The sequence below is a fragment of the Coprococcus intestinalis genome (genome assembly GCF_023656595.1).
Taxonomy (GTDB): Bacteria; Bacillota; Clostridia; order Lachnospirales; family Lachnospiraceae; genus Coprococcus_A; species Coprococcus_A intestinihominis.
Window position 1 is genome coordinate 1 of the sequence record NZ_JAMOKJ010000014.1, and the last position, 55,470, is coordinate 55,470.

General features: G+C 43.0%; 71 protein-coding genes (1 of these 71 only partly in view). 10 read left to right on the forward strand and 61 right to left on the reverse strand.

Annotated features, from left to right (window positions below; translation table 11 throughout):
- The first annotated feature begins 357 nt into the window (after window positions 1-357).
- Window positions 358-2,160 carry an ABC-2 transporter permease gene (locus tag NBH03_RS10760; RefSeq protein WP_250799594.1) on the forward strand — a complete coding sequence of 601 codons (1,803 nt, stop codon included), beginning with the start codon at window positions 358-360 and terminating at the stop codon, window positions 2,158-2,160.
- 68 nt (window positions 2,161-2,228) lie between these two features.
- On the opposite strand, the gene truA is transcribed toward NBH03_RS10760, so the two are convergent.
- The 36 genes from truA to rpsJ form a co-directional block, all read right to left on the reverse strand.
- Window positions 2,229-2,972, reverse strand: a complete 744-nt coding sequence (gene truA, locus NBH03_RS10765; RefSeq protein ID WP_227082000.1) for a tRNA pseudouridine(38-40) synthase TruA — start codon at window positions 2,970-2,972, stop codon at window positions 2,229-2,231.
- Window positions 2,973-2,974: 2 nt separating this feature from the next.
- Window positions 2,975-3,775 (reverse strand): energy-coupling factor transporter transmembrane component T family protein, encoded by an 801-nt coding sequence (locus NBH03_RS10770; protein ID WP_215690603.1) that lies wholly within the window; start codon window positions 3,773-3,775, stop codon window positions 2,975-2,977.
- The gene (locus tag NBH03_RS10775) at window positions 3,772-4,647 is read right to left on the reverse strand and encodes an energy-coupling factor transporter ATPase (RefSeq protein ID WP_250799595.1); all 876 of its coding nucleotides are present in this window, start codon (window positions 4,645-4,647) and stop codon (window positions 3,772-3,774) included. The genes NBH03_RS10770 and NBH03_RS10775 overlap by 4 nt, the downstream gene beginning before the upstream one ends.
- A complete protein-coding gene (locus NBH03_RS10780; RefSeq protein ID WP_250799596.1) occupies window positions 4,628-5,524 on the reverse strand; it encodes an energy-coupling factor transporter ATPase in 897 nt (298 codons plus the stop codon). Before NBH03_RS10780 ends, NBH03_RS10775 begins: the two co-directional genes overlap by 20 nt.
- A gap of 210 nt (window positions 5,525-5,734) precedes the next feature.
- Window positions 5,735-6,259 (reverse strand): bL17 family ribosomal protein, encoded by a 525-nt coding sequence (locus NBH03_RS10785; protein ID WP_015513735.1) that lies wholly within the window; start codon window positions 6,257-6,259, stop codon window positions 5,735-5,737.
- A gap of 42 nt (window positions 6,260-6,301) precedes the next feature.
- Window positions 6,302-7,261: a DNA-directed RNA polymerase subunit alpha gene (locus tag NBH03_RS10790; RefSeq protein WP_117527658.1), complete on the reverse strand. Its 960-nt coding sequence runs from the start codon at window positions 7,259-7,261 to the stop codon at window positions 6,302-6,304.
- A gap of 74 nt (window positions 7,262-7,335) precedes the next feature.
- Window positions 7,336-7,929: a 30S ribosomal protein S4 gene (rpsD, locus tag NBH03_RS10795; protein WP_015513736.1), complete on the reverse strand. Its 594-nt coding sequence runs from the start codon at window positions 7,927-7,929 to the stop codon at window positions 7,336-7,338.
- 18 nt (window positions 7,930-7,947) lie between these two features.
- The gene (gene rpsK / locus NBH03_RS10800; RefSeq protein WP_015513737.1) at window positions 7,948-8,343 is read right to left on the reverse strand and encodes a 30S ribosomal protein S11; all 396 of its coding nucleotides are present in this window, start codon (window positions 8,341-8,343) and stop codon (window positions 7,948-7,950) included.
- A gap of 19 nt (window positions 8,344-8,362) precedes the next feature.
- The gene (gene rpsM, locus NBH03_RS10805; protein WP_015513738.1) at window positions 8,363-8,734 is read right to left on the reverse strand and encodes a 30S ribosomal protein S13; all 372 of its coding nucleotides are present in this window, start codon (window positions 8,732-8,734) and stop codon (window positions 8,363-8,365) included.
- Between the two features lie 293 nt (window positions 8,735-9,027).
- On the reverse strand, window positions 9,028-9,141 hold the full coding sequence (rpmJ, locus tag NBH03_RS10810; RefSeq protein ID WP_005339020.1) for a 50S ribosomal protein L36: 114 nt from the start codon (window positions 9,139-9,141) through the stop codon (window positions 9,028-9,030).
- 152 nt (window positions 9,142-9,293) lie between these two features.
- Window positions 9,294-9,512 (reverse strand): translation initiation factor IF-1, encoded by a 219-nt coding sequence (gene infA / locus NBH03_RS10815; protein WP_015513739.1) that lies wholly within the window; start codon window positions 9,510-9,512, stop codon window positions 9,294-9,296.
- A complete protein-coding gene (locus NBH03_RS10820) occupies window positions 9,513-9,797 on the reverse strand; it encodes a KOW domain-containing RNA-binding protein (protein ID WP_147322305.1) in 285 nt (94 codons plus the stop codon).
- 6 nt (window positions 9,798-9,803) lie between these two features.
- The gene (gene map / locus NBH03_RS10825; protein WP_015513741.1) at window positions 9,804-10,556 is read right to left on the reverse strand and encodes a type I methionyl aminopeptidase; all 753 of its coding nucleotides are present in this window, start codon (window positions 10,554-10,556) and stop codon (window positions 9,804-9,806) included.
- Window position 10,557: 1 nt separating this feature from the next.
- The gene (locus NBH03_RS10830; RefSeq protein WP_015513742.1) at window positions 10,558-11,202 is read right to left on the reverse strand and encodes an adenylate kinase; all 645 of its coding nucleotides are present in this window, start codon (window positions 11,200-11,202) and stop codon (window positions 10,558-10,560) included.
- A 123-nt stretch (window positions 11,203-11,325) separates the two neighbouring features.
- Complete coding sequence (gene secY, locus NBH03_RS10835; RefSeq protein ID WP_227082003.1) at window positions 11,326-12,654, reverse strand: preprotein translocase subunit SecY; 1,329 nt, start codon at window positions 12,652-12,654, stop codon at window positions 11,326-11,328.
- On the reverse strand, window positions 12,654-13,094 hold the full coding sequence (rplO, locus tag NBH03_RS10840; protein ID WP_215690607.1) for a 50S ribosomal protein L15: 441 nt from the start codon (window positions 13,092-13,094) through the stop codon (window positions 12,654-12,656). The genes secY and rplO overlap by 1 nt, the downstream gene beginning before the upstream one ends.
- Window positions 13,095-13,119: 25 nt before the next feature.
- A complete protein-coding gene (rpmD, locus tag NBH03_RS10845; protein ID WP_015513745.1) occupies window positions 13,120-13,302 on the reverse strand; it encodes a 50S ribosomal protein L30 in 183 nt (60 codons plus the stop codon).
- Between the two features lie 13 nt (window positions 13,303-13,315).
- The gene (rpsE, locus tag NBH03_RS10850) at window positions 13,316-13,825 is read right to left on the reverse strand and encodes a 30S ribosomal protein S5 (protein WP_015513746.1); all 510 of its coding nucleotides are present in this window, start codon (window positions 13,823-13,825) and stop codon (window positions 13,316-13,318) included.
- 17 nt (window positions 13,826-13,842) lie between these two features.
- Window positions 13,843-14,211, reverse strand: a complete 369-nt coding sequence (rplR, locus tag NBH03_RS10855) for a 50S ribosomal protein L18 (protein ID WP_015513747.1) — start codon at window positions 14,209-14,211, stop codon at window positions 13,843-13,845.
- A 19-nt stretch (window positions 14,212-14,230) separates the two neighbouring features.
- Window positions 14,231-14,773, reverse strand: a complete 543-nt coding sequence (rplF, locus tag NBH03_RS10860) for a 50S ribosomal protein L6 (RefSeq protein ID WP_015513748.1) — start codon at window positions 14,771-14,773, stop codon at window positions 14,231-14,233.
- Window positions 14,774-14,974: 201 nt separating this feature from the next.
- Window positions 14,975-15,370 carry a 30S ribosomal protein S8 gene (rpsH, locus tag NBH03_RS10865; protein ID WP_117527654.1) on the reverse strand — a complete coding sequence of 132 codons (396 nt, stop codon included), beginning with the start codon at window positions 15,368-15,370 and terminating at the stop codon, window positions 14,975-14,977.
- A gap of 24 nt (window positions 15,371-15,394) precedes the next feature.
- Complete coding sequence (locus NBH03_RS10870; protein ID WP_015513750.1) at window positions 15,395-15,580, reverse strand: type Z 30S ribosomal protein S14; 186 nt, start codon at window positions 15,578-15,580, stop codon at window positions 15,395-15,397.
- A 14-nt stretch (window positions 15,581-15,594) separates the two neighbouring features.
- Window positions 15,595-16,134 (reverse strand): 50S ribosomal protein L5, encoded by a 540-nt coding sequence (gene rplE, locus NBH03_RS10875; protein ID WP_117540819.1) that lies wholly within the window; start codon window positions 16,132-16,134, stop codon window positions 15,595-15,597.
- A 22-nt stretch (window positions 16,135-16,156) separates the two neighbouring features.
- Entirely contained in the window at window positions 16,157-16,468 is a 312-nt protein-coding gene (rplX, locus tag NBH03_RS10880; protein ID WP_117527670.1) for a 50S ribosomal protein L24, read from the reverse strand.
- A 25-nt stretch (window positions 16,469-16,493) separates the two neighbouring features.
- Complete coding sequence (gene rplN / locus NBH03_RS10885) at window positions 16,494-16,862, reverse strand: 50S ribosomal protein L14 (RefSeq protein WP_015513752.1); 369 nt, start codon at window positions 16,860-16,862, stop codon at window positions 16,494-16,496.
- A gap of 30 nt (window positions 16,863-16,892) precedes the next feature.
- Window positions 16,893-17,150: a 30S ribosomal protein S17 gene (gene rpsQ / locus NBH03_RS10890; RefSeq protein WP_117540821.1), complete on the reverse strand. Its 258-nt coding sequence runs from the start codon at window positions 17,148-17,150 to the stop codon at window positions 16,893-16,895.
- Window positions 17,151-17,176: 26 nt separating this feature from the next.
- Window positions 17,177-17,386, reverse strand: coding sequence for a 50S ribosomal protein L29 (gene rpmC, locus NBH03_RS10895; RefSeq protein WP_117527649.1), 210 nt, complete (start codon window positions 17,384-17,386; stop codon window positions 17,177-17,179).
- The gene (gene rplP / locus NBH03_RS10900) at window positions 17,376-17,813 is read right to left on the reverse strand and encodes a 50S ribosomal protein L16 (protein ID WP_015513753.1); all 438 of its coding nucleotides are present in this window, start codon (window positions 17,811-17,813) and stop codon (window positions 17,376-17,378) included. Before rplP ends, rpmC begins: the two co-directional genes overlap by 11 nt.
- Window positions 17,813-18,475, reverse strand: coding sequence for a 30S ribosomal protein S3 (gene rpsC, locus NBH03_RS10905; RefSeq protein ID WP_015513754.1), 663 nt, complete (start codon window positions 18,473-18,475; stop codon window positions 17,813-17,815). Before rpsC ends, rplP begins: the two co-directional genes overlap by 1 nt.
- 14 nt (window positions 18,476-18,489) lie before the next feature.
- A complete protein-coding gene (gene rplV / locus NBH03_RS10910) occupies window positions 18,490-18,876 on the reverse strand; it encodes a 50S ribosomal protein L22 (RefSeq protein ID WP_015513755.1) in 387 nt (128 codons plus the stop codon).
- A 29-nt stretch (window positions 18,877-18,905) separates the two neighbouring features.
- Window positions 18,906-19,184, reverse strand: coding sequence for a 30S ribosomal protein S19 (gene rpsS, locus NBH03_RS10915; protein WP_015513756.1), 279 nt, complete (start codon window positions 19,182-19,184; stop codon window positions 18,906-18,908).
- A gap of 12 nt (window positions 19,185-19,196) precedes the next feature.
- On the reverse strand, window positions 19,197-20,039 hold the full coding sequence (rplB, locus tag NBH03_RS10920) for a 50S ribosomal protein L2 (protein ID WP_117540823.1): 843 nt from the start codon (window positions 20,037-20,039) through the stop codon (window positions 19,197-19,199).
- 77 nt (window positions 20,040-20,116) lie between these two features.
- The gene (rplW, locus tag NBH03_RS10925; RefSeq protein WP_015513758.1) at window positions 20,117-20,416 is read right to left on the reverse strand and encodes a 50S ribosomal protein L23; all 300 of its coding nucleotides are present in this window, start codon (window positions 20,414-20,416) and stop codon (window positions 20,117-20,119) included.
- Window positions 20,416-21,036: a 50S ribosomal protein L4 gene (gene rplD, locus NBH03_RS10930; RefSeq protein ID WP_015513759.1), complete on the reverse strand. Its 621-nt coding sequence runs from the start codon at window positions 21,034-21,036 to the stop codon at window positions 20,416-20,418. The genes rplW and rplD overlap by 1 nt, the downstream gene beginning before the upstream one ends.
- A 27-nt stretch (window positions 21,037-21,063) precedes the next feature.
- Window positions 21,064-21,693 (reverse strand): 50S ribosomal protein L3, encoded by a 630-nt coding sequence (gene rplC / locus NBH03_RS10935; protein WP_250799597.1) that lies wholly within the window; start codon window positions 21,691-21,693, stop codon window positions 21,064-21,066.
- 128 nt (window positions 21,694-21,821) lie between these two features.
- On the reverse strand, window positions 21,822-22,139 hold the full coding sequence (rpsJ, locus tag NBH03_RS10940; protein WP_015513761.1) for a 30S ribosomal protein S10: 318 nt from the start codon (window positions 22,137-22,139) through the stop codon (window positions 21,822-21,824).
- Window positions 22,140-22,774: 635 nt separating this feature from the next.
- On the opposite strand from rpsJ, the gene NBH03_RS10945 reads away from it, so the two are divergent.
- Window positions 22,775-23,641, forward strand: coding sequence for a class I SAM-dependent methyltransferase (locus tag NBH03_RS10945; protein ID WP_250799598.1), 867 nt, complete (start codon window positions 22,775-22,777; stop codon window positions 23,639-23,641).
- A 201-nt stretch (window positions 23,642-23,842) separates the two neighbouring features.
- Here NBH03_RS10945 and NBH03_RS10950 read toward each other — a convergent pair whose 3' ends face one another.
- The 11 genes from NBH03_RS10950 to NBH03_RS11000 all read right to left on the reverse strand — a co-directional run bounded on the left by NBH03_RS10950 (window position 23,843) and on the right by NBH03_RS11000 (window position 32,405).
- Window positions 23,843-24,604 carry an SDR family NAD(P)-dependent oxidoreductase gene (locus tag NBH03_RS10950; RefSeq protein ID WP_215689071.1) on the reverse strand — a complete coding sequence of 254 codons (762 nt, stop codon included), beginning with the start codon at window positions 24,602-24,604 and terminating at the stop codon, window positions 23,843-23,845.
- 206 nt (window positions 24,605-24,810) lie between these two features.
- A complete protein-coding gene (locus tag NBH03_RS10955) occupies window positions 24,811-25,701 on the reverse strand; it encodes a LysR family transcriptional regulator (RefSeq protein ID WP_250799599.1) in 891 nt (296 codons plus the stop codon).
- The gene (locus NBH03_RS10960) at window positions 25,698-26,246 is read right to left on the reverse strand and encodes a hypothetical protein (RefSeq protein ID WP_227082006.1); all 549 of its coding nucleotides are present in this window, start codon (window positions 26,244-26,246) and stop codon (window positions 25,698-25,700) included. The genes NBH03_RS10955 and NBH03_RS10960 overlap by 4 nt, the downstream gene beginning before the upstream one ends.
- A gap of 87 nt (window positions 26,247-26,333) precedes the next feature.
- Complete coding sequence (locus NBH03_RS10965; protein WP_250799600.1) at window positions 26,334-26,684, reverse strand: PIN domain-containing protein; 351 nt, start codon at window positions 26,682-26,684, stop codon at window positions 26,334-26,336.
- Window positions 26,681-26,971, reverse strand: a complete 291-nt coding sequence (locus tag NBH03_RS10970) for a UPF0175 family protein (RefSeq protein WP_117540834.1) — start codon at window positions 26,969-26,971, stop codon at window positions 26,681-26,683. The genes NBH03_RS10965 and NBH03_RS10970 overlap by 4 nt, the downstream gene beginning before the upstream one ends.
- A gap of 44 nt (window positions 26,972-27,015) precedes the next feature.
- Window positions 27,016-27,648, reverse strand: coding sequence for an NUDIX hydrolase (locus tag NBH03_RS10975; protein WP_250799601.1), 633 nt, complete (start codon window positions 27,646-27,648; stop codon window positions 27,016-27,018).
- Window positions 27,649-27,688: 40 nt separating this feature from the next.
- Entirely contained in the window at window positions 27,689-28,204 is a 516-nt protein-coding gene (locus NBH03_RS10980) for a cob(I)yrinic acid a,c-diamide adenosyltransferase (RefSeq protein WP_250799602.1), read from the reverse strand.
- Between the two features lie 83 nt (window positions 28,205-28,287).
- Window positions 28,288-28,821 carry an anaerobic ribonucleoside-triphosphate reductase activating protein gene (nrdG, locus tag NBH03_RS10985; RefSeq protein WP_015513768.1) on the reverse strand — a complete coding sequence of 178 codons (534 nt, stop codon included), beginning with the start codon at window positions 28,819-28,821 and terminating at the stop codon, window positions 28,288-28,290.
- Window positions 28,822-29,034: 213 nt separating this feature from the next.
- Window positions 29,035-29,211, reverse strand: a complete 177-nt coding sequence (gene nrdD, locus NBH03_RS10990; protein ID WP_015513769.1) for an anaerobic ribonucleoside-triphosphate reductase — start codon at window positions 29,209-29,211, stop codon at window positions 29,035-29,037.
- On the reverse strand, window positions 29,168-31,498 hold the full coding sequence (locus tag NBH03_RS10995) for an anaerobic ribonucleoside triphosphate reductase (RefSeq protein ID WP_250799603.1): 2,331 nt from the start codon (window positions 31,496-31,498) through the stop codon (window positions 29,168-29,170). The genes nrdD and NBH03_RS10995 overlap by 44 nt, the downstream gene beginning before the upstream one ends.
- 244 nt (window positions 31,499-31,742) lie before the next feature.
- The gene (locus NBH03_RS11000; protein ID WP_250799604.1) at window positions 31,743-32,405 is read right to left on the reverse strand and encodes an HAD family hydrolase; all 663 of its coding nucleotides are present in this window, start codon (window positions 32,403-32,405) and stop codon (window positions 31,743-31,745) included.
- A 289-nt stretch (window positions 32,406-32,694) separates the two neighbouring features.
- Here NBH03_RS11000 and NBH03_RS11005 point away from each other — a divergent pair, with 289 nt between their 5' ends.
- Complete coding sequence (locus NBH03_RS11005) at window positions 32,695-33,246, forward strand: prolyl-tRNA synthetase associated domain-containing protein (RefSeq protein ID WP_215689065.1); 552 nt, start codon at window positions 32,695-32,697, stop codon at window positions 33,244-33,246.
- Window positions 33,247-33,369: 123 nt separating this feature from the next.
- Here NBH03_RS11005 and NBH03_RS11010 read toward each other — a convergent pair whose 3' ends face one another.
- Window positions 33,370-33,570 (reverse strand): DUF6472 family protein, encoded by a 201-nt coding sequence (locus tag NBH03_RS11010; protein ID WP_015513773.1) that lies wholly within the window; start codon window positions 33,568-33,570, stop codon window positions 33,370-33,372.
- Between the two features lie 217 nt (window positions 33,571-33,787).
- On the opposite strand from NBH03_RS11010, the gene NBH03_RS11015 reads away from it, so the two are divergent.
- Entirely contained in the window at window positions 33,788-34,654 is an 867-nt protein-coding gene (locus tag NBH03_RS11015) for a YitT family protein (protein WP_250799605.1), read from the forward strand.
- A gap of 72 nt (window positions 34,655-34,726) precedes the next feature.
- Here NBH03_RS11015 and NBH03_RS11020 read toward each other — a convergent pair whose 3' ends face one another.
- The 4 genes from NBH03_RS11020 to NBH03_RS11035 all read right to left on the reverse strand — a co-directional run bounded on the left by NBH03_RS11020 (window position 34,727) and on the right by NBH03_RS11035 (window position 38,790).
- Window positions 34,727-35,698, reverse strand: coding sequence for an acyl-CoA dehydratase activase (locus NBH03_RS11020; RefSeq protein ID WP_015513775.1), 972 nt, complete (start codon window positions 35,696-35,698; stop codon window positions 34,727-34,729).
- On the reverse strand, window positions 35,699-36,772 hold the full coding sequence (locus tag NBH03_RS11025) for a 2-hydroxyacyl-CoA dehydratase (protein ID WP_250799606.1): 1,074 nt from the start codon (window positions 36,770-36,772) through the stop codon (window positions 35,699-35,701).
- Window positions 36,772-37,728, reverse strand: coding sequence for an acyl-CoA dehydratase activase-related protein (locus tag NBH03_RS11030; RefSeq protein ID WP_250799607.1), 957 nt, complete (start codon window positions 37,726-37,728; stop codon window positions 36,772-36,774). The genes NBH03_RS11025 and NBH03_RS11030 overlap by 1 nt, the downstream gene beginning before the upstream one ends.
- A gap of 318 nt (window positions 37,729-38,046) precedes the next feature.
- A complete protein-coding gene (locus NBH03_RS11035) occupies window positions 38,047-38,790 on the reverse strand; it encodes an amino acid kinase family protein (protein WP_250799608.1) in 744 nt (247 codons plus the stop codon).
- A gap of 252 nt (window positions 38,791-39,042) precedes the next feature.
- Here NBH03_RS11035 and aroA point away from each other — a divergent pair, with 252 nt between their 5' ends.
- On the forward strand, window positions 39,043-40,347 hold the full coding sequence (aroA, locus tag NBH03_RS11040) for a 3-phosphoshikimate 1-carboxyvinyltransferase (RefSeq protein ID WP_250799609.1): 1,305 nt from the start codon (window positions 39,043-39,045) through the stop codon (window positions 40,345-40,347).
- A 176-nt stretch (window positions 40,348-40,523) separates the two neighbouring features.
- Here aroA and glmS read toward each other — a convergent pair whose 3' ends face one another.
- The 4 genes from glmS to NBH03_RS11060 all read right to left on the reverse strand — a co-directional run bounded on the left by glmS (window position 40,524) and on the right by NBH03_RS11060 (window position 45,429).
- Complete coding sequence (gene glmS / locus NBH03_RS11045; protein ID WP_250799610.1) at window positions 40,524-42,344, reverse strand: glutamine--fructose-6-phosphate transaminase (isomerizing); 1,821 nt, start codon at window positions 42,342-42,344, stop codon at window positions 40,524-40,526.
- A 463-nt stretch (window positions 42,345-42,807) separates the two neighbouring features.
- Window positions 42,808-43,341 (reverse strand): SpoVA/SpoVAEb family sporulation membrane protein, encoded by a 534-nt coding sequence (locus NBH03_RS11050; RefSeq protein ID WP_330410543.1) that lies wholly within the window; start codon window positions 43,339-43,341, stop codon window positions 42,808-42,810.
- Between the two features lie 78 nt (window positions 43,342-43,419).
- On the reverse strand, window positions 43,420-43,836 hold the full coding sequence (locus NBH03_RS11055; protein WP_015513782.1) for a stage V sporulation protein AB: 417 nt from the start codon (window positions 43,834-43,836) through the stop codon (window positions 43,420-43,422).
- Window positions 43,837-43,905: 69 nt separating this feature from the next.
- Window positions 43,906-45,429, reverse strand: coding sequence for a UDP-N-acetylmuramoyl-L-alanyl-D-glutamate--2,6-diaminopimelate ligase (locus NBH03_RS11060; RefSeq protein WP_250799611.1), 1,524 nt, complete (start codon window positions 45,427-45,429; stop codon window positions 43,906-43,908).
- 230 nt (window positions 45,430-45,659) lie between these two features.
- Here NBH03_RS11060 and NBH03_RS11065 point away from each other — a divergent pair, with 230 nt between their 5' ends.
- Window positions 45,660-46,505: an arginase gene (locus NBH03_RS11065; RefSeq protein WP_221718707.1), complete on the forward strand. Its 846-nt coding sequence runs from the start codon at window positions 45,660-45,662 to the stop codon at window positions 46,503-46,505.
- Window positions 46,506-46,689: 184 nt separating this feature from the next.
- Here NBH03_RS11065 and NBH03_RS11070 read toward each other — a convergent pair whose 3' ends face one another.
- Window positions 46,690-47,277: a metallophosphoesterase gene (locus NBH03_RS11070; protein ID WP_250799612.1), complete on the reverse strand. Its 588-nt coding sequence runs from the start codon at window positions 47,275-47,277 to the stop codon at window positions 46,690-46,692.
- A gap of 115 nt (window positions 47,278-47,392) precedes the next feature.
- Window positions 47,393-47,905 (reverse strand): YunG family protein, encoded by a 513-nt coding sequence (locus NBH03_RS11075; RefSeq protein ID WP_250799613.1) that lies wholly within the window; start codon window positions 47,903-47,905, stop codon window positions 47,393-47,395.
- A gap of 196 nt (window positions 47,906-48,101) precedes the next feature.
- Between NBH03_RS11075 and NBH03_RS11080 the strand changes: the two genes are divergently transcribed.
- The 4 genes from NBH03_RS11080 (at window position 48,102) to NBH03_RS11095 (ending at window position 52,461) form a co-directional block, all read left to right on the forward strand.
- Complete coding sequence (locus NBH03_RS11080) at window positions 48,102-49,031, forward strand: FliH/SctL family protein (RefSeq protein ID WP_215689055.1); 930 nt, start codon at window positions 48,102-48,104, stop codon at window positions 49,029-49,031.
- A 262-nt stretch (window positions 49,032-49,293) separates the two neighbouring features.
- The gene (locus NBH03_RS11085) at window positions 49,294-49,479 is read left to right on the forward strand and encodes a hypothetical protein (RefSeq protein ID WP_178440552.1); all 186 of its coding nucleotides are present in this window, start codon (window positions 49,294-49,296) and stop codon (window positions 49,477-49,479) included.
- Between the two features lie 23 nt (window positions 49,480-49,502).
- On the forward strand, window positions 49,503-50,564 hold the full coding sequence (locus NBH03_RS11090) for an AAA family ATPase (protein ID WP_250799614.1): 1,062 nt from the start codon (window positions 49,503-49,505) through the stop codon (window positions 50,562-50,564).
- Window positions 50,565-50,604: 40 nt separating this feature from the next.
- A complete protein-coding gene (locus NBH03_RS11095) occupies window positions 50,605-52,461 on the forward strand; it encodes a vWA domain-containing protein (RefSeq protein WP_250799615.1) in 1,857 nt (618 codons plus the stop codon).
- An 84-nt stretch (window positions 52,462-52,545) separates the two neighbouring features.
- On the opposite strand, the gene NBH03_RS11100 is transcribed toward NBH03_RS11095, so the two are convergent.
- The 3 genes from NBH03_RS11100 to NBH03_RS11110 all read right to left on the reverse strand — a co-directional run.
- The gene (locus NBH03_RS11100) at window positions 52,546-52,992 is read right to left on the reverse strand and encodes a hypothetical protein (RefSeq protein WP_250799616.1); all 447 of its coding nucleotides are present in this window, start codon (window positions 52,990-52,992) and stop codon (window positions 52,546-52,548) included.
- 130 nt (window positions 52,993-53,122) lie between these two features.
- The gene (locus NBH03_RS11105; RefSeq protein ID WP_250799617.1) at window positions 53,123-53,860 is read right to left on the reverse strand and encodes a DUF3137 domain-containing protein; all 738 of its coding nucleotides are present in this window, start codon (window positions 53,858-53,860) and stop codon (window positions 53,123-53,125) included.
- Window positions 53,861-53,947: 87 nt separating this feature from the next.
- Window positions 53,948-55,470: the 3' portion of a helix-turn-helix transcriptional regulator gene (locus tag NBH03_RS11110; RefSeq protein ID WP_250799618.1), read on the reverse strand. It continues 976 nt past the right edge of the window; only the last 1,523 of its 2,499 coding nucleotides appear in the window; the start codon falls outside the window, past its right edge — the gene reads right to left on this strand; it ends in the stop codon at window positions 53,948-53,950.

The window sequence follows — 55,470 nt, forward strand, 5'->3', positions numbered from 1 at the left end:
ATTTTAACTCCGTTTTCAGGGATTTCATATATCTAAGTCATTATTTTTCTATTTTGTATAGAATTTAACCCTGCAAAGTAGAATTTACTTCTGCAAAGTAGAAGTTACTTTTGCAACTCACCTTTATATGCGTTTTTTGTTACCTGTATTAAATCTGACACGACACAAAGCGCTTCCATATTGTTAAGAAAACGTCACACCTCGGATCTCTGCTACTCTTATCAACCCATACCTCTTCATCCGTCAATTCTCATCATTCGCTAGATAAGGTGCTTTATTCCCCTTAATTCTCTCTGTCTTTCTCATTTATTATCAGCTATAATAGTGTGTAACAACGTAAAGGAGTCCTTAAAAGATATGAATATCAAAAAAAAATATTCTAAGAAGCGTCACCAATCCTACGCTTCTGCCCAGGCGCATGCTGTTATAAACGGTCTGATTGGTGTCATCGTCATTGCATTTATCAGCTTTTATTTCTTTCTGACACCATTGAATCCACAGTCCATTGCTTTCTGGCTGACACTGATCATTGCACTGTTTGTCTTTGCAGCTCTGAAATCACTGACTATTTGCAGTGCAGCTGCCGGGCGTATGCAGGATCAGGCTGCCGGTCAAAAAACCTGGAAAGATGTCTGCGGACATGAAGGCATTTTTTTCATCCTCCCACTCATTGCAATTATCGCATTGCTGTTAATTGCACTCAGCGGTTCACCTGTTTTTTCGTCACATAAATATGCCGCAATCCTCAATGTAGAGGATGCTGTCTTTTCTGATGATTTATCTGAATCTCTCGGCACAGACTCTATTGCCCTCATGGACACAGCCTCTGCAAGAATGCTCGGAGACAGAGAAATCGGTTCTTTATCTAATGTCGTCAGCCAGTTCAATGTTTCTGATGACTACACACAGATTGATTATAATGGGAAACCCGCCAAAGTCGCTGCACTCGATTATGCCGGTTTCTTTAAATGGATTGGAAATAAATCCGATGGCGTACCTGGCTATGTTACAGTTAATCCAGTGTCCATGTCGGCCTCCTATGTACAATGCAGCCAGCCGATGACGTATGTACCATCCGCTTATTTCCATGAGGATGCTGCAAGGTATATCCGTTTCCACTATCCGACGCTGCTCCTTGGTAATCTTCACTTTGAGATAGATGAGCAGGGACAGCCTTATTACGTGATGTCCGTTTACAAAAATACAATTTCTCTGTTCGGTGGTCAGACTGTCACGGGTGCGATTACGCTGAACCCATCAACCGGCGAGCTGACACACTATGCACTTTCAGTTGTTCCAAACTGGGTCGATGTTGTTGTGGACGGAGATCTTCTTTGCCGTCAATACAACTGGTCCGGTACGCTTAAGAACGGCTTCATGAACAGTCTGATTGGCAAAAAAGGTTGCAAACGGGTCACGACTTATGAAGCAGATGAAGATGATGAAAACGACGATGTCCCTGTTTCTGATTATGGTTATGTTTCCAAAAATGGCGATATATGGATCTATACAGGTGTCACATCCGTCAATGGTGACCGCTCCAATATTGGTTTCTTACTTGCCAACGAGCGAACGGGTGAAGCCCATTATTACAGTATCGCCGGTGCTGATGAAAAGTCAGCGATGGCAGCCGCCGAAGGTGAAGTGCAGGAGAAAGGTTATCAGGCCAGTTTCCCGTCCCTGATCAATGTAGAAGGCCATCCTACCTATATTATGGTCTTAAAGGACGCCAGCGGTCTTGTAAAGCTTTATGCCGCCGTTAATGTGGAACAATATAATATCGTTACAACCGCTTCCTCCCAGACTGAATGTCTGAACAGATACAAACAGCTTCTTGGCATAGAAAGTGGCAGTGCTGACAATAACAACAATCAGCCTGACAACAGTACCAGTACTGATAACGACGCTCCTAACAGCGTCACAGGCAGTAGCGACATCTCTGAACCAACTGTTGCAGATGCCGAAACCAATCTTACCATTACGGATATCAAATACATCGATATCAACGGTAACACTTACATCTATCTGATTAGCGAAAATGATACCCTTTATCGTGCAAAGGCAGCCTCCCACGAGGACATGCTGCTGTTGAAAAAAGGTGATAACGTTCACATTGCATACTCCGGCAAAGATATTGTCACATGCGAAAAACAGAACTGATCCACTGATTAAAACAAGCGATTGCTTCAAAATGACATGAAGCAGTCGCTTGTTTTATGGATACCTGTTCAATTTGATAGATACTTAATCTCCACCAGTGTCAATCCGTGTGCAGGCGCCGTTGGTCCCGCAGCCTTTCCCATCGGATGCTCTACCGCTTCCCTGACTTCCTCCGGTTCTTTCTGTTCCAGTCCGACCTTAATCAATACACCGGCGATAATACGCACCATATTGTACAGAAAGCCATTGCCGCTGACACGCAGTGTCACAATATCTCCTTCTTCAATCAGTTCAAGGGAATAGATAGTTCTTACAGTACTCAGCACCTTTGTCTTCTGTGAACAAAAGGATTTAAAATCATGTTCACCAACCAGATAAACACCGGCTTCACGCATCTTGTCCACGTTCAGCTTTTTCGGGACAAAATAACTGTATAAGCGCTCTTTCGGCAGCTGAGTCCGCCGATTAAGAATCCGGTATTCATATGTTTTCTCCACATCCGTATAGCGGGGATGAAAATCCAAAGGCACTTCCTCGGATTTCTGCACCACAATATCCTTTGGAAGACGCTGATTAATGGCCAGGGCATATTTCCAGTCAGGAATATTTTTGTCTGTGTCAAAAACCGCCACCTGTCCAAGGGCATGCACCCCGGAATCCGTCCGGCTGGCGCCTGTCACATCGGTTTTCTCCCCAAGAAGATTTTCTATGGCTTTTTGAAGTGTTGACTGTATAGAAACACCATTCGGCTGCACCTGCCATCCGCAGTAGTTTGTGCCGTCATAAGCCACCGTCAGTTTAATTCTATGCACAGTTACATCACTCCTCTCAGCACACAAATGGCAATCATATAAACAGCCATTAGCAAATAAGCCATCCGGTCTCTTTTCTCATAATGCAGCGGCTTCATCTTTGTACGGCCCTGTCCGCCGTGATAACAGCGTGCTTCCATGGCCATAGCCAGATCATTGGCGCGTCGGATTGCGGCGATAAAAAGCGGCACCAGAAGCGGTACAAGCCCTTTTGCTCTCTGAATCAGATTACCACTCTCAAAGTCTGCCCCTCTGGCCTGCTGTGCCTTCATGATTCTGTCCATTTCTTCCAGTAAAATCGGAATAAATCGAAGGGCAATAGACATCATCATCGCCACCTCATGTACCGGCACATGCACCCTGTTTAAACAGCCCAACCCTTTTTCAAGACCATCTGTCAGCTGGTTCGGTGTTGTGGTCAATGTCATCAGAGATGAGCCAATAATCAGATAACTCAGACGCATGACCATATAAAGACCTGTCTTTAATCCCTGTACAGTTGCATTCAAAAAACCGATCTTAAATAAACTGTCTCCCGGCGTCAGAAAAAGGCTGAAACAAAAGGTTAAGAGAATAATCATAAAAATGGATTTTAACCCTTTCAGCATAAAGCTCACCGGTACTTTTGACAGCGCAATCAAAGCTACCATCGCTGCCGTCACAATGATAAAAGCCGGAACACTGTGAATCAAAAAAACAGATATGACAAACAAAACCGTTCCAAGCAGTTTTACTCTCGGGTCCAGACGATGGATCACGGAAGACTGGGGATAATATTGTCCAATGGTTATGTCTCGTATCATTTCTCGCCGTCCTCCATTCTCGTCTTCCTCCATAAATTCAGAATTTCCTCTGCCGCATCGGATACAGTCAAGATATCTGTGGATAAGTCATAACCTTTTCCCGCAAGACTGTGCATAAGATAGGTCATCTTCGGCGCAGAAAGTCCCATTTTCTCTAATTCCTTATAACGACCAAAAATTTCATGCGGTAAGCCGTCCATGACCAGTTCTCCCTGATTCATTACAAGCAATCTCTCAGCGTATTCCGCCATATCCTCCATAGAATGCGAAGATAATATAACCGTCATCCCGGTTTCTCTGTATAAATGCACAATCGTATCCAGGATCTCTTTCCGACTTCCCGGGTCTAATCCAGCCGCCGGTTCATCAAGAATCAACACTTCCGGCTGCATCGCCAGAACACCTGCAATGGCCACACGGCGTTTCTGACCGCCTGATAATTCAAAAGGTGATAAGGTATATTGTTCTTCTTTGATGCCCACCAGCTGAAGCGCATCGATTGCCCGCATTCTGGACTCTTCCTGAGATAATCCCAGATTCTTCGGCCCAAAAGCCACATCCGTCAGTACATCAATCTCAAATAGCTGATATTCCGGATACTGAAAAACAATACCGACTTTCGAACGCAATTCCTTTTTCTTGTAACCATCCGCTGTGATGTCCTCATCGTGAAAATAAATTTTGCCGGAGGTTGGCCTGATTAATCCGTTCATATGCTGGATCAACGTTGACTTACCGGATCCGGTATGGCCGATCACCCCGATAAAGCTACCTGATTCAACAGCGAAACTAACATCTTTCAGAGCCTGTTTCTCAAAAGTGGTTCCGCCACTATATATATAATTAACATTCTCAAATCGAATCTGCGACATATCCCGTCCCCTTTCCTCCAGGCTGCAAAATCTGTTCTAATTCATGAATAAACTGTTCCTGGGTCAGAATACCGTCGGAAAAAGGCATCCCCTGCTGTTTCAGCTGCCAGGCTAACTCCGTGATCTGGGGAACATCCAGCTCCAATTTCTGAAGCTCCTCTACTCTGGAAAAAACCTCTTTTGGCGTGCCATCCATGGCAATCTGCCCCTGATCCATAACAAGTACACGATCTGCATCCACCGCCTCATCCATATGATGGGTGATCAGGATAACGGTTACTTTCTCTTCTTTATTTAGACGATGTACAGCCTCCAGAACCTCTCTTCGGCCTGACGGATCCAGCATAGCTGTTGCCTCATCCAATACCATACAGGAAGGCCTCATAGCCATAATGCCAGCAATAGCAATTCGCTGTTTCTGACCGCCTGACAATTTATTCGGCGAATGATACCGATAAGCTGCCATATCTACACTCTCCAGACTCTTTGCCACACGCTGCCATATTTCTTCCGTAGGCACGCCCATATTTTCAGGACCGAATGCCACATCCTCCTCCACAACACTGGCGATAATTTGATTATCCGGATTCTGAAAAACCATTCCTGCGGTCTTTCTTATCTCCAGCCATTCTCTTTGCTCTTTTGTGTCATGCCCGTTAATCCATACGGTTCCTTCTGTTGGCTGAAGCAATGCATTCAGATGTCTGGCAAGTGTTGATTTGCCTGAACCGTTATGTCCCAGTAAAACAACAAAACTTCCTGCCTCTATATCCACAGAAATATCCCGCAGAACTCTGTTCTTCGACTCAATATTGCCATTCTCATCCTTCTGCACATAATCGTGGATCAGATGCAGAGCCCGGATAATCTTTTCCATGTTTACTCCTCCTGTATAATCTCTGTCCTTTTCAGTCATTTGGCAATTCTTCATAAGCACCTCGAACAGTTGACGCCCTTTGCCCATACACCCCTATGCATGTAAAAAACTTCCAAATAACCAAAAAGAAAAGAGGCCCCGTAAGATATGCCTAAGCATATCTTACAACAGCCCCTTCAATATGTCTATCAGAATTTAAGTCAAACCGAATTAAACTAATTCGATGATAACTTCCATAGCTGCATCGCCTTTACGTTCACCGATCTTGACGATTCTTGTATAACCACCGTTACGTGTAGCATACTTCTCAGCTAATTCACCAAATAACTTATCCTGAAGATTGATTTCTTTTGTATTGGCTTTTCTCTTAGCAGCAGCTGCAGGAATGTCTTTTCTTGTGTAAAGAACCTTTGCCATCTGCTTTCTAGCATGTAAACGGGATGGTCTGTCTTTTTTGATTGTCTTTTCAACTGTATCAAAAACAACTTTGCCATCTTCTTTTACTCTCTTGCCATTAGCGTCCTTACGAACAACCTTAGCCTGAACAGTTACTTCATCAAAGTTATCTTTTTCTTTAACACCAAGTGCAATTAAGCCTTCGGCAATCTTTCTGATTTCTTTTGCTTTTGCTTCAGTAGTCTTAATCTTGCCGTAGCATAACAGATCAGTTACCTGATTTCTGAGCAAAGCTTTACGCTGACTGGAAGTTCTTCCAAGTTTTCTATAGCCTGCCATTGTATATCCTCCTTAAAAATCGATAAATTCTAACGGAGCGAATTATTCGTCACTCGGATTCAGCTGAAGTCCAAGTTCTTTCAGTTTGGCAAGAACTTCTTCAAGTGATTTACGTCCAAGATTTCTTACCTTCATCATATCTTCAGCTGTTCTGTTTGTTAACTCCTCAACCGTATTGATACCAGCACGTTTCAGGCAGTTATATGAACGAACGGATAATTCAAGCTCATCAATATTCATTTCAAGAACTTTTTCTTTCTCATTGTCTTCTTTTTCTACCATAACTTCTGCTGTCTTGGCATTTTCAGAAAGATCAATGAAAAGATTCAGATGATCGCTCAACACTTTGGCAGCAAGACTGACAGCCTCGTCTGGTCCAAGTGTACCATTTGTATAGACATCAAGAGTGAGTTTGTCATAATCTGTCACCTGACCTACACGTGTATTCTCAACAGTCATATTGACACGCTCAACAGGTGTATAGATAGAATCTACAGCAAGTACTCCGATTGGTAAATCATCGCTCTTATTCTTATCTGAGCTGACATAACCTCTGCCCTTTGTAATTGTAAGCTCCATGTAGAGTTTGCAATCAGCACCGCCACTTAATGTAGCGATCACCTGATCCGGATTCATGATTTCGATATCCTGATCAACCTGAATATCGGCCGCTGTAACGACGCCTTCGCCTTCGTATTCAATATAAGCTAATTTTGGCTCATTGGTCAGACTTGTATTCTTGATTGCCAGACTTTTGATGTTCATGATAATCTCAGTAACGTCTTCCTTAACGCCAGGAATTGCACTGAATTCATGGACAACACCGTCAATCTTTACATGACTGACAGCAGCACCTGGAAGAGAGGAAAGCATAATTCTTCTTAAGGAATTACCAAGAGTAATTCCGTAGCCTCTCTCTAAAGGCTCAACTACAAAACGTCCGTATTTGTTATCTTCTGATATCTCTGCAATCTCTATTTTCGGTTTTTCAAAATAAAACACTAAATTGGCCCTCCTTTATGGGTTTGAAACTAATTGAGGGTAGTCCATCAGCCTGTCAAACAAGCTAAAAATTATTATTTAGAATACAACTCAACGATAAGCATTTCGTCAACAGGAACATCAATCTGCTCTCTTAATGGAAGAGCTTTAACTTCACCTTTCAGGTTTTCCTGATCTGCTTCAAGCCATTCAGGAACCATTCTGCCGCCAGCCATCTCAAGGATGTCTTTATATCTCTGTGAAGTTTTGAATTTTTCTCTGATTTCAACAACATCGCCAGGTTTTACCTGATAAGAAGGAATATTAACAAGCTTGCCGTTTACGGAAACATGTTTGTGATCTACGATCTGTCTTGCTTCTTTACGTGTTCTTGCAAAACCAAGTCTGAAAATAATATTATCAAGACGGCATTCAAGCATAACCATCAGGTTTTCACCTGTCTGGCCTTTCATCTGGCTTGCTTTAGCAAAGTAGTTTCTGAAAGGTTTTTCCAGAACACCATAGATGAATTTAGCTTTCTGTTTTTCTCTTAACTGATTACCGTACTCGGATTTCTTTCTATTGCCTCTAATAGACTGTCTGTTGGACTTCTTATCTACACCAAGGTAGAGTGGGTCAAGTCCAAGGCTTCTACATCTTTTTAAAACTGGAACCATTTCTCTAGCCATATCTATTACACCCTCCTATTAGACTCTTCTGCGTTTTGGCGGACGGCATCCGTTATGAGGAACAGGTGTTACGTCTCTGATGCTTGTAACTTCAATACCGCATGCCTGTAATGCACGGATTGCGGCTTCACGACCTGAACCAGGACCCTTAACCATAACTTCTACTGACTTCAGACCATGAATAAGTGCAGCCTTTGCAGCTGTCTCTGCTGCCATCTGTGCAGCATAAGGAGTTGACTTACGGCTGCCTCTGAAGCCAAGACCACCAGCACTTGCCCATGATAAAGCATTGCCTTCTGTATCTGTAAGTGTAACAATTGTATTATTAAAAGATGACTGAATATGTGCCTGACCACGTTCAACGTTTTTTCTGACACGCTTCTTTGTAACTTTCTTTGTCACTTTCTTAGCCATTGATCATTAACCTCCTGAATTACTTCTTCTTGTTTGCTACTGTCTTCTTAGGACCCTTACGAGTTCTTGCGTTTGTCTTTGTCTTCTGACCACGAACTGGAAGACCTTTTCTGTGACGGATGCCTCTGTAGCAACCAATTTCCTGTAATCTCTTGATATTAATAGCGATCTCTCTACGAAGATCACCTTCGATTAAGATGCTGTCTGCATCGATTGCATCACGGATTTTACCAACTTCTTCATCTGTTAAGTCTCTAACACGAGTGTCTGGATTAACGCCAGCTTCCTTTAAAAGGCGATTTGAAGTTGCTCTACCGATACCATATACATAAGTAAGGCCGATTTCAATTCGTTTATCTCTTGGTAAGTCAACACCACTGATACGAGCCATGTAATTACACCTCCGATAGTTGTCCTAAACAGGGGCAAAACTGTAACACACATATTGCTATGTGTGGTGAAATGCTTACAGCGCCTCCCACTGTTCTTATTATTCATTCTTGTTCTTTATATTAGTAAATAATATCGTCATTTTGACGGTCATGACGATACGTGATCTGTTATGATCAATTATATATAATAGTGAGGCTTACACCCATCCAGGTGTATCCCACTGCAGCCGCATAACTTCGATTGCCCGGAATAAGGCAATTCTGTTACTACAGACAGAAATACAGAGTAAAATTAACCCTGTCTCTGTTTGTGTTTAGGATTTTCGCAGATAATTCTGACGCTTCCTTTTCTCTTGATAACCTTGCATTTCTCGCAGATAGGCTTTACAGAAGATCTTACCTTCATTATAAATCTCTCCTTTCATAGAATGTACATCCACATACGCAACCCCGTTCCTCTTAGAACGGTGGCCATGTACCGGCTGCTCATTCCATTTTAGAACGCTCACCGACTATTATATCATATGAAAATATAGAAATCAAGCAGTTTTTTTAATTTTACTTATCTCTCCAAATAATTCTACCCTTAGTCAGATCATATGGAGAAAGTTCAATCGTTACCTTATCTCCCGGTAAGATTTTAATAAAGTTCATTCTGAGCTTGCCGCTGATATGTGCCAGTACAACATGTTTGTTCTCAAGTTCAACTTTGAACATGGCATTTGGCAGTTTCTCAACAACTACGCCTTCAACTTCGATGACATCTGCTTTTGACATTTATTTGTCCTCCTGATTTTCTTTCCTGTTTTCAAAGGTTTGAATAATTTTTACTATATCTGCATCGGTAATCTCTGCATCCATACGGATGTTAATCTTCTGCAGGTGCAGAGGATTTTTTCTTTTGGGTTTTGAAACCGTCCACTTTGTACCATCTGCAGCATCAAGATTCCTGTCCCCGACTGCTGTGACAATATAAAGTCTGTTCTGATCTCTTCCCTGTCTGGATCTCACCAGCTGACCAATCGGATATTTATCTGATAACGCTTTCTTCTTCATCATCATCACCCTTTACCTAAGAGTTAATATCTCACAGCCATCTTTTGTTACAAGAATTGTATTCTCATAATGTGCAGATAAGGATCCGTCATCTGTTACAACCGTCCAGTCATCATCTTCATAGGCAACTTCCCATGTACCGGCATTCACCATTGGTTCAATGGCCAATGTCATACCTGCCATTAAACGGATACCTCTTCCTTTTGTACGGAAATTCGGTATCTCCGGATCTTCATGGAGATGTGTGCCAATGCCATGACCTACAAGGTCACGAACAACTGAAAAGCCGTTTCCTTCAACATAATCCTGAATAGCAGCGGAAATCTCATGTAGATGATTCCCTTCTTTAGCAAAACTGATACCTTTAAAAAAGCTTTCCCTGGTTACATCAATGAGTCTCTGTGCTTCTGCACTGATCTCTCCGACTCCCCATGTTCTGGCTGCATCTGAATGATAGCCTTTGTAAATGAGCCCTGCATCCAGACTGACGATATCTCCTTCTTTCAGGACTCTCTTATCAGTAGGGATTCCGTGAACAACTTCATCATTGATGGATACACAGATAGAAGCAGGGAATCCATTATAATTCTTGAAATTCGGTACGCAACCGAAATCACGGATAATCTCTTCTCCTAATCTGTCTATATCAAGTGTTGTCATTCCCGGCTTTAATGCTTTGTGCAGTTCCTCATGGGTAATGGCCAGCAATCTTCCCGCTTCACGCATAAGTGCAATCTGCTTCTCAGACTTTACTGTTACTGCCATATTATTCTCCCAGAATCTTCATGATATCATCGAAGACTTTGTCCATTGACTGTGTACCGTCTACTTCAACCAGTACTTTTCTTTCTGTATAGAAGTCAATCAATGGCTGTGTCTGAGTATGATAAACATCCAGACGTTTCTTAACTGTTTCCGGTTTGTCATCATCTCTGAGAATGAGCGATTCACCGCACACATCACATTTGCCTTCAACCTTTGTAGGATTGAACAGCACATGATAAGTTGCTCCACATCCAACACAAGCACGGCGACCGGACATTCTATTGATTATATTCTCATCTGGAACGTCGATATCAATCGCATAATCCAGCTTTTGTTCAATAGCATTAAGGGCATTTTCCAGTGCTTCCGCCTGAGGAATTGTTCTTGGGAAACCATCCAGAATATAGCCTTTTTCACAGTCAGCTTGTTGAATTCTATCAACGACGAGATCGCAGACCAGTTCGTCCGGTACAAGAAGGCCCTTATCCATGTATTCTTTGGCTTTTGCGCCCAGTTCTGTACCATTCTTAATGTTGGCTCTGAAGATATCTCCGGTTGATATATGTGGGATTCCGCATTTTTCGGCAATCATTTTAGCCTGAGTACCCTTACCGGCACCCGGTGCTCCAAGCATAATTATTTTCATAATTATCCTCCAATCATATGTCCAACAATTGATTAATAGTAACTTTATAACAGCAAGTATTCAGCCTTCGATAAATCGAACGCTGAATCTTTGCATTGTTATACAACTTTTGTAAAATCGAACTTACTTGCTGAAAATACCAGTCAAGTGTCTCTGTTCAACTTTTGAATCGATCTGTCTGATTGTTTCGATAATAACACCAACAATAATGATCAATGATGTACCACCAAAGGATACATCGGCACCGAATAAACCTGAAAATACAATAGGTACCAGTGCAACAATCAGAAGACCAACAGCGCCGATGACAATGGTGCTGTTTGATACAGACTGCAGATATTCTGCTGTCTGTTTGCCAGGTCTGTGACCCGGAATAAAACTGCCTCTTTCCTTTAGACGTTCCGATACTTCAACAGGGTTGAATGTAATGGATGTATAGAAATAAGCAAAAGCAACAACCAGTACAATATAGATGATAACACCAATACTGTAAACCGGCGCCGACATATTGAACCAGTTATTCTGATTCAGAACTTTGATAATCTCACCTAAAATACCACTTGGTGTCTTACCAGCAAATGTTGTGATCAGACTCGGCAGTGACATTAATGAACCGGCAAAGATAACAGGGATAACGTTTGCTGAATTCACTTTGAAAGGAATATAATCGCCAACGCTTCCCACGCTGCGTCTGCCCTGAACCTTTGATGAGTTCTGTACAGGAATCTTGATATAAGCGTCCTGAAGATAAACAACAAAGACAAACATGAACAGAATAACAGCAACAATAATGATGAGAGCAAGACCCGCTTTCACGATGTTCTTACCACTCATGAATGTATCATACAGTGTTTTGAAATCCTGCGGCAGTCTTGAAATGATGTTGAATAAAAGGATCATGGAGACACCATTGCCGACGCCATGTTTAGTGATCTCTTCACCGAGATAAATCAGTACGCAAGCACCTGTAACAAGTGCAACGACTACAATAACCAGGCCCAGTGCATTCTTAGATGCCAGATATCCACCACGGTAGAATCCGATACCCATAGCAAGAGACTGGATGGCAGCTAATACAATAGAAAGATAGAAAGTATACTCTTTCATCTTCTCACGTCCATCCTGATCCTTCTGCATCTCTTCGAGAGAAGGAATAATGATGGTCATCAGCTGCATAATGATTGATGATGTGATGTAAGGTGTAATACTCAGTGCAAATACTGACATCTGGCTGAATGAACCACCTGTCATCATATCAAAAAGATCCATTGCTCCATTTGACTGGTTGCCAAACCATGAAGCAAAGACATCCCGGCTTACGCCAGGAATTGGTATCTGAGCACCAAACCTGACGACAACCAAAATCAAAAATGTAAATAAAAGTCTTTTCTGAATCTCAGGGACCTTTAATATATTTTTGAGACTTGCACCATTTGAATTGGTATTAGCCATTAGATCACCTCTGTAGTTCCACCAAGAGCCTGAATCTTTTCTGCAGCACTCGCACTGAATGCGTTTGCTTTAACTGTTAATTTCTTCGTAAGCTCACCGTTGCCAAGGATCTTAACGCCATCTTTAGGGTTTTTGATAACGCCGTTTTCAACTAATGTTTCGATTGTAACAACAGCACCATCTTCGAATCTGTTTAATTCTGTGATATTGATGCTTACGATATCTTTTGTATTTCTGTTTGTGAAGCCTCTCTTAGGAAGTCTTCTGTATAAAGGCATCTGGCCACCTTCAAAACCTGGTCTTGGAGCGCCGGAACGTGCCTTCTGACCTTTGTGACCCTTACCTGCTGTTTTGCCATTGCCTGAACCATGACCACGGCCTACTCTGAAGTTAGCGCTGTGTGTGGAACCTGCAGCTGGTTTTAATTCTGATAAGTTCATTACGTGCACCTCCTTGCAATCTGAATTAGATTTCTTCTACTTTTACTAAATGCTTAACCTGTGCAACCATGCCTCTAGTTGCTGCATTATCTGGTAATTCAACTGTTTTATTCAGCTTCTTAAGACCAAGAGCTTCAACAGTCTTTTTATGTTTAGGAATTGCACCAATTGTAGATTTAACTAAAGTAATCTTTAATTTCTCTGCCATTACAAACGCCTCCTTAACCTAAAATCTCTTCGATGGATTTGCCGCGCTTCTTAGCAACTTCTTCTGGAGTTACAAGATTGCTGAGACCCTCGATTGTAGCAAGAACAACGTTCTGTTTGTTGTTGGAACCAAGAGATTTTGTACGGATGTTCTTGTAGCCGGCAAGTTCCAGCACGTTACGTGCAGGACCACCTGCGATGATACCAGTACCCTGAGGAGCTCTCTTCAGGAGAACGGAAGCACCACCGAACTTTCCTAAATTATCATGTGTAATACTTAAGTTCTCATCAAGTGGAACTTCGATTAATTTCTTGATTGCATCTTCTTTTCCTTTGCGGATTGCTTCAGGAATTTCAGTTGCTTTACCTAAACCAGCGCCAACATGTCCATTGCCGTCACCGACAACTACTAAAGCTGCAAATCTCATGTTACGTCCACCTTTTACAACTTTAGTTACACGTTTAATTGACACTACTTTTTCTGTTAATTCTAATTGACTAGCATCAATAATTGTACGTTTCATGTGTTCTCCTCCCTGTGCTAGAATTTAAGACCAGCTTCTCTAGCTGCATCAGCTAAAGCCTGAATCTTACCCTGATAAATAAATCCGCCTCTATCGAAGACAACTTCTGTAATACCTTTTTCAAGAGCCTTTTTAGCAACAGCAGTACCTACAGCTGCAGCAGCTGCAACATTGTCTGTATACTGTAATTCGTCTTTGATTGCCTTTTCCATTGTGGAAGCAGCTACAAGTGTATTACCAACAGTATCGTCGATAATCTGAGCGTATATATGATTATTACTTCTAAACACAGATAAACGTGGGCGCTGTGCAGTGCCTACTAAATGATGACGCAGTCTTCTATGTTTTTTAACACGAATCTCACTTCTGGATTGTTTGTTAACCATTCTATTCACTCTCCTTTAATTATTTCTTACCAGTCTTACCAACCTTACGTCTGATTACTTCATCAGCATACTTGATACCTTTGCCCTTATATGGTTCAGGTCTTCTCTTGTCTCTGATTTCAGCAGCGTACTGGCCAACTTTTTCTTTGTCGATACCTGATACAATGATAATGTTCTGACCTTCAAGAGTTGTTGTAACACCTTCCGGATCAGTCATTTCTACAGGATGTGAATAACCTAATGATAATACAAGAGTCTTACCCTGTTTCTGAGCTCTGTAACCTACACCGTTTACTTCAAGTTTCTTTGTGTAACCTTCAGTAACACCAACAACCATGTTGTGGATCAGTGTTCTGGTTAATCCGTGTAATGATTTCATCTTCTTTAAATCGTTTGGTCTTGTAACTACAACGTGACCATCTTCGATTTTAATCTCCATTTCAGGTGCTAAAGCTCTAACAAGAGTTCCTTTAGGACCTTTTACAGTCACATTATTATTTTCTGCTATCTCAACAGTAACGCCTGCAGGAATAGCGATTGGCATTCTTCCGATTCGTGACATGCCCGTACCTCCTTACTTAAATTGCAGGAGCATTCCGCTCCGTTTTCAGTAGATTTGTAAATTTGACTTATATATTATACTAGAATATAATATCGATTTCAAGCTTTAAGCGATTCTTAAAGCAAATTGCATTGCACACAGGCCGAATAAGCAGTTTTGCTTATCCGCATCCCTTTGCCCTATGCTCTGCTATTTTATAAATTACCAAACAAATGCTAAAACTTCGCCGCCAACGTTCATGGCTCTTGCTTCTTTATCTGTAACGATACCTTTGTTTGTTGAAATAATAGCGATACCTAAACCGCCAAGTACCTTAGGCATATTTTCTACACCTGCGTACACACGAAGACCAGGTTTGGAGATTCTCTTAAGTCCAGAGATAACCTTCTGGTTCTTATCAGCACCATATTTCAGTGTGATCTTAATTGTTTTAACAACGCCGTCTTCTACGATTTCGTATGCTTTGATATAACCTTCATCTAAAAGGATTCTTGCGATCTCTGTTTTGATCTTTGATGCAGGAACATCAACTGTATCATGTTTTGCAGTGTTCGCATTACGGATTCTTGTCAGCATATCTGCGATTGGATCTGTCATTCTAAGGTTCCTCCCTTCCTAATCTTACCAGCTTGCTTTCTTAACACCCGGAATTTCGCCCTTGTAAGCTAATTCACGGAAACAAATTCTGCAGATACCATACTTTCTTAAGTAAGCGTGTGGACGTCCGCAAATTCTGCAACGATTGTATTCTCTTGAGGAGAATTTAGGTTTGCGCTGCTGTTTGATTTTCATTGCTGTCTTAGCCATGAAACACTACCTCCTTATTTTACGTATGGCATACCGAATAAACGGATTAATTCACGAGCTTCTTCATCAGTGTTGGCTGTTGTAACGAAGATAACATCCATACCTCTGACTTTGTCTACCTTATCGTATTCGATTTCAGGGAAGATCAGCTGCTCTTTGATACCAAGGGCATAGTTACCTCTGCCATCGAAGGAGTTTGCGCTGACACCTCTGAAGTCACGTACTCGTGGCAGTGCCAGGTTGATCAGACGATCTGCGAAATCATACATTTTTTCGCCTCTTAATGTTACTTTACAACCGATTGGAAGGCCTTCTCTGATCTTGAAGTTAGCGATAGATTTTTTAGCCTTTGTGACAACAGCTTTCTGACCTGCGATGATCTCAAGATCTTTAACTGCTGAATCCAATACTTTGGAGTTGTCTTTTGCTTCGCCAACGCCCATGTTGATAACAATCTTATTGAGCTTTGGAACCTGCATGATATTCTTATAACCAAACTTTTCGATCATTGCTGGAACGATCTCATTGTTGTATTTTTCCTGTAATCTGTTCACCGTCATGTCCTCCTTTCGTCAATTAATCAATTACTACTGCAGCCTGATCTTTAACCTTTGCTGCACGAACTTTTTTACCGTCAACGATCTGATACTGAATTCTTGCCGGCTTACCATTGTAAAGGTACATAACGTTTGAAGCATCGATAGGACCTTCTGTATGGATGATACCGCCCTGCTGATTAGCCATAGAAGGTTTTGTATGTTTGGTGATCATGTTAAGACCTTCAACGTATACAACGCCTTTTTTATGGTTGATAGCAATAATTTTACCGGACTTGCCTTTATCTTTACCAGCGATAATCTGTACCATATCGCCTTTTTTAATTCTCATTGTTGCTGACACGGTCGCCACCTCCTTACAGAACTTCTGGTGCCAGTGAAACGATCTTCATGAACTGTTTTTCACGTAACTCTCTTGCTACTGGTCCAAAGATACGTGTACCTCTTGGATTTCCGTCATCTTTGATGATAACAGCAGCATTTTCGTCGAATCTGATATATGAACCATCTTTACGGCGAGCGCCCTTAACTGTACGAACAACAACAGCTTTTACAACATCGCCTTTTTTAACAACTCCGCCTGGTGTTGCATCTTTAACAGTAGCAACAATCACATCACCAATGTTGGCATATCTTCTTGTTGAACCACCCATAACACGGATACAGAGCAGTTCTTTTGCGCCTGTATTATCAGCAACACGAAGTCTTGTCTCCTGTTGAATCATGACTTTACCTCCTGAATTCTACTGAACTAATTATTTAGCTTTTTCGACAATTTCAACAAGTCTCCATCTCTTATCTTTAGATAAAGGTCTTGTTTCCATTACTTTAACTCTGTCACCGATGTTGCATTCGTTGTTTTCATCGTGAGCTTTTAATTTGTATGTTCTATCTACGATCTTCTTGTACAGAGGATGTTTTACACGGTCTTCAATGGCAACAACAATTGTTTTGTCCATTTTGTTGCTGACAACTCTACCTACTCTTGTCTTTCTAAGATTTCTTTCTTCCACGACAATAGTCTCCTTTCTCCGCCAAATTATTCAGCAGCGTTAGCCTTTTCAGTGATCACTGTCTGAATTCTGGCAATATTTTTGCGAACTTCTTTGATTCTGCTTGTATTCTCTAACTGGTTAGTAGCATTCTGGAATCTCAGATTGAAGAGTTCCTTCTTAGCTTCTACTAAAGCCTGAGCTAATTCGTCAACAGACTTTGTATTTAAATCTTTTACATATTCATTAGTTTTCACTGTTATCACCGCCTTCTAAATCTGCGCGAGAAACGATTTTGCATTTAACAGGGAGCTTATGAGTAGCCAGACGAAGAGCTTCTTTAGCAACTTCTTCAGGAACGCCTGCGATTTCGAACATTACGCGACCTGGCTTAACAACTGCTACCCAGTATTCCAGTGTACCTTTACCGGAACCCATACGTGTTTCAGCTGGTTTTGTAGTTACAGGTTTATCAGGGAAAATTTTAATCCAAACTTTACCACCACGTTTGATGTAACGTGTCATGGCAACACGGGCTGCCTCGATCTGGTTGGATTTGATCCAAGCAGGTTCCATTGCAACGATACCGTATTCACCATAAGAAATTTTATTACCACGCTGTGCTTTTCCGGCCATAGAGCCACGGAACTGCTTACGACGTTTTACTCTTTTTGGCATTAACATTATTTATCGCTCCCTTCCTTATTGCCCTTTACTGGAAGAACTTCGCCATGGTAGATCCATGTCTTAACACCAACTTTACCGTAAGTTGTGTTAGCTTCTGCGAAGCCATAATCGATGTCTGCTCTTAATGTCTGAAGTGGAATAGTACCTTCGCTGTAGAACTCTGTACGAGCCATATCAGCACCGCCAAGACGACCGCTTACGCTTGTCTTAATACCTTTAACGCCGCCTCTTGAACGCATTGTCTTCTGCATGGAAGATTTCATTGCACGTCTGAAAGAGATACGGTTTTCAAGCTGTGCAGCAATGTTTTCTGCAACGAGCTGAGCGTCACATTCAGGCAGTTTAACTTCTTTGATATCAATTAAAAGCTTTTTGTTTGTGAACTGTTTCAGTTCTGCTTTAACTTTTTCGATTTCAGAACCCTGACGTCCGATAACAACGCCCGGTTTAGCTGTATATACGATTACTTTTACTCTGTCAGATGCTCTTTCGATTTCAATCTTAGAAACACCGGCACTGTATAATCTCTTCTTCAGGTATGTTCTGATCTTGTGGTCTTCGATCAGGTTGTCAGCAAAATCAGCATCAGCATACCATCTGGAATTCCAATCCTTAATAACACCGACTCTGAGGCCGTGAGGATTAACTTTCTGTCCCATTGCTTACTTCCTCCTTATCTTTCATTCAGCACGATTGTGATATGGCTCATTCTCTTTTCGATTCTGTAAGCTCTGCCCTGTGCTCTAGGCTGTACTCTCTTCATGATTGGGCCATTGCTTGCGTAGCACTCTTCGATAAAGAGTTTGCTTCTGTCCATACCGTTGTTGTTTTCTGCGTTTGCAATTGCTGATTTTAATAATTTATCGATAACTGTTGAAGCATATCTTGGGTTGTATGCTAAAATTGCTAATGCTGTTTCTACATCCTTGCCTCTGATTGCGTCAAGAACGAAACAAGCTTTCTGAACAGGAATTCTTGCAAAAGACAGCTTTGCGCTTGGTCTTGTATCCTTATTGCTGTTTCTTTCTCTCTTGATCTGGGATCTATGTCCTTTAGCCATGGATGAAAGCCTCCTTTCAAACTATAATCTTAACGTCTTGATTTCTTTTCGTCTTTACCATGTCCTCTGTATGTTCTTGTTGCTACAAATTCACCTAATTTGTGACCAACCATATCTTCTGTGATATATACTGGAACATGTTTTCTGCCATCGTGTACTGCGATTGTATGTGAAACCATCTGTGGGAAAATAGTTGAACGGCGTGACCATGTCTTGATAACTGACTTATCGCCTGCTGCGTTCATAGCGTCTACTTTTTTAAGTAAGCTCTCATCTGCAAATGGTCCTTTTTTAAGTGATCTGGCCATAATCTAACCTCCTTATTTAATCATGCTTCCGTCGCGTCTTCTTACGATCATCTTGTTAGAATGTTTATTCTTCTTACGAGTCTTATAACCCAGAGCTGGTTTACCCCATGGAGTCATAGGACCAGAACGACCGATAGGCGCACGACCTTCACCACCACCATGTGGATGGTCATTAGGGTTCATTACGGAACCACGAACAGTAGGTCTGATACCCATGTGACGCTTACGTCCTGCTTTACCGATGTTGATCAGTTCGTGATCAATGTTGCCAACCTGTCCAACAGTAGCTCTTGCCTGGATAGGAACAAGTCTCATTTCACCTGATGGCAGTCTTAATGTAGCGTATTTGCCTTCTTTAGCCATCAGCTGAGCAGCGTTACCAGCGGAACGAACAAGCTGTCCGCCCTTACCTGGGTGAAGCTCAACGTTGTGTACCATTGTACCTACAGGAATCTGAGCCAGTGGTAAGCAGTTACCAAGCTTGATTTCTGCTTCAGGTCCGTTCATAAGAACTGCGCCAACCTGTAAGCCGTTAGGAGCGATGATATATGCTTTCTGACCATCTGCATAGCAGATCAGAGCGATATTTGCTGTTCTGTTTGGATCGTATTCGATAGATTTAACAGTTGCAGGAATACCATCTTTATATCTCTTAAAATCAATGATTCTGTATTTTCTCTTAGCACCGCCGCCGCGATGTCTTACTGTAATTTTACCCTGAGCATTACGACCAGCTTTGCTGTTCTTGGATACTGTAAGGGACTTCTCTGGTGTTGACTTTGTGATCTCAGAGAAATCGGAACCGGTCATATGTCTTCTGGAAGGTGTATATGGGTTATATGTTCTGATACCCATTTCGTTCACTCCTTTCAAGTGTCTGATTTATTGTCATGCTTATTTGCATATAATTCGTTGTGCCTTACGGCCTGATCTTAAAGGCCTTCGAAGATTTCGATGTCAGCACTTTCAGCTGTCAGTTTAACGATAGCTTTCTTTGTCTTTGCTGTCTTACCAAATGTCATACCACGTCTCTTTGTCTTACCATCGTAGTTCATAGTATTAACACTTGCTACCTTTGTTCCAGCGAACATTTTTTCAACAGCTTCTTTAACCTGAGACTTTGTTGCATCCGGATGAACCAGGAATGTATACTTCTTATCAGCCATTGCATTCATACTCTTTTCAGTGATGACTGGTTTGAGGATGACATCATAATATTTTAAATCTGCCATTATGCATAAACCTCCTGAATTGTTGCAACTGCATCCTGTGTCAGTACAAGTGTATCGTACTTCAGAATGTCATATACGTTAATAGTATTTGTAAGAGCAGTCTTTACTGTAGGAACGTTGTTAGCGGATTTGATAACGTTGTCGTTCTTTTCATTTAAAACAACCAGAGCTTTTTCAGCCTTTAAGTTATTCATAACTGCTACGAATTTCTTTGTTTTGATTTCGTCAAGTTCGAAAGAATCAAGAACGATAAGCTTGCTTTCATTAACCTTTGTTGTTAATGCAGACTTAATAGCCAGTCTTCTTTCTTTCTTGTTTAATTTGATTGAATAATCTCTTGGCTTTGGAGCGAATACTACGCCACCGCCTGTCCACTGTGGAGATCTTGTTGAACCCTGTCTTGCATGACCTGTTCCTTTCTGTCTCCATGGCTTTCTGCCGCCGCCGCTTACTTCAGAACGTGTCTTTGCGCTCTGTGTTCCCTGACGGGATGCTGCAAGCTGAGCAACTACTGCCTTGTGCATGAGATTTTCATTAACTTCTACACCAAATACGGCATCATTCAGTTCGATTTCTCCAACCTGATTACCTTCAATATTGTAAACAGATAACTTTGCCATCTGTAATGTCCTCCTTTCTCAAACCAATTAAGCTTTTACTGATTCTTTCAGCATTACTAAAGATTTCTTTGGTCCAGGTACTGCGCCCTTAACCAGGATAAGGTTCTTCTCAGCGTCAACGCTTACAACCTCAAGGTTCTGAACTGTAACTCTTACTGCGCCCATGTGACCTGGCATATGTTTGCCCTTGAATACACGGCCTGGAGTTGTTGCTGATCCGTTAGAACCTGCATGTCTGTGATATTTGGAACCATGAGCCATAGGTCCTCTAGACTGTCCATGTCTCTTGATTGCACCCTGGAAGCCTTTACCTTTTGATTTAGCTGTTGCATCTACTTTGTCGCCAGCAGCGAATACGTCTGCTTTGATTTCCTGACCTAAAGTATAGCTTTCAGCATCTTCCAGTCTGAATTCCTTAAGAAATCTCTTAGCTGTTACGCCAGCTTTTGCAAAATGGCCTTTCTTTGGTTTGTTGACCAGTTTTTCTCTGATGTCGCCAAAACCAACCTGGACTGCACTGTAACCATCATTCTCAACTGTCTTAACCTGTGTTACTACACAAGGGCCAGCCTGAAGAACTGTTACTGGTGTTAAAACTCCGTCTTCACCGAAGACCTGAGTCATACCAACTTTCGTTGTTAAAATTGCTTTCTTCATTAAGAATGCACCTCCTGTTTAAATCTACAGCGGAACGCTATTGCGTTCATCCTAGACGCATTGAGTACATCTTCGACTTTCGTCTGAATCTATATCAACCCAATACCTAAGGATTGTTTTCAATGTTATTATTTTGTTTTCATCTTGATGTCGATGTAAACGCCAGCAGGCATTTCCAGTCTGGATAATGCATCAACTGTTTTCTGATTTGGAGCGATGATATCAATCAGTCTCTTATGTGTACGCTGTTCAAACTGTTCTCTGGAATCTTTGTATTTGTGAACCGCTCTTAAGATTGTAACAACTTCCTTCTTTGTTGGAAGAGGAACTGGACCGCTCACCTTAGATCCTGTTTTCTTTACAGTTTCGATAATTTTACCAGCGCTCTGATCGATTAATTTGTGATCATACGCTTTGAGTGTAATTCTCATTACTTGACTTGCCATAAAAAAAGCCGCCTCCTTTTCGCACTATTCATTAAGTACGACAAGCGGTGACTGTACACTTTCCCGTGTGTTTCCTGATGTCAACACACACCTATTCTGTCTTACATTCTTCTATAGACAGACCTTGTTAACTTTGTACAGTGACTTGTCGCCAGTTTTCAAACTTGACATTCGCTCCACGGAACACCTGCGCAACCCTCGCAGCAACCTCACGCTTCATAGCTATCAATGTCACAAGCTTCTCTAGTATATACCATAAAATATAGGAATGCAAGTGTTTTTTTGAAAAAACTCAAACTTTTTATGTATTTGTTGAAATACACGTAACTGTTCAGAACTAACCTCCAAATGCATTCCGAATCACACGCTTTTTCTGTTTCTTCTATAATATAACACTATCTATCCGCATCCAACTGCCTCCCAAAAGCACCTATCGTCCACATCCTTGCACCCCTATCAAAAACTTCATCTGATTGATATTCAATTCAATTGTATTTATATATTGTAAAAATACGCTGCATTATTTATACTATAATAAGCAAGGATTGCGCATACACACGTATAGCACCCTGCTTTTATTGGATATAGCGTCTGTAACCACGGACCTATTGATTTTATATATTATGGAGGATATTATGTGGACTGCTGATAATTGGAAAGATTATGAAGTCATCGATACCTGCGGCGGTGAAAAGCTTGAACGCTGGGGACAGTACATTCTTGTACGCCCGGACCCGCAGGTCATCTGGAATACACCAAAAACGGATAAACACTGGAAGAAGATGAACGGTCATTACCACCGCAGTAATAAAGGTGGCGGCGAATGGGAGTTTTTTGACCTGCCGGAGCAATGGACGATTCAGTACCACCATCTCGGCCTTTCTTTTAATTTAAAGCCATTCAGCTTCAAACACACCGGTCTGTTCCCAGAACAGGCTGCCAACTGGGACTGGTTCTCTTCTATCATTAAGAAGGCCAACCGCCCTGTGAAGATTCTGAACCTTTTTGCCTACACAGGCGGTGCTACATGTGCGGCTGCCAAAGCCGGCGCCCATGTAACCCATGTAGACGCTTCCAAAGGCATGGTGGGCTGGGCCAAGGAAAATGCCAAACTCTCCGGACTGCCTGAGACAAGTGTCCGCTGGATTGTTGATGACTGCCAGAAGTTTGTAGAACGTGAGATCCGACGCGGCAATCACTATGATGCCATCATCATGGACCCACCATCCTACGGCCGCGGCCCTAAGGGCGAAATCTGGAAGATTGAGACATCCATTTACCCATTCATCCAGTTATGCGAGAAACTGCTCAGCGACAATCCGCTGTTCTTCCTTGTGAACTCCTACACAACCGGACTTCAGCCGGCCGTTCTGACTTACATGCTCTCAACCGCTGTCAAGGCCAATCACGGCGGCCATGTCATCGCCGATGAAGTTGGGCTTCCGGTATCCGGCAATGGACTGGTACTGCCATGCGGTGCTTCAGGACGCTGGGAACACTAAAAACTGCATAGCAAGTCTTTTATGAATTGAGATTTGTTATTCTTACGAAGAAATTTGTAAAATGTAAAAGTAATTTCCCGATTATAGGACTTAATTCCGGGCAACTGACGTTAGTAGTATTACACTCATAAAAACAAGAAAAACGCTGCATATATAAAACAGACTCGACCGATGTTTCATATATGCAGCGTTTTTACTTTTTTACAGATTACAGCCGTAATCGACTACCAGGGCCTGACCTGTCACAGCTTTTGACAGATCACTTGCGAAATAAAGGATCGCATTGGCCTGGTCCACTGCCTCTGCCTTTGGTACACTTCTACAGATATGCTCATTGCATGTCTTCATGAATTCCTGATCAAATGTTGCAATTTCATCTGATGAAAGCAGTGGTGTGATTGTAGGGCCCGGACACACAGCATTACATCTGATACCTTTGCCTGCAAACTGAATAGCCACGTTCTTTGTCATAGCCACAACGGCTGCTTTTGCTGCACTGTAAGCAATACCTGCGTTTGCAAATACACCGCCGATGGAAGAAATGTTAACGATAGAACCTTCTCCCTGTTTTTCCATGTAAACAAGGGCTGCTCTTGACATATAGAAAACAGAATCCTGATTGACAGCAATAATCTGTCTCCACCATTCATCGCTGCATCGTGTGATCGCCATCTGTTTATCGCCGATACCTGCATTGTTGACAAGCACATCGATGCGACCGTATTTCTTTACTGTTTCCTCTGCAATTCTGTCGCAATCTTCTCTGACACTGACATCACCACTGACTGTATAAGCTTCACCGCCTGCTGCGATAATACGATTTGCCACATCTTCCAGCTTTTCTTTTCTGCGGGCAGCAAGAACAACCTTCGCACCTTCTGCTGCTAATACTTCTGCTGTTTTCTCACCAATACCTGAGCTGGCACCTGTTACAATAATGACTTTACCTTCTACTAAACCCATATTAAAAATCCTCCATTTTTCATAAACTTGTTTTTCTAATAGGAAGTTTACCATCCGGTCAGGCCACTGTAAAATACCCATTCATTCATGTCGTATATAACGAAAAATGCATGCTAAAATTTCCACAATTAAATACGTATGCCAGATTTGCCTATAAATTCGAAACAGCATTCAAGTCTGCTTCGCAGGCCAAAAAAGTCCCTGCATTACTGCAGAGACTCCATGCTCTCTTTAAACAAATTGGCAAACAATCGCATCTCATCAAAGGAATGATTCTTCGGCCATGCCACACAGATGGGCATTTTCTGATCCAATTTCAAACAGGACAGATTCCTGTCAAATGCGCCCCTTGACCAGATATCTGAGATGGCAAAGCCTTTATCCAGACTCACATCCAACAGGATTGAATCAATATTGTGGTATTCTTTTGTCTCAGGGATAATGCCTTTATCCTGCAGAAAGCCCAACTGATACGCCTTCGGAATAGAAGTATCCTCCTGCTCAAGAAGCAGCAGTTTCTCCTTTCTGAAATCTTTCACCGTATATTCCTGTCCGTTTTCCGGCGGGCAATGCTTTCTGGAATACAGCAGCACATTCTGAAGGGGCGGCAGATCAAGAAAGGCCATATGTTCCAGCGGCACAATCAGGCCCTTCGGGCAAATACATCCGTCAATCTGATGATTGCGAAGCTGGGACAGCAGCAAACGGTAACTATAAGCCGAAAAAATCATTTTCAATTCTTCACCGCGCGCTGACAACAACGCTTCCATTTCCTCGATCAATGGGAGAACATCCCACCCTTCCGGCACTCCGATATGAACGCTCTTTTCAAGCTGCAGAGACTCTCTCTTCGCCTCCATGGAAAGCTCCGCCAGACGTTTCTCCATCTCGACAAATAAATCATAATATTTCTTCCCGATCGGTGATAAAACAGCTCCTGTTCTTGAACGACAAAAAAGTTCCGCCCCAAACTCATCTTCCAGCCGCGCGATCTGACGGCTTAAAGACGGCTGTGACGTATACAGCACCTGGGCAGCCTTTGTAAAGCTTCCCTGTCTGACAACCTCAAGAAAATACGCTATCTGCTGTGAATTCATATGAGTTTGTCCAGTGTATCCGCCGTGCAGCTCGGTTCAAAATCGTCTGTATCGCTGCAGATTCTTCCGCCGAGGGCAGCCATAATGTTGTGAAGCACTTCCCGAACAGCTTCAATATCACCGGTATCATAACTGATCTGGTACTTTGTCTTAATACCCTGCTCCTCAAACCACTGCTGGTCGGCCGGATCTATAAAACACTCCTCAGCATTCTGAAAAATCAGAGAATCAAAATTCATCTCCACTTCCATCAGATTCAGTTCCGGCCAGATATCTGCCTTTTCAAACCATTTTTCGCCTACCGCTGACTGCAGTTTTCTGGCGTCCATCTCTTCATTAAAGAAATAATAATATTCCACAATCTTTCGCACCGGCTTCTTCGTCATCACAGCCGTAATATCCTTCAACGGCTTTTTACCTGATGATTTTTTCACTGCCGCCGGCTTCTTAAAACCGGATTTCTTGCCGTTCTTTCCACTGGATTTCTTCTTAATCGGATTGCCGTTATTGTCAACATCCGTCACTTTTCCTGTAAAGTTTTTCATATCATGCCTCTTTTCATCATATGTTTGTAAATAAAACCGAGAGTCTACTTACACTGTAAACTCTCGATTATTTTTTATTGTTCAAAACTAATCATTTAATCTACTAAGTAGTATGTGATAATGCCGCTGCCCAATATGTCTCCCTGCTCTCTTTAAACCATCAATACATTCTTTGACTTCATTGGATGTTAATTCATGGTCTTCGTAAGCCGCCATAAGAATACCTATCGTTCCCATGATTTGTAATCCCATTTGAGATGATACATTTCTTCCTTTTGCTTCATCCATCAACAACAACTCTGCATTTAATTCATCTGTCGTCAATTCATTAAATACAGCCGATGGAATTAAAACCTCCCCAAACAATTTCTCAAGTAAATCTAACCGACTGATTTTCAAAAGTGATATCAATGGTGTTGTATCCGATACAACAATCATACCACAGTCTCCTTCTTTTTAAGCATTCTGAAAGTATTCAGTTCTTCATCCAAATCATCCAATGTCATATCAAAGTAAGAATAACCCAACTTATCATATAAATCAATTAATTCGGATTTCCTGATTCCAAGAATTTCTGCTGCACGCCCATGAGATATGGTCTGATTTAATATATATGGGTACAACAATAAAGCATTTCTTGTCAGCTCGGTTTCCGGATTCACTGTTACCAGATATTTCGACATTCCTACCGGAACTTTGATAGTTACAGATTCTGTTGCTACCATAATATCACATCCTTTCTCTTTTCATTATACCTGTTATTCCATTCCTATACAACCAGATTCTCACAATCAAGCGCCGGAAGTTCTGTTTTCAATGTTCGAACAACGCCTCGCAGCACATAAGCCGTCAGCCCCCAGATAATCCAATCTTTATAATAATAAAAATAGACTTTCTTATGTCCATCCCGCCAATGGTAGTTCCGTCCTCCCGGAACCTGATCAAAAGGAAAATCTTCCGGCGGCATCAGGCGCACTGTATTCGTATAAGCCTCCGGTTCCGTTTCCATGAAGAATTTCAGTGGCACGGTAAAAATTTCTGCCACCTCGTTTTTATTATAAGTCATCTCATAATCTGTCAATTCGCACAGATAGACAGAAACCTTATTGTCATAGGCTGTATACAGCGTATCCATCTGCGCAATCATATGAATCTGCTCACGGGATACCTTCAATTCTTCCATCGTCTCACGGATGGCATTCGTCTCCGATGATTCATTGCCATCTCTTGCGCCGCCCGGCAGACAAATCTCTCCCGGCTGCCGCTTCAATCCGCCTGCACGTTTTTCGAAGACAACATGCAGTCCGTCTTCCTGTTTTAGCAGAGCCACCATCACTGCAAACTTACGATATTCATCTTCATCAATGGACTTCGGTATTCTGCCCTTTAATGTCTCAAACATCTCTCTACCATCCTTCTACTCAAACCGAATACCTCTGCTATTAATATTCAATACCTTTGCGCGCTTTGACTCCCTGATCAAAAGGATGCTTGATTTTCTTCATTTCAGTCAGATAATCCGCCCACTCACACAACTGTTCTGACGGATTGCGTCCCGTCAGAACAACCTCCATATCATCCGGAAACTGTTCCAGCATCTCCCTCAATTCATCCTCATTCACAAGTCCTGCATTGCATGCACCAATCACTTCGTCCATCACAAGCATAGAGAAATTCCCCTGTAAAACCATTCGAGTAATATCCCATATATAACGTTCATAAATATCTTTTGCTTCATCCTTCTCTTCATCCGTCATCTGCCAGGTGAAACCAAACTCTGCCGGACAAAGCCAGATCTGCATATTCTCCATATCTTCCATGGCTTCTATTTCACCGGATTTCGCCGGTTTAAGAAATTGTGTAAAAAGCACTCTTCTGCCGCTTCCTGCACACCGTACCGCCAGCCCTACCGCTGCTGTTGTCTTGCCTTTACCATCCCCGGTATAAATATGATGCATGCCTATGCCCCCTCGTAAATTACCATATTATTCATTTTTCTGTATGATCAGCTGATTTTCTTATGATTTATTTTAGCCGTGCGCTACATTTCCTGCCACAAAATCACATGCGATCTGTCTCCTTTTTCACGCATCGCTTTCAGATCGATCAGACGCTGATTCCTGCTGCCCCTGTATAAAAGTTCCAAATCACGTTCAACAATCAGAAATGGGCCATCCACCAAAACATCCACTACATTGAGTAATGCGGTCACATCCGGCTCTGTCTCTGCTCTTTTCAAAAGCTGCTCATACGTATAACCACTGTAACACATTAGATGCATGCCTGCCTTCTTTATCTGCTGACCAAGAATCGCCAGCGGCCCCGGCTGGCAGAAAGGCTCTCCGCCTGAAAAAGTTACCCCGTACAACAGTGGATTCTCCTTGATCTCTGACATGAGTTGACCAAGGGTTACACGTTTGTTCTCTTCAAAACTGTGCGTTTGCGGATTGTGGCATTCCGGACATCCATGCGGACATCCCTGCACAAATATAGTATACCGCAGGCCCGGCCCATCCACAATAGAATCATCCACAATTCCGCTGATATTGAGTGTTTCGGCTTCCCAGTTGTCCATTTTTCTTCTCCCGTTTCTATGTTGACGATAATTTTGAAACCTCCATAGTTCTCGCTACAGTTTTTTATGTCTCAAAATTATCTGTCTTTCTATACAATCTCTGATACCAGAAAAATCGGCCGCTATCGGGCAGCCGATTTTTCTTTTGTGTAGGTTATATTTTAGCCAAGTATATGTCTAGCACTATCACTTAACTAATAGTTTATATGTTCCTTAGTTCAGGCCATGTTTTACGCGGTCGTGTTCTTCTGCACGTTTTGCGTCGTTGAATCGGTCTGTTGTACCTACAAGGTAACCTGTGATTCGACGGATTCTTTCAAATTTCACGCCTTCACCTACTACTGCACTATTTGCTGCTGCATCCGCATTCCTGAGTTCTTCTCCAGTCATGTTCAATTCCTCCTGCCATAATTTCTTCATCCGTGTACACCGGTACATTCGGATATTTCTTTCTGAGTTCCTTAAGGAAAGCCAGGCTGACCGGTTCTCCTTCTTTACGTCCGCATCGCGGACAGATATCATCTATAACGCCTGTGTATCCACACACCGGATCACGGTCTACCGGATGGTTCACGGAACCATAACCGATGCCCTGCTCCTTCATGTATCGGATCACAGATTCAAATGCCTTCAGGTTCTTACATGTGTCACCGTCCAACTCGACATAGCTGATATGTCCCGCATTGGTCAGTGCATGATAAGGTGCCTCCAGCTGAATTTTCTTATAAGCCTTAATCGGATAATAAACAGGCACATGGAATGAGTTAGTATAGTACTCTCTGTCTGTTACGCCCGGAATCTTGCCGTATTTCTTCTGATCAATCCGGACAAAACGACCGCTTAAACCTTCTGCCGGTGTTGCCAGCAATGTAAAGTTCAGGCCTGTCTTCCGGGATTCTTCATCCATACGATTGCGCATATGACCGATGATCTCAAGTCCCAGCTTCTGGGATGCTTCTGATTCACCATGATGCTTGCCTGTCAGTGCCTTCAATGTCTCTGCCAGACCAATGAATCCGACGCTCAATGTACCATGCTTCAGAACCTCTGCTACACTATCATCCATATCCAGATGTTCTGAATCAATCCAGATACCCTGTCCCATCAGGAACGGATAGTTTCTGACAACCTTGGAGCACTGAATCTTGAAACGGTGCATCAGCTGACGGATAACAAGATCTATCATATCATCCAATGACTTGAAAAACTTGTCAATGTCGCCATGGGCTTCGATACCCAGACGTGGCAGGTTAATGGATGTGAAGCTTAAATTGCCTCTGCCGCAGGTTACTTCCTTGGTCGGATCGTAGACATTGCCCATAACCCTTGTACGGCAACCCATGTAAGCAACTTCTGTATTATAATCACCCGGACGATAATACTGAAGATTAAACGGCGCATCAATAAAACTGAAGTTTGGGAACAGACGCTGCGCAGAAGTCTTTAAAGCCAACTGGAACAAGTCATAGTTCGGATCACCCGGATTGAAATTCACACCTTCCTTGACCTTAAAAATCTGAACCGGGAAGATTGGGGTCTCTCCGCCGCCAAGGCCATCCTCTGTAGCTGTCAACAGATTCCTGATCACCATTCTGGCTTCCTCGGATGTATCTGTGCCGTAATTAACAGAGCTGAACGGCACCTGGGCACCGGCACGGGAATTCATAGTATTCAGATTATGGATCAGGGCCTCCATTGCCTGATGGGTTTGCTTCTCTGTCGTCTTCAACGCTTCAGCAACAGCAAAATCATGTGCCTTCTTCAAATCTTCCTCTGAAATTCCCTCAGGTTTCAGTGCCAGCAAAGCTTTGCCGTAGGCATCCATATTGGCAATGCGCAGTTCCTCTGTAATCTCGGATTTCGCACGGGCAATGATAGCAGCTGCCTGTCCATCATCAATACCTGCCTCCAGCCGCATGCTGGCTGCCAGCCATGTATAATATTCCTTGGCATACGTCTTCTTCACGCCGTCTGCCATCGCATAATCAAAGTTCGGAATGCTCTGTCCGCCATGCATCTCGTTCTGATTGGCCTGGATCGTGATACATGCCAGTGCTGCATAGCTGATAATGGACTGAGGCTCTCTCAGATGCCCATGGCCGGTTGAAAAGCCATTCTTAAACAACTTGATCAGGTCAATCTGACAGCAAGTCTCTGTCAGCATATAGAAATCCTTGTCATGGATATGGATATCACCGTTGATATGGGCTGCTGCGATATCCTTCGGCAAAACATAATTATCAACGAAATACTTCGCACCTTCTGAACCGTATTTCAGCATTGTACCCATGGCCGTATCACCATCAATATTTGCGTTTTCTCGCTTGATATCTTCATCCATGGCACTGGAATAGGTCAGCTTGGAATAAATATCCATCAGATCGGATTCCGTCTGACGGATCTTCGTGTGCTCAGCACGATAGAGAATGTATGCCTTGGCAGTCTTCGCATAATCAAAACGGATCAACGTCTCCTCCACAACATCCTGTACATGCTCAACTGTGACAACTTCATCCGGGTTCAGCTGACTGCACACTTTCTGTGTCAGGTAAGACAGATCAGCCGGTTCCATCACCTCATCTTCAACTGCCATATTGGCTCTGCTGATAGCATTCAGAATCTTCACTGAATCAAACGCCACCATCTGGCCATTTCTTTTTTGTATCTTCTCTATCATCCGTTTACGCTCCCTCTATAGTCTATTTGCTATAAGCTATAAGCCTTCAATCGCACATGATCTGCGCTGTTTTCCGGTCCTAAGACTTTATTTTGAATTTGTTTTATGTTCGTATATATGGTGCTTATAAATCTTACACGATACAACATTTAGTATTATATTGTGATTTCAATAGAATGTCAATGTTATTGACAGTGTTTTATAATTTCATACTTCATACTGTATACAGTTGCTCCTGTTCCACTTACCGATTCAGTATCTCCCATATATCCGACGGCCGATCTGCAATCGCTACAGGATCGTATGATGCCAGTAATTCACGCTCTCTGAATCCCCAGCTCACCAGTATACAGTCCATTCCTGCATTGCGGGCTGTCGCAGCATCCACCTCAGAATCTCCGATGTACACAGCATGTTCAACGGTGGAACCCAGACGCTCCAAGGCTGTAAAAACTGTGTCCGGCGCAGGTTTCTTCCTGATCCCGGCAGCCTCATTCTCACCAATAGATACCGGAAGCAATTCTCCGAAATAACATCTGCTGAGCTGACATACGGCGTCATGAAACTTGTTGGACACAATGGCCATCTTGAAGTGTTCTGCCTGCAGCTGCTTCAAAAGTTCAGGTATTCCGTCATAGGCACGTGTTTTCACCTCTGAATGTGCGGCATAGTAGGCTTTAAACCACTCATAGATTGCCTGAAAATCCTTTGCTTCCTTTCCTTCCGGCACTGCCCGGTCCATCAGATTCAGCACGCCGTTGCCGACAAACTGACGTACTTCATCCAATGTCCGCTCCGGTCTTCCAAAATGCTTCAGCGCTGCATTGACACCATCTGCCAGATCCTCCAGTGTATTTAACAGTGTTCCATCCAGGTCAAAAATAACCGTATCATATCGTCTGCTCATTTTTACCTCCGTTGTACCGAAAAATTTCCGTAATGCCTATTATACACCTTTTTATTTTCCCTGCACAGTATTTTTTGCTCAATACTTTGCCATTTACTGGTAGAACCAGTTTGTTTCGTTTATACACATTTCTTTTCAAAATGTCGTTTTTATTGGTCATCCTTTTTCCGAATCTCTTTTCTTATCTGATCCTTTGCCAATATGCCTCTTGATTTTTGAAAAAAACGCTGTATAGTAGTATCCATGATATAGATTAATACATTTTAATAGGAAGAAAGAGGCGATTTAAATGACTGACAGAAAACATATAGATCCTACAATTTATACCACACGTCCTACGGATGAGCGTCTCGAGAAAGAAAATCGCGTTTACGATCTTCTTGAAGAATTGAGCATACCTTTTGTCCGCATTGACCACGACGCTATGAACACCATTGATGAATGCCAGGATGTTGACAAGTTTCTGGGTGTCGAGATTTGTAAGAACCTGTTCCTCTGTAATTCACAGAAGACGAAGTTCTACCTTCTGATGATGCCGGGACACAAGAAATTCGTCACACGGGATTTCTGCAAACAGATCAATTCATCCAGATTATCCTTTGCTCCGCCGGAATATATGGAAGCCTATCTTGATCTGACCCCGGGCTCTGCAAGTATTCTCGGACTGATGAATGATCACGAGCACCATGTTCAGCTTGTCATGGATCAGGAAGTTGTCGATCAGCCATTGATCGGATGCCACCCATGCATCAACACTTCCAGCCTCACATTGGCCACCAACGACGTTCTGAACAAGTTTCTGCCGTATACGAACCACGACGTTCTTTACGTCAATCTCTAAGTATATTGTTTATGCACACTGCATAATTCTGATGTATATGTCAAAAGACTGCCGATATGATGAACCATCTGCATCATCATATGGACAGTCTTTTCTTCAAGGCAATTTTCATTCCCTGTGCCGCTACATCTGCTTGCGCACAATCTTGTACTCATCCCCCATCTGAAAATACGGGCAGTTATAGTAGGTATCCTGCATGAAATGGGCCATTTCATCCTCATCCAGATCCACTTCACAGGTATAGCACTCATAATCTTCATCATAGGTATAATTCATACATATATCGCAGCTTGAGATTCTTTTCTTTTCTGTTTTCTTGTTCATCATCCGTTTCCCTCAAAAATAATATTTACATTTGTGCTATTTTGGTGTAAACTAAATCCATTAATGACTATTACTTGTTTAAAAGAAGGTTTTTCCATGTGTCTATTATACCACGCATTCAGACAACGGAATATTTTTTATCACTATATTTATTGAAGGAAGATGGATTTTATTCATCTTCCTTTTTTGTTTTATCACAGCAAAGGAGTAACACAGCATGCAAAAGAACATCTCAAAAACCCTTCACAATTTTTTGATCATTTCCCTGGGCAATCTGATTTATACTGTCGCTGTTGCCTTTTTTATTCTTCCGAATAATCTGATCACCGGCGGCACAACAGGACTGGCGCTTTTCGGTCAATATATGTTCCATATACCGATCACAGCCTTTGTCTATGTCTTCAATATTGCCATGTTCCTTCTCGGTGCCTGGGTCCTCGGCAAAGCATTTGCCCTGACAACAATCCTCAGCACATTTGAGTATCCGTTTTTCTTAAGCATTCTGCAGCTGCTGTCCAGCCGTGTAGGCCCTCTGACAGATGACATGATGCTTGCCACCCTTTTTGCCGGTGCAGGTATCGGTATCGGACTCGGGCTTGTTATTCAGGCCGGTGCCTCCACAGGCGGTATGGATATTCCACCCCTTGTCATTGAGAAGAAGCTCGGTTTCCCGGTTTCCGTCAGTCTGTATTTATTTGATTTCTGCATACTCATCCTGCAGATTTTCATTTCGGACAGAGAACAAGTGCTCTACGGCATCCTTCTGGTTGTTCTTTACACCGTTATCCTGGATCGCCTGCTCATCAACGGCAAACGTCAGATTCAGCTGAAGATCATCAGTCCGGAGTATCAGCAAATCAACAAAAAAATCCAGACAGATCTGGATCGCGGAACAACCCTCCTTTCTATCGAAGGCGGTTATACCGGCCGGCCAACCTATGCTGTACTGACGGTTGTCTCCCCCCGTGAACTTTTTAAACTTCAGGAGCTGATCCATGCCACTGACCCAAACGCCTTCATTACCATCAATGAAGTCCGTGAAGTTCGCGGCCGCGGTTTCTCCCTGCAGAAGGAATATCACTAGTAAACAGGACATCCTTCCAGATGTTCTAAATATACAAAAGGCATTTCCCCAATGAAGAGAAATGCCTTTTTGTTATTTGACACCGGTACGTGTGCCCGCTTTGAGTGCACCTTTATCGCATCTGTTGCCCCATGAATCAATCAGCATGTCATCTCTGTATACACAGATGATCTCGCAATTATTCGGACAGCGTCCGCAGTTAATCTCTCTTGTCTTAAATACCATATCTTCAACAGAGAAATCAAAGACTTTCTTCTTATTACCCTTTCCTGCCAAAATCGCAATACCGAGGGCACCCATGAGATGTCCGTTCTCATCCACGATGATATCACAGCCCAGCGCCTTCTTAAAAGCCTCCACAACACCGATATTCTTGCTCACACCGCCCTGGAATACAACCGGTGAAACAATCTTCTTGCCTTTACCCACATTGTTCAGATAGTTGTTGACAACAGAACGGCAGAGACCGGCAATAATATCCTCTTTGGTATGGCCCATCTGGATCTTATGCACCAGATCCGATTCCGCAAAAACCGTACATCTTGCCGCCAACTGCGTAGGGTGTTTGGATGTCAGAGCGATCTTGCCGAAATCTTCGACTTCCACGCCCAGACGCTTTGCCTGGCTTGAAAGGAAAGAACCTGTTCCGGCTGCACACAACGTATTCATCGCATAATCCACAGCAACGCCGTTTTCCACAAGGATAATCTTGGAATCCTGTCCGCCGATCTCAAGAATCGTCCGTACATCCGGATAAAGTGTAGTTGTTCCCACTGCATGGGCCGTGATCTCATTCTTCACCATGGTTGCGCCCAGCATGGCACCTACCAGCTTTCTGGCACTGCCTGTCGTACCTGTTGCCACGATCTGATATTTCTCTTTGTCAAACTGCTTCTCCAGAAGCTCGATCAGTTTTCTCGCTGCACCCATCGGATCGCCTTCTGTCCAAATATATTCACTGGCCAGAATCTTGTAATTTTTATCTATAATAACACCTTTGGTCGAAATCGAACCTATATCAACACCAAGATATGCCTCTTCCATTTAGACAACCTTCTTTCTCATACTTATCATGTCGTAAAATGCTTCCACACGGGTCTCAAGTCCCGTATCACTTGTCTGTGAATCGTAAGTCAGGTATAATACCGGTATCTTATAATCCGCACTGATATTCTGAAGAATCGGCATAACGTCAATCTCCGGTGTACAGCCTGCAGATTTCACATGAATGATACCATCAAAGCCATTGACCGCATAATTCTTCGCACACCAGATATTGGCTGTGGATGTCGGTCCCATCTCATACTGACAATATTCGGCAATCTGAACGCCAAGATTCTTCTGTCCCTTATAGTGCAGATTTCGATTGGTAATATTCATCCAGCGATGCACTTCCACACCCATATCCGCCAGCTTCTGTTCAAGATCCAGATTGGAGAAAGGATCCATGATGGTAAAATATTCTCCGACGATACCCACTCTTAAAGGCTGCTCCGGCTTGTCCATCGGAATACGGTTAAATTCACGTTTTGCTTCGCGATAGCCTTCCTCCACATCCTTCTTGGACTTCGCCATATTCATCGCCAGATAAAATCTGTTCAACGCTTTCTTATAGTCACCTTTGTTGAGTTCAAAACCGCAATTTCTGTAGTATTCTGCCTCAATCTCATCGATATATTCCACCATCTTCAGACCCTCTGCAGCGGCCAGTGTAAACTTTGCCAGACTCATCTTCGGATTGATCCGACGCAGCGCCTTCAGATAATCTCTGTTCTTGCCCGTTGTATATTCTGCCAGATTGATCATCTCAAAATTATAGCCGAGATCACGGATAATCTGTTCCTGAAGTTCGCCGTAATAACCCAGGCGGCATAATCCCATGGTCATAACCAGGGTATCTGCACCTGCTTCCAGTGCATCGATCATACTTCCTAATGTGCTTTTAAAAGGTGCACAGACATAATCCGGGCTGTATCTCGAACCAATCTCCAGTGTCCGCCTTGTCATCTTCGGCGGCATGATAAACTGCGCGTCCAGACCGCATTCCACAAAGTAGCGAACCACACTGTTGTAATTAGCTACCATTGGAAATGACACCTTCTTTTTTCCTATGTCCATTACAGTACCCCCTTCTTCAGCTTCAGGATATCCGTGAAGCTCTCAAGTCTCGTCTCCAGTCCAGCGGTACCATCCTGATTGTCCAAAACAATATTCAGAATCGGAAGTCCGGTGAACTTACGAATGATCATCTCATTCACCATAGAATCCGGTCCGCACGGAAATGCGCTGAGGAGAATCAGACCATCCACCTTGTCACGATACATCTGGATACTGCCCACCAGTTCACGGCTCAGCTCCCACTTCAGCGTCTTTGATACCTTCGCACTCTGCTTCAGTGCTTCCTTACGATCTACAACATCTGCGCGGATCGGCGTCACTTCCATACCCTTCAGGTAATCAATAACAGGCTGTCCGATGTAAGCATCGCCTAACACATAGCTGTGGGCAACAATCAATACCTTAATACCCTGTGACTTATACAAAGCTTCCTCTTCGTGAACCTTCTTCTTCCAGTCTTCACTTTCGTTCCTCTTCGCCCTCTTATAAGCCTTCTGTGCCGTCTTCCTATCATAGCCGAGAGCTGTTCCGAGATCCACAAAAGCCTTCTCTTCATCAATCTTCTGAAGGGCATCTACATTGTAGGCAACAAACTTCTGATCCGTATTACGGAACACATTACAGACAACGTCATATAGTGATTCAAACTTCGTACACATATTCCGGTGCAGACCGAAATTGCTGATTCTCGGAACAAGAATATAATCACACTTTCCGATCAGCGACTGAATATGGCCCAGATAAATCTTGGTGGAAAGACAGGCTTCATCAATTGCCAGTGCTGAGCCCGCTTCAATCATCGCTTTATTGGTAGGCTTGCTGACAATACCCTTCATACCCAACGCTGAAAAAAATGACTTCCACAACACTTCATAACGATCATACAGCATCGCCCTTGGCAGTCCGATCACAGGTGCCTTCACACTGATGGCTGCCGTACTGTTTCTTTCCTTCATCTCTATATCCTTTCTGTGTATGCACATCTAAAATTCATTTCACTTTTTCTTTGCGTCAGCGGCCTTTTCCGCCTCCTGCACACTATATTATCATTTTAATGAAACGTAATGTCAACATACGATTTTCACCATTTGTCGCATACATTTTACTGACATTTCCCGACTGTTTTTTCTTATGATTTTTCCTTGAAAAATATCTGTTTTCATAAATTCAGAGCACAGAAAAGCTGATGCCTTATTCTCTGTGCATCAGCTTCTCTTATTGCTTATCAATACGCTTTGTGTCCTATGTATAATCCCGGCAAAGTCCGTCCGATATTACTTTGCAGCGGCCGTTCTCTTCTTCAATTCATGTGGATAATAATGTTCTTTGTCAGGCATAATCACTGTACCCACGCCGATAATACTGAAAATCTCCACCAACAGCGCATGGGCCATCTTTGATCCCAGAATATGCACTCTCGGCACCCCCTGCTCAATCATCTGAAGGGCATAGGTCACTTTCTGAAGCAGTCTGCCCTCAAACTTTCCTGCTACATACATCTTGACCACCTCATCACGGGTCATCTGTGAAATAATATGGCCTTCATCATCTCTGATGCCGTCTTCTTTGCCCAGGAAAAGCACCTTCTCTGCACCGGTTGACACGGCAATTTCCTTCGCAGCATCTTCCGGCAGAATCGGTGTGTCCTCATTGTCAATATCATTCGGCGTAATAACCGGAATATAATCATTGTCCAGTGTCATATGAATAGTCTGCAGATCGATACCGCAGATACCCACTGCCTTTACCCCGCAAAATTCAATCATCTTGGCAATACGTTTGTTCTCACGGAATTTGTCATGTCCCATCTTGGTATCGTGAACAACAATCGGACGCATACCGATGGATTTCATCAACGCAATGTCACGCATAACTTCCTGTTCTTCCTCATCGGTCAGGATATTGCTGCATCCGAAACTGATAATAATAATCTTCTGGTTAAAATCTCTGATATATGGCAGAGAATCTACTAGAATCTGTGCCTTATCTTCTATTTCATGGTATAAATTATGATCCATTTCTTATCCTCTTTTCATACTTACGGATTCTATGGGCGAATGTTCGCATTAATCTGCTGTGCCTCATTCTCCCTGTCCTGTCCACCAATGCATTCCAGCCGCAGAACATACATTATCATTATACCCATATTTTGTATAAAATTGCAATACAAATACATACCCCTTCCCAAAATTCTGTGGTACAATGTTACTGTTCAGCGCCGGTCATCACCGTTCTGAACTATCCTATTAAAATGATCCAGGAGGATTCCCATGAATATATATGAAGTACAACCGATTTTTAGCCATCCGACACATCCTTTTGAGCTGACCATCGATGCGCCGGGTTCCAAAAGCATTACCAACCGCGCTCTGATGCTGGCTGCCCTTGCCAATGGTGAAACGCTGCTGAAAGGCGCCCTGTTCAGTGACGATTCCAGGCACTTCCTGCAGTGTTTAAAGGATCTTGGTTTTGATGTCGTGGTTGATGAACCGGCCCATACCGTTCGCGTCACAGGTCTTGGCGGCCGCATCCCGAAAGGAACAGCCGCTATCAATGTTGGAAGTGCCGGAACCGCTGCCCGTTTCCTGACAGCCATGCTGGGCTGTGCCAAAGGTGTCTGGCATCTGGATGCTTCCGAACAGATGAAGAAGCGTCCCATGGCTGCCCTTTTAAACACTTTAACAGATCTGGGCTGCCGCATTGACTGCCATGAAAAGGAAGGCTATTTTCCTTTTACCATCTATTCAGAAGGTATCACCGCTTCAGAGGCCACTGTAGATATCGGCGACAGCAGTCAGTTCTTAAGTGCCCTTCTCATGGCCGCTGTGATGATGGATCATGATTTTGCCATTCATATCACCGGCAATCATGGTTTTTCCTATATTCATATGACCACCGCCATGATGCGTCAGTTTGGTGTCGAAATTTCTGTTTCTTACGATCAGACATGGCGAATCCCGGGAAATGCCGCTTATCAGTCACAGGATTATCAGATTGAACCGGATGTATCAGCTGCCGCCTATTTCTACGGCATGGCTGTCCTCTCCGGCGGCAATGTCCTTGTCCGACACGTTCACTTTGATTCCCTGCAGGGAGATGTGGCACTGCTTCGCACCTTCGAGAAAATGGGCTGCAGTGCTGAGGATACACCGGAAGGTATCCGCCTGACCGGTCCTGCACAGGGCAGACTCCACGGCATCGATATCGATATGAGCAGCTTTTCCGACCAGGCTTTGACCATGGCTGCTATTGCGCCATTTGCCGACAGTCCGACTTTTATCCGCGGCATCGCCCATATCCGTCTTCAGGAAAGTGACCGCATGGCTGCGATCGTGGAAAATCTTTCCCGTATGGGTATCCATGCAGCAATTCAAGGCAATGATATCTATATTGAACCCGGCACCCCGCATGCGGCCACCATTGAAACCTATGACGACCACCGTGTGGCCATGGCCTTCTCACTGACGGGACTTCGCACACCGGGTATCATCATTAGTAACCCGCTTTGCTGCCGGAAAACATTTGAAAATTATTTTGACGTACTGGATGCGATCTGTCGAAACTATCTGAAATAATTTTTTGCACACATTTATCATCCAACCAAAAAGGAAGCGACCAAAATCCGCAGATTCTGATCGCTTCCTTTTATTTACTTTGACATATTTACTTCGACATAAGACAGATTCACCATACAAAATTGATTTCAAGCCGAAAGACAAACCATTGGCCGGTATGCCGGGCTCTAAACACTTTATTCTACTGTAACAACTTTTGCCAGGTTTCTTGGCTTATCAACATCCAGACCTCTGTCCATGGATACATAATATGCCAGCAGCTGCAATGCTGCCGAGGCAGGGAATGCCATTGCCACATCATCCATGGCAGGAAGCGTGAACACATGTGTATAATCTGCATCTGCCAGATCAATGCCGTCCTTAACCAGTATCACAACACTTGCACCGCGGGACTGAACCTCTCTGATGTTAGAAAGCTCCTTATCGCGGACACGTTCCTGTGTTACAAGGGCAACAACCGGTGTCTTCTCTGTGATCAGTGCAATTGTACCATGCTTTAATTCGCCGGATGCATAAGCTTCTGTATGAATATAAGAAACTTCCTTCAGCTTCAGTGCGCCTTCAAGAAGGATGGCATAATCAAGACCACGACCCAGCATGAAAGCATCTTTGGCTTCCAGAAGGCCTCTGGCAATGTGATGCATCTCTTCTTTTCTGTCCAGTACCTGCTGAATGGCATCCGGAGCCTGCATCAATGCATCAACAAAAGCTTTTTCCTGTTCTTCATTGAATGCACCTCGCACAACAGCCATACGGCCGATTAAGGCAAATAAAGCTGCCATCTGTGTTGTATAAGCCTTTGTACTTGCAACAGCAATCTCAGGACCTGCATAAGTGTACATGACATAATCACTTTCACGGGCGATAGAAGAACCCTTTACATTGATCACTGCAATACTCTTCGCACCCTGGCTTCTTGCATACTTCAGCGCTTCCAGTGTGTCAATGGTTTCACCGGACTGGGAAATTGCCAGAACCAGTGTCTTGTCATCAATGACAGGATCCATATACATAAACTCAGATGCGTATTCCACATCCATATGCATACGAAGGATTGAACGTATCAGAGACTGTGCAACCAGACCGGCATGCATTGCTGTACCGCATGCTACCACGCAGACACGTTCACAGTTCTTCAGAACATCATCCGGCACACCGTCTGCTTCCAGAGAAATGCGTCCATCCACATATCTAGGTGCCAGTGTTGCCTTGATTGCTTCCGGCTGTTCCATGATTTCTTTCTCCATATAGAATGGATAGTTGCCTTTGCCTGCTCTTGTTGTATCCCAGTCAATATCCAGGAATTCTGCCTCGCAAAGTTCATTCTTCATATTATAAACACGGATGTCATCTGTATGCAGTTCAACGACGTGATATTCAGGAACTACCATATAGCTTGTTGCCTGACCGCCAAGAGCAGCCACATCAGATGCCAGCATGGTACCGTCTTCACGATAAGCGGCAACGATTGGGCTGACATTACGGATAGCAAAAATCACATCCGGGATATCATCAAAAATAACCACAAGGGCAAAAGTACCTTTCAGGCATTTCACTGTCTGGAAAAGTGCTTCGTGCGGATCACCTGTATAAAAACGGTTCAATACCGCAGCAACAACTTCACTGTCTGTATCAGAAATCAGTTCATCCGCCAGGCCAAAATGATCCTTCAGCTCTTCATAATTCTCAATAATACCATTGTGAACCAATGTGATACGTCCTGCACGATGCGGATGTGCATTCACATCGCTGACACCGCCATGGGTTGCCCAACGTGTATGACCAATACCGCAAATACCATTCACCGGATTAGCCTTCCATGCCTTTTCAAGGTCTGCTACTCTTCCGGCACGCTTACGGATCTGCACCTGGCCGTTTGTCTCATCAACAATTGCCATACCGGCACTGTCATAACCACGATACTCCAGCAGTTCCAATGCATCAAGAATCTGCTTTGCAACACTCTGTTTACCTGTATAACCTACTATTCCACACATAATTTTTCCTCACTATCTATATCTTTACGTATCGGACTGTCTGCACAGTTCCGATACTTCTTATAATCATTTCGTCATTTCATTCTTTAAAATATGGTAACTGTTCAGAGCCAACCTCCAAAATGCTACGCATTTTATACCTGTTTTTGAAATTTTGCTTGGCTCTGAACAGTTACAAAATATGACTTATCAGTTCCCGTTATATTGTTTTTGTTTTGCAGTTGCCTGCATATTTGTCAATATATACGCACCGGGCTGTACGAAAGGGCATCCGCCGAATCTTCGATCACCCTTCTCCTCGTTAACCGGATCACTCCGGTACATGGCGCTTAAAGAAAAAATTATGGTGAATCCATCTATTCAATTGTCAAAGTTTCTTTTGTATACTATAACAAGTCGGCTGTTTTGTCAAGTTTTCTCTTCATCTGCAGACCTGATTTCGGCGCACTTCCCTGATATTATCCTAAGCAAACATCTGCACCACCCAATAAATTGCTCCCAGTACCCAGCTGGTGACAATGCCGTACAAGATCACCGGGCCTGCAATGGTAAATATCTTGCAGCCCACACCAAAAACTTCTCCTTCAGCTTTAAATTCCAGTGCACATGCTGCCACCGAATTGGCAAAGCCTGTAATCGGCACCAGATAGCCCGCACCGGCAAATTTTGTGATGGGCCCCACCCAGTTCAGACATGTCAGGATCACACTGATCAATATTAACGACAGCGTTGTATATCCTGACACCTCATCCTTCATAAGTCCCATACTGCCGTACCAATCCGAAAACATCTGCCCGATGACGCAAATGAAGCCTCCACTAACAAATGCTTTCAGCATATTTAAAAGGCAGTTATGTTTCGGAGTTACCTGCTTCACGTAATCATTATATCGTTTATCCCGCCTCTTCCTGGCAGCCTGTTTTTCATCTTCCATCCGTTTTTCACCTTTTGTCTGTTTTTCATTTTTTGTCTGCTTTTCACTTTCCATCTGTTTCATTCACACCTTTCTTCTGATCAATCAGTATCCCGCCTTCATATTCTTCAATCTATACCTGCTTTTATTTTATACTGGCATTTATGTCAATATGAAATACCACATCCAGGCCCCCAGTGTTTTGCCGACGGCCATCCAGAAAATGACGACACCGATGCCCTGACGGATACCGATTCTTTTGAAAAACACCGGCAACGCATCCAGCACCTCTGCAATCGCTCCGATCAGACACCCGATAAATATCCCGACCAGAAGGCCTGCTGCACCTGCCAGAAACATCCCTGCCGGTATTTTTACTGCTGTATCTGTCAGCCAGACTGCATTACCAAGCGCACCACCCAGCACAAACATCCATTCATACCATCCGCCATAGGCCGTCGTGTGAGTTATCGTCATTAACCGATGGGGAATTCCCGTAATTACAAGGAAGGTAAATAATCCCGCCGCCACTGCGATTCCGCCCGACATACCGATCCCCCATAAAATCAATGCCTTCATTTTCTCTGTTCCTCCATTAAAACTTTTTCTGCATCCTTCTAAATACATCGTTATTTCGAAAATGATGTATTAGTCAAGATCCGCCAGGATTTCCTGCGCAATTTTTCTTTCATTGAACGGCAAATAGTCTCCTTTGATCTCCTGATACTGTTCATGGCCCTTTCCCGCCAGGATCAAAATGTCTCCCGGCCGTCCCTGTGCCAGCATAAACCGCATGGCTTCTTTACGATCAACCATCATTTGATATTGTCCCTTTGTTTCCTTCATTCCCTCCTCAATTGTCTGCATAATCCGCTCCGGTTCCTCATATCTTGGATTATCCGATGTAATCACTGTAAAGTCTGCATATTTTCCTGCCACACAGCCCATCTCTCTGCGCCTTGCTGCTGATCTGCCTCCGCCGCATCCGAAAAGAACCCACAGTTGTCTAGGATGATACCGGCGCATCGTCTTCAGTATATTTTTCAGACTCATGGCATTATGGGCATAGTCGATCAGAAGCAGATATCCCCTGTCATTGTCAATAACTTCCACCCTTCCGGGAACACGGATTGTCTTGAGTGCTTTTCGGATAATCTCCTGATCAATACCATAGTGTCTGCATACGGTGATTGCCGCCACTGCATTATAAACAGAAAACTCCCCCGGTGCTGATACTGCATATTCTTCCCCATTGACTTTAAAAAATGTACCTAATTGTCCGTTACGGTTGGCTAACATTATATCTGAAGCCTGAACATCCGCTTTTTGCCTACAGCTATAGGTACAAACCTGACATGAGGCATCTTTAAATATTTCCCTATAATAGGGATCATCTATGTTGCCGATCCCAAAGCAGCACTTTTGAAACAGCAGACTTTTATAATGCGCATATTCCGCCATATCTTTGTGCTCTTTCGGGCCGATATGATCTCTTCCAAGATTCGTGAAAACCCCCACATCAAATAAAATGCCATCCGAGCGGTGAAGTTTTAATCCTTGAGAAGAGACTTCCATCACTGCAAAACGGCATCCGCTGTCTGCCATTTTTCTCAGATAACGCTGAATATCAATCGCCTCCGGTGTTGTCCGCTCCGCCCTTTTTTTCTCTTCACCAATCTCATAATCTATTGTGCCCAGAAGTCCCGTTTTATACCCGGCGGCTTCCAGAATATCCCGGATCATAAACGTTGTGGATGTTTTTCCCTTTGTGCCGGTAATCCCGATCACTTTTAATTCCTTTGACGGATAACGATAAAAAGCTGCTGCCGCCCAGGCTGCTGCTTCTCGCGTATTTTGCACAGATACAATCGTCATTTGCTCAGGCAGCTTCAGTTCCCCATATGCGGATGTCTTTTTCTCAGGCTGCTTCAAATTTCCATGCACGGATGCCGACTTCTTCCAGAAAGCCTCTTCAACCAGGCATGCTGCTGCTCCTCTCTCTGCTGCTTCTTGAATATATTGATGGCCATCCTGCTCCATACCCTTAATGCAGATGAACAGGCTGTTATTTGTTACCTCTTTCGAACACATTGCAATGGATGCTATATCAGTATCCCAGCTGCCCTGACACAATACTGCCGGAATCCTTTCAAACAATGCTTTCAAAATCATGACATAACTCCAAAAATGGGGTTATACTATATTATGTTTCAGGATGATGTTTGACTCACTTCCAATGTAAGTGTATATTTCCATATTTATACATTTTTTTATGCATTTCATGTCCTATAGGCTTTATTCCATTAAATTGACAGACCAGTTGACCCGTGTTATAGTGCAGTAAACTTAAGAAATGTCTGATATCTCATTCGATCACAGACATTGATTTATTGGAGGCAATCATGTTTGAATTATACGGCTGTCCGACCCACTACGGCGTCGGTGCAAAGGGATTAATCAAAAGTATCGACTATTTAACAGAAAATTTTAAAAATCTTCAAATGAATAAAGTTCCAGAAATCACGTGTAAGGGACCTTTCCGTGCCAATCTGAAGAATCTCGAAAGTGTATGCGCTACCTGCGAAGGCATTGCCAAGCAAGGTTACCATATTCTAACATCCGGGCATCGCCCTCTGATGATTGCCGGAGATCACAGTGCCGCCATGGGTTCTGTATCCGCTACATCTGTTTATACCAAAGGCGAAACCGGGCTGATCTGGATTGATGCGCACCCGGATATCAACACTGACAAGACAACGGTTACCGGCAATATTCACGGAATGCCGGTGGCTGCACTTCTGGGACTTGGTGAACCTTCCCTGACACATTTTCTGGATGACAGCATCAAGTTAAAATCAGGCAACATTGTTATGCTTGGCCTGCGTGACATTGATCCGCCGGAAGCAGAAATTCTCAAAGAACACCATATTCGTTATTATAAATGGGATTATATTATGGAACACGGTCTTCAGAACTGTCTGAACGAAAGTATTGACTATCTCAGCCACTGCCCGGCTGTTCATGTCAGCTTCGATATTGATTCCATGGATCCGAAACTGATGCCTGGCGTCTCCGTTCCCGTTCCGGAAGGTTTCAATGAAGACGACGTCTTCCTGATGATGGATGAGCTGCTGACACGGCTGCCGGTTCAGGCGATGGATATCGTTGAATTTAATCATGAACTGGACAAGGATGATATTACGGCTGGATTTGTATCCAGACTGGTGGAACATGTGCAGGGATTGTAAAATCTATTGAATCTTTTTGATACAGTAAAGGGGCGTATCACAATGATACGCCCCTTTGTTCATCTCACAAATGCCTCTTCCTGCTGGATCTTTTTAATCTCGTACAAAACATCTTCACTTTTCATGTAAAGACTGCCTGCCGGAATGGATAAATTTCTTCCATTGTTATTAAATAAACCATTCCTTACACCTTACGCCTTGAGTTCAGAATTTCTTCCAACGTTCTCGGCGTATAATTCATATAATCCCGCATACATCCAACGTTATAGGCTCTTAATTCTTCCGCTTCATAGACATGCCGGCAGTCATTCGCCCTCATCTCGGACAGACACTTCTGATAAAACTTGTCTTCCTCACTCTCATGGGTATGCCCATACAAGAGAATTCTTCCTCGCCCCATGTTCCTCCAACTGAAAATCGGATAATGGCTCAAAACCAGACTATAATGCTCCTTACCAATCGTGTCATGCATTTCTTTATAATCGCAGATTTCATGAAACAACTGCTGATAACGGTAATCAGAAACGTCATCATGATTCCCCTTGATCAACACTTTACGCCCTTTTAACTGAGCCACGAATGCAATCAGCTCTTCCTTTTTGCCGCGCATGCTCACATCACCTAAAATATATACCATATCCCCATTGGTCACACGGTCATTCCAGTTCTTTAAAATCGTATCATGCATTTCCTGCAATGACGCAAATGGCCGAGGATCAAAGGCAATGGCGTTTTCATGAAATAAATGTAAATCACTGATATAATACTTCAATTTTCATTCCGCCTCTCCTATATTTGTATTTGCTGTGGATATTATTAGCATAACATACTCTATATAATTTTGCTTCCTAACCATCAGTAAAACAACTCATTCATAAAATCTACATTTAATCTTCATTATTTTTCAGATATGCGATAATATTTCTCTGCAATTGCCTATATCTTGCATTTGTATCCGGATTTTTACAGCAGTATTCCCTTTGCATTGTTTCATTTGGTTCATATGCAACTTCAATATTATACAAGTCAAACTGTTCACGTGTAAGATCTACATACTGTCCTGTTATTTTATTAAAATAATGTGTTCCACCGCCCTCTACTCTTATTCGATGAATACTTCCACCAAACATATCATATACCAATGTTGCAGTAATTGCACACTGACCATAAGAAGGGTCCTCTGAAACCCATTCGCTCTGACATGACTTATATGCAGTACTGGAACTCCAGGATTTTCTCAAAACAGCATACAATTTATGTAAAGTGTCAATTCCCTTAAATGCCTCTACTTCTTTACACTTTTTATCTTTTAGCTCCTGACCCTGATAATAAAAACCATCTGCACCTGCCGGAACTACATCCACAAGTTCCTCTAAAGCTTTCTCAACAGCAGTTCTCATATTATACCCCCATCTATGATTTAAATAATTTCTTTATTACACATTATAACATTTCACATATAAATAAAAAGGGACTTATTTTCATCAAAATTAAATATTTTTCTATCTACACGTTGCGACAAACTTTTTACTTAAATCGATATATAATAGTTGCACCACCGGTGAGTTTTGAGTACAATTAAAGGAGAATCTATAAATGTCGCAGGAAAATACCTATTACAACCGTAAATACAAGGACAGCCTTTTCCGATTTATTTTCAATAATAAAGAAGCTGCGCTTTCGCTTTACAATGCCATTAACGACAGTGATTATCAAGAGACGGATGCCATGGAGTTTTATACCATGAACGATTTCCTATATATGGGAATGAAAAATGATTTGTCATTCCTGCTTGACTGGAATCTGAATATGTTTGAGCATCAAAGTTCTTATAATCCGAATATGCCGCTTCGCGGATTGATTTACACCAGTGCTGCATTAAAGAAATTTATTGAAAAGAATCGTCTGGACATGTATTCCAGTAAATTACTGACTATTCCTGTTCCGCGCTATTATGTCTTTTATAACGGATTAAAGAAAGCCGCAGACGAAGTAATCCTCAAATTGACAGACAGCATGGCCGGAACAAATGCTTCTAAAGTTTCATCCGCAGAATTTACTGCCCATATGATTAATATCAATGCCGGACACAGCGCTCAAATCATGGAACGCTGCCCGCTGCTCCATCAGTATTCATTATTCGTGGCTGCGCTTCGAAAAAAGATTTCTGATGGGCTTTCACTGGGTGACGCAATAGAAGAAACAATTACTGAATGCATTGAAAAGGACATCCTCGCCGATATTTTACGTGAACACAGAGCGGAGGTTACCGATATGTTATTCAAAGAATATGATAGTGCCGCACACATTGCTTCCGAGAAAGAGATTAGTTATGAAGAAGGGTTTGAAGATGGTTTACGTCAAGCAGAACAAGATATTACTAAAGAAAAGGAACGTGCTGACAAACTTCTCACTTCCCTAATTCTTTCCTATCATGCACAAAACAAATCACCAGAAGAAATTGCTGCTCTCTGTGAGCAATCCATAGATTTTGTACTGGATGTCCTGAAAAAACATAATCTATAATTTTTAAAAGTCAAATATAAGTTTATAAAACTGTTGTAAAACGCTTACATTTCCAAACAGGCCATCACATTTCCACATGTGATGGCCTGCTTTGGATATTTCATTCATTATCTGCTGAGCCTCGCCGTCTGCTGTCATTTTCAACTAATAGTTCAATGTTTTTCCCCTTCATCCATGCTATACTCTGTAATCAAAGAGCACGCAACAATTAGATTTAACCAGCCAGAAGACTGTTCCTTAACTGGCCCCGGAGGAAAATACCATGAGCAAATACAGAGAAACACCATGCAAATTTTATATCTGCCGCGGCGAATGTTCAAAGGGCCGTGCTGCCGAGCATAAGACATACTGTCAGCACTGCAGCAAATATTATCCAAGAGCAAAAGTTCGCCATATTAACCAGAAAAAACGCTATAATGAACAGCAGCGCAGTCAAATCACTGCCTGAAACAACACCAGAAAGAGGATTTTATGAATTTACCAATTACTGTCACACAGGATGACCTGCTGGAAATATTGCTCAATGTTGCTCCCAGCAGGCCTGTATTTATCTGGGGTGCACCGGGTATCGGAAAATCTGCACTTGTGGAACAATTTGCATCTGAAATCGGCTTGCCCTGTGTATCGCTTCTCGGCAGTCAGCTAGCACCGGAAGATATTATCGGTATTCCGCAGATCAAAGGTGAAACTTCCGAATTTCTTCCTCCGAAAATGATTGCCCGCAAAGAGCCTTATGTCTTATTTCTTGATGAACTCAATGCCTGTTCCCAGGAAGTTCAGAAAGCTTTCTATTCTCTTATTCACGAAAGAAGAATCGGCGAATATCACCTCCCGGAAGGCAGCATTGTCGTTGGTGCCGGAAACCGAATTCAGGACTCTGCCATTGTCAAAACCATGTCTTCTGCCCTGATCAACCGAATGTTCCACGTTCAGATGAAGGCTGATGCAAGACAGTGGATCAAGTGGGCACAGCGCAGTCAGCTTCACCCATGGGTCATTGATTACATTATCCAGCGGCCTGACCATCTTTTTTCCGAAGCACCCAAAACAGAAGAGCCTTTCTCTACACCAAGATCATGGCATATGCTGAGTGATGCCCTGACAGAATACGGTGCCGGTAAAAGAGAACTTTCAAGCCACGTACTGAAAATGCTTGTCTATGGCTGTCTTACCCCTTCCCATGCCGGCATGTTTCTTGCTTACATAAAGAGTCTTGCCAATCATCATATGCTTGACGATATTATTGCTGAAAAAACAAAATGGCCTTCAAAAGCTGAAGACCGGGATATTCTTTATTTTCTTGCACAGTCCTTCCGTGCAAGGCTCATTTCCGAACTGCCAAAAAGTAAACAGGATATTTCCGGCAATATGCTCTCTTTCGTTTATCGTGCCAAGCGTATGATCAAAGATTTATCTACTATCAATTTCGAAATTGCCCAGATGGTGGTTGCTTCCGATGACAACGCCGCTCTCCCTGACTGGTTTATGATTGAAGTCATCCGTGATCTGCCCCGACTGGTCAACGGCAAATAATTTTTATTCCGCAATCAATATGCAATAAAAAGGTATCCTTATGGCTTATTTTAGAAGAAAATTTTATTACAATGAAAACAATATGCCGGATGGCTTAAAACCCATTTATGCCGGCTTTGACCTGCTCCAGTCACACCCGCTGTTTTCCCAGTTAGATGGAACAATTGCAGTCAGAAATGCACATTTATCCAATCATAGCAGTTTGGCCTGCGTCACCAAAAACGGAGAGATTTCTGTCAATATACATGTCCGCCTGAATGCCGCTGAATGGGCCTATGTCATGGCCCATCACCTTCTCCACCTCGCTTTTGGCCATTTTGACAAAAACAAAATGCCTTCTGCCGCAGAAATCTATCCTCTTGTATGGAATAAAGCCTGCGATATCTATGTAACAAGATTTCTGACGGACATCGGTTTTAGCGGCAGTCTCTTTCAGGACCCGTCAGCTTTCTATCCCATCAAACTGAATGACGAAAGAAAGATTTACGAATACTTGCTTGACACAGAAGGCATATCCCCAAAACAGACATACGGTTTAAATACATCCAGCACATGTGATATGTTTGGCATCTCCTCACCCATCGTCTATAAAAAAGGTGAACAAAATGAATATACCGAAACTTTTGCAGCTGCCATTAATCACTCCATCAAAAAAGTAGTCATCCATGCCGGCGGACACGATGCCTCAAAAAAGAAAGACACCGTAATTTCCAAAGCCTCTGAATGGTTCTTATCTCACTATCCGCTTCTTGGCGGCCTGGCCTCATCTTTTAAGATTATTGAAGACATTGATTTATGCCGCAGATATGAAATACACATTGCTGCTGTAGATGCAGTACACGGAGAAATATATACTAATCCGTCATGTTGTCTGACACTTGAGGAATGGAAATTCGTCCTCGCCCATGAATATCTGCATGCCGGACTCTGCCACCATGAACGATGCCAGGGTCGGAATCACTATCTTTGGAATATTGCCTGCGATTATGTCATTAATGATTGGCTCCTTGCCATGCATATCGGCAGCATGCCGGAGGAAGATCTTCTGTATGATGAAAGCCTGCACAATATGTCTGCAGAAGCCATTTATGACCTTATTGTCAAAAAAATGCGGAAATTCAAAAAGCATGCCACTTTCAGAGGATACGGAAAAGGCGATCTGTTTGGCGATCAGGGTCCCAGATTTGAAGGCCTGCACAAAGGCATCAGTCTGGATGAATTTTTCAAGAACGCGCTGCGTGAAGGACTTGACTATCACACCACCCACAGCAGAGGCTATCTACCGGCCGGACTTATTGAAGAAATCCGCGCTCTTTCCATGCCGCCTATCCCCTGGGAAGTGCAGCTGGGCAGATGGTTTGATGAGCAATTCCCGCCTCTGGAAAAGCATCGCACCTATGTAAGACCAAGCAGACGCCAGGGTTCCACACCGAATATACCAAGGCCAAGCTATATTCTTCAGGAAAAAGAGCTGAAAAGCCGAACTTTTGGCGTTGTTATCGACACCTCCGGCTCCATGTGTTCTGCACAGATTGGCTTAGCATTGGGTGCCGCTGCCAGCTACGCTGCTGCCAAGGACGTCCCCTTTGTCCGGATAATCTTCTGTGATGCCGAGGCCACCGATGCCGGATACATGGCCCCGGAAGATATCGCAGGCAGAGTAGAAATCACCGGCAGAGGCGGCACAATCCTTCAGCCCGGAATTGATGCTTTGGAAAAAGCCAAAGACTTCCCACCTTCCGGCCCGATTCTTGTAATCACAGACGGCTATATCGAAGATAATCTAAAAATCCGACGGAAACATGCCTTTCTCATTCCCAATGGCAATCGACTGCCTTTCCGGCCAAAAGGCAAGGTATTTTATATGGAGAATAAAGAACCGAAAGAATCTTATTAAACCCTTACATTTTATTAAACCCTTACATTCCCAAACAGGCCATCACATTTCCATTTCATGAATGTGATGGCCTGTCTTGTTCTTCTACCATGAAATATTCAGCCACAGATAATACAGTGTCACGCCCGTTTTTGAGGCAAAAAATTTTTTGTTCTCTCTCTGCGCGACCTCGTCAATACGAAGCTGAACATTTCTGTATCCCATTTCCGCAAGTCGCTGGCGAAGTCTCTTAACGATTTCCTGTCGTATATTCATCGCTTCATACTGTGAATAGCCTTTCAAGAAAGAAAGCATTGTATACCTCTGAAATCCCGTTTCACTGACAGACGGTTGAATAAAGTAATCTGTTGTATCCCAATAAAATTGATCATAATATCCGGTTAAATTCCGCTTGCCATCCCTTTCCGCATTACGGGAAAGTACCTTAATGCCCGTAATCAGCCCTTCAACCTCACGATGAATGATTTCTTCCTTCTTATTGCTGTATGAATTTTCCCATTCAATTTTTCTTAATTCGTCACAAAAACTCATTGTATATCTCCTCCGTTTAGATTCATCCTTATGCGGCTCACCCGCAAAATTTATTTCTGTTGTTCTTTTGTGACTTTAATATAACACAGACTAAGGACGCACCTGTTCCCGGAAGGAGTATTTTTCTGCATTAGGAAATAAAGACATCCAGCATATCCCTGCACCATTTCAACTCCCTGATATAGCGCTGTTTCAATGCCTCCGGATTATTTCTGTCTCTTCCCACCTCAAAGAAATGATGACCGCTGTGCACCGCCAGATCCAACTTTCCATCCCCATGCAGACAAACCGCAAATTCTCCAAAGGCCGTCTGCGTCAGTTCAAGAATCCGGGCCATTCTGTCCTGATTCAGAAAATACATCACCCACTCCTCATTATCACAGCTGAGATTAAACCGTTTATCAAAAGCTTCATACCCGGTTTTAATCGTTTTTGTCCGGAAGATTTTATCCAGTTTGCCTCTCGGCCAGAATGTAAAACCGGTAGGAAATGTCTCCCCAAGTTCACAGCACATCCACTGTCCCCGGTAAATCTCCTGCTCATTTGTCTGCCGCATATCGTTGTTCTCATCAATATAGTCATTCACCTCTGTTAAAGTAATACTGCACAACTCTGCCGGATGTCCCTGATAACGAAAACAAATATTGCCGCTGCTGTTAAGATAGCTATATGTTTGCAGCGGAATATTCGATCCCTTAACATCCAGTAAATGCCCTTCCGGATGCATCTGCACATCATCAAAAAGTGTATTCATCACTCTCGGCACAATCGCATCATTTACTGCCTGATCAGCAGTCTCTTTTGATTTCTTCAAAACTGAATGAATAATACAAGCAACAATAATCAGCCCAATAATTACATATGACATATAACGCACCTCCACTTTGTAGAAAAAGAAAAATCCACTGTACCGACATTGTACAATGGATTTTTTGCAATGGCTATTCACCAATAGTTAGGAATTCTCTTCCAACAGCTGTAACAGCTGCTTTCTCTTTGTTCTGGTATCCCCTTCAATCTGAAGTTTTGAATAAATCTGTTTGACATATTGTTTTACACTTCCTTCTGAAAGGAACATTTTCTCCGCGATTTCCCGGTTCGTTTGATGCTGATTAATGAGCAGCACCATTTCATATTCTTTATCTGTCAATACAGCCAGTACCTCCGGGCGATGTGCCTCTTTCCTTAGACATTCCCGCCGCATCTCATACATTTCACCCATCTGTATCAGATACCTGACAAACAGACTTTCCTGTTTCTGACAGCGCAGTAAAAGTTTTTTCAAATAACGATAATTCTCCACAAACGGAAGCATCAGATAATCCGTCTCCGCCTCCAGAATGGCCTGCGTCAGCATCTGCTCCGCCTCCTGCCATTTTCCCATGGCTTCATAAGCAGCCGCTGTCTGAATACGAATGTGCAGCGCCACCAGCCTATAATGCATGCCTTCGCAGACAGAAAGCTGTCCATCGCTGCGGCCAATCACCTTTGCATAATTTTCCTGTGCCAGATAAACCTGATTTTCAATCAGCAGCATCATTGGTCTTCCCGGGGCAAGCATATTGATATCCGAAAGCCTGTGTTCACCAAATATCGGAGGAATCTTCTCAGACTCACCCAACAGCGCATAATAATAGGCACTGATGCCACTCCATATATTAAGCCAGGCAGCATTATGATGGCGCAGTAATTCGGTGCGCCGCCTCTCCAGACTACAATGCGGCTTCATTTCCTCAGCCAGAGCCAGTCGCCATGCCAGAAAATCACAGCAAAGCGCCATATTTTCCTGGCCATTTCCTTCAATCTGTGCATAAGCCCGTTCCAGCTCAATCTGTGCATCCACAAATCTTCCCTGTACAAAAGCTGCTTCCGCCCGCATAATCTTTTCTGCCCCCTGTCCGTGACCACAGGTAATCTTGTAATAATGCGGCATACATTCATCCATCTGGGCAAGCTCACTTTCCAACTGTCCCGGACCACGGTAAAACATCATCAGCACAGAAGGCGATCCAAAGGTCCAGCCGCCGTTGTTCTGAATACTGATGGCCGGTCTGGACATCTGGCTGCTGGCTCTTCGATGCAGCTGACTCATAGCTCCGATATCATTATAGCAAAGGAAACTCATAATTAAATCGCATTCCCCCAACAGATTGCCACGTTCCTCATCAGAGAGCGCTGCATTTTCCTCCACCACTTCCATCAAAAGCACTTTCAATTCCATCATCTTCGGAATCAGACGCCAGTTAAACATGCTGCGCATCAGCACCAGAATCGCCAATGGATGTGCTTTCAAAATGGAAACAGGACATTCAGCCAACACATTCATAACCTCCTGCGCATTCAGTGAAGCGAGCAGAATTCCCGCATCATTTTTAACAACCCGAAGAAATGCATCATAATTTTTACTTCTTCGATAGACATCCATGGCATGCAGATACTGACTGTGCTGCTCATACCACAGACCAAAACGATTCAGGT

Bases quoted from the DNA above. Each gene is read 5' to 3' on its own strand.
- NBH03_RS10760 (WP_250799594.1), top strand. From the start codon at position 358: ATGAATATCAAAAAAAAATATTCTAAGAAGCGTCACCAATCCTACGCT.
- NBH03_RS10770 (WP_215690603.1), bottom strand. From the start codon at position 3,775: ATGATACGAGACATAACCATTGGACAATATTATCCCCAGTCTTCCGTG.
- NBH03_RS10775 (WP_250799595.1), bottom strand. From the start codon at position 4,647: ATGTCGCAGATTCGATTTGAGAATGTTAATTATATATATAGTGGCGGA.
- NBH03_RS10780 (WP_250799596.1), bottom strand. From the start codon at position 5,524: ATGGAAAAGATTATCCGGGCTCTGCATCTGATCCACGATTATGTGCAG.
- NBH03_RS10785 (WP_015513735.1), bottom strand. From the start codon at position 6,259: ATGGCAGGCTATAGAAAACTTGGAAGAACTTCCAGTCAGCGTAAAGCT.
- rpsD (WP_015513736.1), bottom strand. From the start codon at position 7,929: ATGGCTAGAGAAATGGTTCCAGTTTTAAAAAGATGTAGAAGCCTTGGA.
- rpsK (WP_015513737.1), bottom strand. From the start codon at position 8,343: ATGGCTAAGAAAGTGACAAAGAAAGTTACAAAGAAGCGTGTCAGAAAA.
- rpsM (WP_015513738.1), bottom strand. From the start codon at position 8,734: ATGGCTCGTATCAGTGGTGTTGACTTACCAAGAGATAAACGAATTGAA.
- rpmJ (WP_005339020.1), bottom strand. From the start codon at position 9,141: ATGAAGGTAAGATCTTCTGTAAAGCCTATCTGCGAGAAATGCAAGGTT.
- infA (WP_015513739.1), bottom strand. From the start codon at position 9,512: ATGTCAAAAGCAGATGTCATCGAAGTTGAAGGCGTAGTTGTTGAGAAA.
- NBH03_RS10820 (WP_147322305.1), bottom strand. From the start codon at position 9,797: ATGATGATGAAGAAGAAAGCGTTATCAGATAAATATCCGATTGGTCAG.
- map (WP_015513741.1), bottom strand. From the start codon at position 10,556: ATGGCAGTAACAGTAAAGTCTGAGAAGCAGATTGCACTTATGCGTGAA.
- NBH03_RS10830 (WP_015513742.1), bottom strand. From the start codon at position 11,202: ATGAAAATAATTATGCTTGGAGCACCGGGTGCCGGTAAGGGTACTCAG.
- secY (WP_227082003.1), bottom strand. From the start codon at position 12,654: ATGGCTAATACCAATTCAAATGGTGCAAGTCTCAAAAATATATTAAAG.
- rplO (WP_215690607.1), bottom strand. From the start codon at position 13,094: ATGAACTTATCAGAATTAAAACCAGCTGCAGGTTCCACACACAGCGCT.
- rpmD (WP_015513745.1), bottom strand. From the start codon at position 13,302: ATGGCAGAGAAATTAAAGATTACTTTAGTTAAATCTACAATTGGTGCA.
- rpsE (WP_015513746.1), bottom strand. From the start codon at position 13,825: ATGAAACGTACAATTATTGATGCTAGTCAATTAGAATTAACAGAAAAA.
- rplR (WP_015513747.1), bottom strand. From the start codon at position 14,211: ATGGTTAACAAACAATCCAGAAGTGAGATTCGTGTTAAAAAACATAGA.
- rplF (WP_015513748.1), bottom strand. From the start codon at position 14,773: ATGTCACGAATCGGAAGAATGCCAATCGCTATTCCTGCAGGCGTTACT.
- rpsH (WP_117527654.1), bottom strand. From the start codon at position 15,370: ATGACAGATCCAATCGCAGATATGCTGACAAGAATCCGTAATGCGAAC.
- NBH03_RS10870 (WP_015513750.1), bottom strand. From the start codon at position 15,580: ATGGCTAAGACAGCAATGAAAATCAAACAGCAGCGCAAACCTAAATTC.
- rplX (WP_117527670.1), bottom strand. From the start codon at position 16,468: ATGAGAATTAAAAAAGGCGATATGGTACAGATTATCGCTGGTAAAGAT.
- rplN (WP_015513752.1), bottom strand. From the start codon at position 16,862: ATGATTCAACAGGAGACAAGACTTCGTGTTGCTGATAATACAGGCGCA.
- rplP (WP_015513753.1), bottom strand. From the start codon at position 17,813: ATGTTAATGCCAAAAAGAGTAAAACGTCGTAAGCAGTTCCGTGGCTCT.
- rpsC (WP_015513754.1), bottom strand. From the start codon at position 18,475: ATGGGACAGAAAGTTAATCCTCACGGCCTCAGAGTCGGTGTTATTAAG.
- rplV (WP_015513755.1), bottom strand. From the start codon at position 18,876: ATGGCTAAAGGACATAGATCCCAGATCAAGAGAGAAAGAAACAGCAAT.
- rpsS (WP_015513756.1), bottom strand. From the start codon at position 19,184: ATGGCCAGATCACTTAAAAAAGGACCATTTGCAGATGAGAGCTTACTT.
- rplB (WP_117540823.1), bottom strand. From the start codon at position 20,039: ATGGGTATCAGAACATATAACCCATATACACCTTCCAGAAGACATATG.
- rplW (WP_015513758.1), bottom strand. From the start codon at position 20,416: ATGGCAGATTTAAAATATTATGATGTCATCCTCAAACCAGTCATCACT.
- rplD (WP_015513759.1), bottom strand. From the start codon at position 21,036: ATGGCAAAGTTATCTGTTTACAATATTGAAGGTAATCAGGTTGGAGAA.
- rplC (WP_250799597.1), bottom strand. From the start codon at position 21,693: ATGAAGAAAGCAATTTTAACAACGAAAGTTGGTATGACTCAGGTCTTC.
- rpsJ (WP_015513761.1), bottom strand. From the start codon at position 22,139: ATGGCAAGTCAAGTAATGAGAATTACACTCAAAGCGTATGATCACAAA.
- NBH03_RS10945 (WP_250799598.1), top strand. From the start codon at position 22,775: ATGTGGACTGCTGATAATTGGAAAGATTATGAAGTCATCGATACCTGC.
- NBH03_RS10950 (WP_215689071.1), bottom strand. From the start codon at position 24,604: ATGGGTTTAGTAGAAGGTAAAGTCATTATTGTAACAGGTGCCAGCTCA.
- NBH03_RS10955 (WP_250799599.1), bottom strand. From the start codon at position 25,701: ATGAATTCACAGCAGATAGCGTATTTTCTTGAGGTTGTCAGACAGGGA.
- NBH03_RS10960 (WP_227082006.1), bottom strand. From the start codon at position 26,246: ATGAAAAACTTTACAGGAAAAGTGACGGATGTTGACAATAACGGCAAT.
- NBH03_RS10965 (WP_250799600.1), bottom strand. From the start codon at position 26,684: ATGATTGTTGTATCGGATACAACACCATTGATATCACTTTTGAAAATC.
- NBH03_RS10970 (WP_117540834.1), bottom strand. From the start codon at position 26,971: ATGGTAGCAACAGAATCTGTAACTATCAAAGTTCCGGTAGGAATGTCG.
- NBH03_RS10975 (WP_250799601.1), bottom strand. From the start codon at position 27,648: ATGTTTGAGACATTAAAGGGCAGAATACCGAAGTCCATTGATGAAGAT.
- NBH03_RS10980 (WP_250799602.1), bottom strand. From the start codon at position 28,204: ATGCATCATATTTATACCGGGGATGGTAAAGGCAAGACAACAGCAGCG.
- nrdG (WP_015513768.1), bottom strand. From the start codon at position 28,821: ATGGACAACTGGGAAGCCGAAACACTCAATATCAGCGGAATTGTGGAT.
- nrdD (WP_015513769.1), bottom strand. From the start codon at position 29,211: ATGACTGGAGAAGAACTCAGGAATGCGGATGCAGCAGCAAATAGTGCA.
- NBH03_RS10995 (WP_250799603.1), bottom strand. From the start codon at position 31,498: ATGATAGAGAAGATACAAAAAAGAAATGGCCAGATGGTGGCGTTTGAT.
- NBH03_RS11000 (WP_250799604.1), bottom strand. From the start codon at position 32,405: ATGAGCAGACGATATGATACGGTTATTTTTGACCTGGATGGAACACTG.
- NBH03_RS11005 (WP_215689065.1), top strand. From the start codon at position 32,695: ATGACTGACAGAAAACATATAGATCCTACAATTTATACCACACGTCCT.
- NBH03_RS11010 (WP_015513773.1), bottom strand. From the start codon at position 33,570: ATGAACAAGAAAACAGAAAAGAAAAGAATCTCAAGCTGCGATATATGT.
- NBH03_RS11015 (WP_250799605.1), top strand. From the start codon at position 33,788: ATGCAAAAGAACATCTCAAAAACCCTTCACAATTTTTTGATCATTTCC.
- NBH03_RS11020 (WP_015513775.1), bottom strand. From the start codon at position 35,698: ATGGAAGAGGCATATCTTGGTGTTGATATAGGTTCGATTTCGACCAAA.
- NBH03_RS11025 (WP_250799606.1), bottom strand. From the start codon at position 36,772: ATGGACATAGGAAAAAAGAAGGTGTCATTTCCAATGGTAGCTAATTAC.
- NBH03_RS11030 (WP_250799607.1), bottom strand. From the start codon at position 37,728: ATGAAGGAAAGAAACAGTACGGCAGCCATCAGTGTGAAGGCACCTGTG.
- NBH03_RS11035 (WP_250799608.1), bottom strand. From the start codon at position 38,790: ATGGATCATAATTTATACCATGAAATAGAAGATAAGGCACAGATTCTA.
- aroA (WP_250799609.1), top strand. From the start codon at position 39,043: ATGAATATATATGAAGTACAACCGATTTTTAGCCATCCGACACATCCT.
- glmS (WP_250799610.1), bottom strand. From the start codon at position 42,344: ATGTGTGGAATAGTAGGTTATACAGGTAAACAGAGTGTTGCAAAGCAG.
- NBH03_RS11050 (WP_330410543.1), bottom strand. From the start codon at position 43,341: ATGAAACAGATGGAAAGTGAAAAGCAGACAAAAAATGAAAAACAGACA.
- NBH03_RS11055 (WP_015513782.1), bottom strand. From the start codon at position 43,836: ATGAAGGCATTGATTTTATGGGGGATCGGTATGTCGGGCGGAATCGCA.
- NBH03_RS11060 (WP_250799611.1), bottom strand. From the start codon at position 45,429: ATGATTTTGAAAGCATTGTTTGAAAGGATTCCGGCAGTATTGTGTCAG.
- NBH03_RS11065 (WP_221718707.1), top strand. From the start codon at position 45,660: ATGTTTGAATTATACGGCTGTCCGACCCACTACGGCGTCGGTGCAAAG.
- NBH03_RS11075 (WP_250799613.1), bottom strand. From the start codon at position 47,905: ATGAGAACTGCTGTTGAGAAAGCTTTAGAGGAACTTGTGGATGTAGTT.
- NBH03_RS11080 (WP_215689055.1), top strand. From the start codon at position 48,102: ATGTCGCAGGAAAATACCTATTACAACCGTAAATACAAGGACAGCCTT.
- NBH03_RS11085 (WP_178440552.1), top strand. From the start codon at position 49,294: ATGAGCAAATACAGAGAAACACCATGCAAATTTTATATCTGCCGCGGC.
- NBH03_RS11090 (WP_250799614.1), top strand. From the start codon at position 49,503: ATGAATTTACCAATTACTGTCACACAGGATGACCTGCTGGAAATATTG.
- NBH03_RS11095 (WP_250799615.1), top strand. From the start codon at position 50,605: ATGGCTTATTTTAGAAGAAAATTTTATTACAATGAAAACAATATGCCG.
- NBH03_RS11100 (WP_250799616.1), bottom strand. From the start codon at position 52,992: ATGAGTTTTTGTGACGAATTAAGAAAAATTGAATGGGAAAATTCATAC.
- NBH03_RS11105 (WP_250799617.1), bottom strand. From the start codon at position 53,860: ATGTCATATGTAATTATTGGGCTGATTATTGTTGCTTGTATTATTCAT.